The 57,671-nt window shown below is 59.3% G+C and carries 50 protein-coding genes and 1 pseudogene (2 of these 51 cut by a window edge); 19 read left to right on the forward strand and 32 right to left on the reverse strand.

Going from position 1 to position 57,671, the window contains the following annotated elements:
- The 3 genes from PSH65_RS11080 to PSH65_RS11090 all read left to right on the forward strand — a co-directional run.
- On the forward strand, positions 1 to 181 hold the 3' end of the coding sequence (locus tag PSH65_RS11080) for an efflux transporter outer membrane subunit (RefSeq protein WP_305426234.1). 1,289 nt of this gene lie to the left of the window's left edge; only the last 181 of its 1,470 coding nucleotides appear in the window; its start codon lies beyond the left edge, outside the window; the stop codon is at positions 179 to 181.
- Between the two features lie 15 nt (positions 182 to 196).
- A complete protein-coding gene (locus tag PSH65_RS11085; protein ID WP_305426235.1) occupies positions 197 to 1,399 on the forward strand; it encodes an HlyD family efflux transporter periplasmic adaptor subunit in 1,203 nt (400 codons plus the stop codon).
- A gap of 69 nt (positions 1,400 to 1,468) precedes the next feature.
- Complete coding sequence (locus PSH65_RS11090) at positions 1,469 to 2,998, forward strand: DHA2 family efflux MFS transporter permease subunit (RefSeq protein ID WP_305426236.1); 1,530 nt, start codon at positions 1,469 to 1,471, stop codon at positions 2,996 to 2,998.
- A gap of 124 nt (positions 2,999 to 3,122) precedes the next feature.
- Here PSH65_RS11090 and lpxH read toward each other — a convergent pair whose 3' ends face one another.
- Together lpxH and PSH65_RS11100 are read right to left on the reverse strand one after the other, a co-directional pair.
- On the reverse strand, positions 3,123 to 3,875 hold the full coding sequence (gene lpxH, locus PSH65_RS11095; RefSeq protein WP_305426237.1) for a UDP-2,3-diacylglucosamine diphosphatase: 753 nt from the start codon (positions 3,873 to 3,875) through the stop codon (positions 3,123 to 3,125).
- Positions 3,872 to 4,375 (reverse strand): peptidylprolyl isomerase, encoded by a 504-nt coding sequence (locus PSH65_RS11100; RefSeq protein ID WP_305426238.1) that lies wholly within the window; start codon positions 4,373 to 4,375, stop codon positions 3,872 to 3,874. Before PSH65_RS11100 ends, lpxH begins: the two co-directional genes overlap by 4 nt.
- Positions 4,376 to 4,640: 265 nt before the next feature.
- Here PSH65_RS11100 and PSH65_RS11105 point away from each other — a divergent pair, with 265 nt between their 5' ends.
- Both PSH65_RS11105 and cysS read left to right on the forward strand, forming a co-directional pair.
- A complete protein-coding gene (locus tag PSH65_RS11105; protein ID WP_305426239.1) occupies positions 4,641 to 6,338 on the forward strand; it encodes a glutamine--tRNA ligase/YqeY domain fusion protein in 1,698 nt (565 codons plus the stop codon).
- Positions 6,339 to 6,362: 24 nt separating this feature from the next.
- Positions 6,363 to 7,745 carry a cysteine--tRNA ligase gene (gene cysS, locus PSH65_RS11110; protein ID WP_305426240.1) on the forward strand — a complete coding sequence of 461 codons (1,383 nt, stop codon included), beginning with the start codon at positions 6,363 to 6,365 and terminating at the stop codon, positions 7,743 to 7,745.
- Positions 7,746 to 7,851: 106 nt separating this feature from the next.
- Here cysS and PSH65_RS11115 read toward each other — a convergent pair whose 3' ends face one another.
- A complete protein-coding gene (locus PSH65_RS11115; RefSeq protein WP_305426241.1) occupies positions 7,852 to 9,702 on the reverse strand; it encodes a sigma-54-dependent Fis family transcriptional regulator in 1,851 nt (616 codons plus the stop codon).
- Positions 9,703 to 10,009: 307 nt separating this feature from the next.
- Here PSH65_RS11115 and PSH65_RS11120 point away from each other — a divergent pair, with 307 nt between their 5' ends.
- Genes PSH65_RS11120 through PSH65_RS11145 form a run of 6 tightly spaced genes read left to right on the forward strand, consistent with a single transcriptional unit; the run spans position 10,010 to position 15,947 of the window.
- Positions 10,010 to 11,104: an ABC transporter ATP-binding protein gene (locus PSH65_RS11120; protein WP_305426242.1), complete on the forward strand. Its 1,095-nt coding sequence runs from the start codon at positions 10,010 to 10,012 to the stop codon at positions 11,102 to 11,104.
- Positions 11,104 to 12,201: an ABC transporter ATP-binding protein gene (locus PSH65_RS11125; protein WP_305426243.1), complete on the forward strand. Its 1,098-nt coding sequence runs from the start codon at positions 11,104 to 11,106 to the stop codon at positions 12,199 to 12,201. Before PSH65_RS11120 ends, PSH65_RS11125 begins: the two co-directional genes overlap by 1 nt.
- The gene (locus PSH65_RS11130) at positions 12,198 to 13,064 is read left to right on the forward strand and encodes a carbohydrate ABC transporter permease (protein WP_305426244.1); all 867 of its coding nucleotides are present in this window, start codon (positions 12,198 to 12,200) and stop codon (positions 13,062 to 13,064) included. Before PSH65_RS11125 ends, PSH65_RS11130 begins: the two co-directional genes overlap by 4 nt.
- Before the next feature lie 8 nt (positions 13,065 to 13,072).
- On the forward strand, positions 13,073 to 13,873 hold the full coding sequence (locus PSH65_RS11135) for a carbohydrate ABC transporter permease (RefSeq protein WP_305426245.1): 801 nt from the start codon (positions 13,073 to 13,075) through the stop codon (positions 13,871 to 13,873).
- 10 nt (positions 13,874 to 13,883) lie between these two features.
- A complete protein-coding gene (locus tag PSH65_RS11140; RefSeq protein ID WP_305426971.1) occupies positions 13,884 to 14,156 on the forward strand; it encodes a DUF2160 domain-containing protein in 273 nt (90 codons plus the stop codon).
- Between the two features lie 48 nt (positions 14,157 to 14,204).
- On the forward strand, positions 14,205 to 15,947 hold the full coding sequence (locus tag PSH65_RS11145) for an ABC transporter substrate-binding protein (RefSeq protein ID WP_305426246.1): 1,743 nt from the start codon (positions 14,205 to 14,207) through the stop codon (positions 15,945 to 15,947).
- A 183-nt stretch (positions 15,948 to 16,130) separates the two neighbouring features.
- Here PSH65_RS11145 and PSH65_RS11150 read toward each other — a convergent pair whose 3' ends face one another.
- The 4 genes from PSH65_RS11150 to PSH65_RS11165 all read right to left on the reverse strand — a co-directional run bounded on the left by PSH65_RS11150 (position 16,131) and on the right by PSH65_RS11165 (position 19,094).
- Positions 16,131 to 16,445 carry a DNA-binding transcriptional regulator gene (locus PSH65_RS11150; protein ID WP_305426247.1) on the reverse strand — a complete coding sequence of 105 codons (315 nt, stop codon included), beginning with the start codon at positions 16,443 to 16,445 and terminating at the stop codon, positions 16,131 to 16,133.
- Positions 16,435 to 16,785, reverse strand: coding sequence for a type II toxin-antitoxin system RelE/ParE family toxin (locus tag PSH65_RS11155; RefSeq protein WP_253545608.1), 351 nt, complete (start codon positions 16,783 to 16,785; stop codon positions 16,435 to 16,437). Before PSH65_RS11155 ends, PSH65_RS11150 begins: the two co-directional genes overlap by 11 nt.
- A gap of 231 nt (positions 16,786 to 17,016) precedes the next feature.
- A complete protein-coding gene (locus PSH65_RS11160) occupies positions 17,017 to 18,423 on the reverse strand; it encodes a heavy metal sensor histidine kinase (RefSeq protein ID WP_305426248.1) in 1,407 nt (468 codons plus the stop codon).
- On the reverse strand, positions 18,420 to 19,094 hold the full coding sequence (locus PSH65_RS11165; protein ID WP_007940896.1) for a heavy metal response regulator transcription factor: 675 nt from the start codon (positions 19,092 to 19,094) through the stop codon (positions 18,420 to 18,422). The genes PSH65_RS11160 and PSH65_RS11165 overlap by 4 nt, the downstream gene beginning before the upstream one ends.
- A 467-nt stretch (positions 19,095 to 19,561) precedes the next feature.
- Here PSH65_RS11165 and PSH65_RS11170 point away from each other — a divergent pair, with 467 nt between their 5' ends.
- The 6 genes from PSH65_RS11170 to PSH65_RS11195 all read left to right on the forward strand — a co-directional run bounded on the left by PSH65_RS11170 (position 19,562) and on the right by PSH65_RS11195 (position 26,794).
- Positions 19,562 to 20,821 (forward strand): TolC family protein, encoded by a 1,260-nt coding sequence (locus tag PSH65_RS11170; RefSeq protein ID WP_305426249.1) that lies wholly within the window; start codon positions 19,562 to 19,564, stop codon positions 20,819 to 20,821.
- A gap of 49 nt (positions 20,822 to 20,870) precedes the next feature.
- A complete protein-coding gene (locus tag PSH65_RS11175) occupies positions 20,871 to 22,064 on the forward strand; it encodes an efflux RND transporter periplasmic adaptor subunit (protein ID WP_305426250.1) in 1,194 nt (397 codons plus the stop codon).
- Positions 22,065 to 22,104: 40 nt separating this feature from the next.
- Entirely contained in the window at positions 22,105 to 25,257 is a 3,153-nt protein-coding gene (locus PSH65_RS11180) for a CusA/CzcA family heavy metal efflux RND transporter (protein ID WP_305426251.1), read from the forward strand.
- Positions 25,258 to 25,433: 176 nt separating this feature from the next.
- Positions 25,434 to 25,634, forward strand: a complete 201-nt coding sequence (locus PSH65_RS11185; RefSeq protein WP_305426252.1) for a co-regulatory protein PtrA N-terminal domain-containing protein — start codon at positions 25,434 to 25,436, stop codon at positions 25,632 to 25,634.
- Between the two features lie 79 nt (positions 25,635 to 25,713).
- On the forward strand, positions 25,714 to 26,046 hold the full coding sequence (locus tag PSH65_RS11190; protein WP_305426253.1) for a DUF2790 domain-containing protein: 333 nt from the start codon (positions 25,714 to 25,716) through the stop codon (positions 26,044 to 26,046).
- Between the two features lie 367 nt (positions 26,047 to 26,413).
- A complete protein-coding gene (locus PSH65_RS11195; protein WP_305426254.1) occupies positions 26,414 to 26,794 on the forward strand; it encodes a DUF6124 family protein in 381 nt (126 codons plus the stop codon).
- Between the two features lie 213 nt (positions 26,795 to 27,007).
- On the opposite strand, the gene PSH65_RS11200 is transcribed toward PSH65_RS11195, so the two are convergent.
- Positions 27,008 to 28,333 (reverse strand): OprD family porin, encoded by a 1,326-nt coding sequence (locus tag PSH65_RS11200; protein ID WP_305426255.1) that lies wholly within the window; start codon positions 28,331 to 28,333, stop codon positions 27,008 to 27,010.
- Between the two features lie 646 nt (positions 28,334 to 28,979).
- On the opposite strand from PSH65_RS11200, the pseudogene PSH65_RS11205 reads away from it, so the two are divergent.
- Both PSH65_RS11205 and PSH65_RS11210 read left to right on the forward strand, forming a co-directional pair.
- Positions 28,980 to 30,238, forward strand: a pseudogene (locus PSH65_RS11205) (IS256 family transposase).
- Positions 30,239 to 30,399: 161 nt separating this feature from the next.
- Positions 30,400 to 30,780: a DUF6124 family protein gene (locus PSH65_RS11210; protein ID WP_305426256.1), complete on the forward strand. Its 381-nt coding sequence runs from the start codon at positions 30,400 to 30,402 to the stop codon at positions 30,778 to 30,780.
- A gap of 91 nt (positions 30,781 to 30,871) precedes the next feature.
- Here PSH65_RS11210 and PSH65_RS11215 read toward each other — a convergent pair whose 3' ends face one another.
- The 24 genes from PSH65_RS11215 to PSH65_RS11330 all read right to left on the reverse strand — a co-directional run.
- Positions 30,872 to 31,666, reverse strand: coding sequence for a hypothetical protein (locus PSH65_RS11215; RefSeq protein ID WP_305426257.1), 795 nt, complete (start codon positions 31,664 to 31,666; stop codon positions 30,872 to 30,874).
- Positions 31,667 to 31,757: 91 nt separating this feature from the next.
- Positions 31,758 to 33,095, reverse strand: a complete 1,338-nt coding sequence (locus PSH65_RS11220) for a hypothetical protein (protein ID WP_305426258.1) — start codon at positions 33,093 to 33,095, stop codon at positions 31,758 to 31,760.
- A gap of 264 nt (positions 33,096 to 33,359) precedes the next feature.
- On the reverse strand, positions 33,360 to 34,823 hold the full coding sequence (gene nuoN / locus PSH65_RS11225; RefSeq protein ID WP_030130912.1) for an NADH-quinone oxidoreductase subunit NuoN: 1,464 nt from the start codon (positions 34,821 to 34,823) through the stop codon (positions 33,360 to 33,362).
- A gap of 7 nt (positions 34,824 to 34,830) precedes the next feature.
- Positions 34,831 to 36,363: an NADH-quinone oxidoreductase subunit M gene (gene nuoM / locus PSH65_RS11230; RefSeq protein ID WP_030130913.1), complete on the reverse strand. Its 1,533-nt coding sequence runs from the start codon at positions 36,361 to 36,363 to the stop codon at positions 34,831 to 34,833.
- Between the two features lie 40 nt (positions 36,364 to 36,403).
- Positions 36,404 to 38,257 (reverse strand): NADH-quinone oxidoreductase subunit L, encoded by a 1,854-nt coding sequence (gene nuoL, locus PSH65_RS11235; protein ID WP_305426259.1) that lies wholly within the window; start codon positions 38,255 to 38,257, stop codon positions 36,404 to 36,406.
- Positions 38,254 to 38,562 carry an NADH-quinone oxidoreductase subunit NuoK gene (nuoK, locus tag PSH65_RS11240; RefSeq protein WP_007940879.1) on the reverse strand — a complete coding sequence of 103 codons (309 nt, stop codon included), beginning with the start codon at positions 38,560 to 38,562 and terminating at the stop codon, positions 38,254 to 38,256. The genes nuoL and nuoK overlap by 4 nt, the downstream gene beginning before the upstream one ends.
- 2 nt (positions 38,563 to 38,564) lie before the next feature.
- Positions 38,565 to 39,068 (reverse strand): NADH-quinone oxidoreductase subunit J, encoded by a 504-nt coding sequence (gene nuoJ, locus PSH65_RS11245; protein ID WP_007905076.1) that lies wholly within the window; start codon positions 39,066 to 39,068, stop codon positions 38,565 to 38,567.
- 9 nt (positions 39,069 to 39,077) lie between these two features.
- Positions 39,078 to 39,623 carry an NADH-quinone oxidoreductase subunit NuoI gene (nuoI, locus tag PSH65_RS11250; RefSeq protein ID WP_198044941.1) on the reverse strand — a complete coding sequence of 182 codons (546 nt, stop codon included), beginning with the start codon at positions 39,621 to 39,623 and terminating at the stop codon, positions 39,078 to 39,080.
- 12 nt (positions 39,624 to 39,635) lie between these two features.
- Entirely contained in the window at positions 39,636 to 40,643 is a 1,008-nt protein-coding gene (gene nuoH / locus PSH65_RS11255; RefSeq protein WP_008014900.1) for an NADH-quinone oxidoreductase subunit NuoH, read from the reverse strand.
- The gene (gene nuoG, locus PSH65_RS11260; protein WP_305426260.1) at positions 40,640 to 43,354 is read right to left on the reverse strand and encodes an NADH-quinone oxidoreductase subunit NuoG; all 2,715 of its coding nucleotides are present in this window, start codon (positions 43,352 to 43,354) and stop codon (positions 40,640 to 40,642) included. The genes nuoH and nuoG overlap by 4 nt, the downstream gene beginning before the upstream one ends.
- Before the next feature lie 137 nt (positions 43,355 to 43,491).
- Complete coding sequence (gene nuoF / locus PSH65_RS11265; RefSeq protein ID WP_305426261.1) at positions 43,492 to 44,847, reverse strand: NADH-quinone oxidoreductase subunit NuoF; 1,356 nt, start codon at positions 44,845 to 44,847, stop codon at positions 43,492 to 43,494.
- Entirely contained in the window at positions 44,844 to 45,341 is a 498-nt protein-coding gene (gene nuoE / locus PSH65_RS11270; RefSeq protein WP_007905058.1) for an NADH-quinone oxidoreductase subunit NuoE, read from the reverse strand. The genes nuoF and nuoE overlap by 4 nt, the downstream gene beginning before the upstream one ends.
- Positions 45,342 to 45,343: 2 nt before the next feature.
- Positions 45,344 to 47,128 (reverse strand): NADH-quinone oxidoreductase subunit C/D, encoded by a 1,785-nt coding sequence (gene nuoC, locus PSH65_RS11275; RefSeq protein WP_305426262.1) that lies wholly within the window; start codon positions 47,126 to 47,128, stop codon positions 45,344 to 45,346.
- A 72-nt stretch (positions 47,129 to 47,200) separates the two neighbouring features.
- Positions 47,201 to 47,875, reverse strand: a complete 675-nt coding sequence (locus tag PSH65_RS11280; protein WP_008014893.1) for an NADH-quinone oxidoreductase subunit B family protein — start codon at positions 47,873 to 47,875, stop codon at positions 47,201 to 47,203.
- Positions 47,876 to 47,885: 10 nt separating this feature from the next.
- Positions 47,886 to 48,299 (reverse strand): NADH-quinone oxidoreductase subunit A, encoded by a 414-nt coding sequence (locus PSH65_RS11285; RefSeq protein ID WP_007905050.1) that lies wholly within the window; start codon positions 48,297 to 48,299, stop codon positions 47,886 to 47,888.
- Positions 48,300 to 48,948: 649 nt separating this feature from the next.
- Positions 48,949 to 50,274: an isocitrate lyase gene (gene aceA / locus PSH65_RS11290; RefSeq protein WP_007905048.1), complete on the reverse strand. Its 1,326-nt coding sequence runs from the start codon at positions 50,272 to 50,274 to the stop codon at positions 48,949 to 48,951.
- A gap of 510 nt (positions 50,275 to 50,784) precedes the next feature.
- The gene (locus PSH65_RS11295) at positions 50,785 to 51,546 is read right to left on the reverse strand and encodes a secretin N-terminal domain-containing protein (RefSeq protein WP_305426263.1); all 762 of its coding nucleotides are present in this window, start codon (positions 51,544 to 51,546) and stop codon (positions 50,785 to 50,787) included.
- A gap of 149 nt (positions 51,547 to 51,695) precedes the next feature.
- On the reverse strand, positions 51,696 to 52,121 hold the full coding sequence (locus tag PSH65_RS11300; RefSeq protein WP_305426264.1) for a GNAT family N-acetyltransferase: 426 nt from the start codon (positions 52,119 to 52,121) through the stop codon (positions 51,696 to 51,698).
- Entirely contained in the window at positions 52,114 to 53,283 is a 1,170-nt protein-coding gene (locus PSH65_RS11305) for a cupin domain-containing protein (protein ID WP_305426265.1), read from the reverse strand. The genes PSH65_RS11300 and PSH65_RS11305 overlap by 8 nt, the downstream gene beginning before the upstream one ends.
- 86 nt (positions 53,284 to 53,369) lie before the next feature.
- Positions 53,370 to 54,740, reverse strand: a complete 1,371-nt coding sequence (purB, locus tag PSH65_RS11310) for an adenylosuccinate lyase (protein WP_095631547.1) — start codon at positions 54,738 to 54,740, stop codon at positions 53,370 to 53,372.
- A 127-nt stretch (positions 54,741 to 54,867) separates the two neighbouring features.
- Positions 54,868 to 55,491, reverse strand: coding sequence for a high frequency lysogenization protein HflD (gene hflD, locus PSH65_RS11315; protein WP_305426266.1), 624 nt, complete (start codon positions 55,489 to 55,491; stop codon positions 54,868 to 54,870).
- Entirely contained in the window at positions 55,488 to 56,621 is a 1,134-nt protein-coding gene (mnmA, locus tag PSH65_RS11320; protein ID WP_305426267.1) for a tRNA 2-thiouridine(34) synthase MnmA, read from the reverse strand. The genes hflD and mnmA overlap by 4 nt, the downstream gene beginning before the upstream one ends.
- 59 nt (positions 56,622 to 56,680) lie before the next feature.
- A complete protein-coding gene (locus tag PSH65_RS11325; RefSeq protein ID WP_305426268.1) occupies positions 56,681 to 57,127 on the reverse strand; it encodes an NUDIX hydrolase in 447 nt (148 codons plus the stop codon).
- 214 nt (positions 57,128 to 57,341) lie between these two features.
- Positions 57,342 to 57,671, reverse strand: the final stretch of a protein-coding gene (locus PSH65_RS11330; RefSeq protein ID WP_305426269.1) for an NADP-dependent isocitrate dehydrogenase. The gene runs 1,896 nt beyond the window's last position; the window shows 330 of its 2,226 coding nt (coding positions 1,897-2,226); its start codon lies off the right edge, out of view; the stop codon is at positions 57,342 to 57,344.

The raw sequence follows: 57,671 nt of genomic DNA on the forward strand, positions 1-57,671 counted from the left end.
CGGTAATTACCTGGACGTGCTCAGTATCGAGCAGCAATTGCTCCAGGCCCAGCGTCAGCTGGCCAACCTGAATGCCGAGCAGATCGACCTGTCGATTCAACTGATGCAAGCGCTGGGTGGCGGTTTTCAGGGCGAAACCCTGGCCGCGGCCAACGCAACCCCAGCCACGCAGCACAACTAATTCAAGGTACTCGTCATGGCCACTGTCGATACATCTCAAGCTCCTGACAACGCTCAAGACACGAGCAATCCACGCAAACGCAAAGTGATGCTGTTTGCACTGACCATCGTGGTGATCCTCGCCGGGCTCGGCGTCTGGGGTTATCACGAATTCTTCGGTCGCTGGAATGAAAGCACCGACGACGCCTATGTGAACGGCAACGTGGTGGAAATCACGCCGTTGGTCACCGGTACCGTGGTCAGCATCGGCGCCGACGATGGCGATCTGGTCCACGAAGGCCAGGTGCTGATCAACTTCGACCCGAACGACGCCGAAGTCGGTCTGCAAAGTGCCCAGGCCAATCTGGCCCGTACCGTGCGCCAGGTTCGTGGCTTGTACAGCAACGTCGATGGCATGAAAGCCCAGGTCAATGCGCAGCAGGCCGAGGTGCAAAAGGCTCAGGACAACTTCAATCGCCGGAAAAACCTCGCCGCCGGCGGGGCGATTTCCCAGGAAGAACTGTCTCACGCTCGCGACGACCTGACCTCGGCGCAAAACGCCTTGGCCAACGCCAAGCAACAGCTTATGACCACCAGCGCGCTGGTCGATGACACGGTGGTGTCGTCGCACCCGGACGTGATGTCCGCCGCCGCGCAATTGCGTCAGGCGTACCTGACCCATGCCCGCAGCACCTTGATCGCACCGGTCACCGGTTACGTTGCCAAACGCAGCGTGCAATTGGGGCAGCGGGTCCAGCCGGGCACCGCGCTGATGGCGGTGATCCCGCTGGATCAGCTGTGGATCGACGCCAACTTCAAGGAAACCCAACTGCGTGACATGCGCATCGGTCAGCCGGTGGACATCGAAGCCGACCTCTATGGCAGCGACGTCAAATACAGCGGCACCATCGACAGCCTCGGCGCCGGGACCGGCAGCGCGTTTGCCTTGCTACCGGCGCAGAACGCCACCGGTAACTGGATCAAGATCGTCCAGCGGGTGCCGGTGCGGATTCACATCAACGCCGAAGAGCTGGCCAAGCACCCGTTGCGGGTCGGCCTGTCGACTCAGGTCGATGTGAGCCTGCGTGACCAGAGTGGTCCGGTGCTGGCGCAACAGCCGCCGCAAAAGCCGTCGTTCAGCACCGGCATCTACGACCGTCAATTGGCCGAGGCCGACGCGATGATCACCCAGTTGATCCACGACAACAGCGCCGCGGTCAGTAAAACCGCGCACCGCTGATTCGCCATCCCACAGGGTCAGCTGCGTCAGTAACAGGCGCTGTGCCAATCAGGTTTCAAAGGATTCGCGATGAGCAATAACGCCTCTTTCACGCCGCCCAGCCTGCTGCTCAGCACCATCGGCCTGTCGCTGGCGACCTTCATGCAGGTGCTCGACACCACCATCGCCAACGTAGCCTTGCCGACGATTTCCGGCAACCTGGGGGGGAGTTCGGAGCAGGGCACCTGGGTGATCACTTCGTTTGCCGTGAGCAACGCCATCGCGCTGCCGCTGACCGGTTGGCTCAGCCGGCGTTTCGGTGAGGTGAAGCTGTTTCTCTGGGCGACGATGCTGTTCGTGCTGGCTTCGTTTCTGTGCGGTATCTCGACCTCGATGCCAGAGCTGATCGGCTTTAGGGTGCTTCAAGGCCTGGTGGCCGGGCCGTTGTACCCGATGACCCAGACGCTGCTGATCGCGGTCTATCCGCCCGCCAGGCGCGGCATGGCCCTGGCGTTGCTGGCGATGGTCACGGTGGTGGCGCCGATTGCAGGGCCGATCCTCGGCGGATGGATCACCGACAGCTACAGCTGGCCGTGGATTTTTTTTATCAACGTACCGATCGGGGTTTTCGCGGTGATGGTTGTGCGCCAGCAACTCAAGGCGCGTCCGGTGGTGACCAGTTACCAGCCGATGGATTACGTCGGTTTGATTACCTTGATCATCGGTGTCGGCGCGTTGCAGGTGATCCTCGACAAGGGCAATGATCTGGACTGGTTCGAGTCGAATTTCATCATCATCGGCGCGGCTATTTCAGTGATTGCGCTGGCGGTGTTCGTGATCTGGGAAATGACCGACAAACACCCGGTGGTTAACCTGCGGCTGTTCGCTTACCGCAACTTCCGCATCGGCACCATCGTGCTGGTGGGCGGTTACGCCGGGTTCTTCGGCATCAACCTGATCCTGCCGCAATGGCTGCAAACCCAGATGGGCTACACCGCCACCTGGGCCGGATTGGCGGTGGCGCCGATCGGCATTCTGCCAGTGCTGCTGTCGCCGTTTGTCGGCAAGTACGCGCACAGGTTCGACCTGCGACTGTTGGCCGGTGGCGCGTTCCTTTGCATCGGTTTGAGTTGCTTCATGCGCGCAGGCTTTACCAACGAAGTGGACTTCCAGCACATCGCTTTGGTGCAGCTGTTCATGGGCATTGGCGTGGCGTTGTTCTTCATGCCGACCCTGAGCATTTTGATGTCGGATTTGCCGCCGAGCCAGATTGCCGACGGCGCGGGTCTTGCGACGTTCCTGCGGACCCTGGGCGGCAGTTTTGCGGCATCGTTGACCACCTGGATCTGGATTCGCCGCGCCGATCAGCACCATGCGTATTTGATTGAAAGCATCACCACATATGAGCCGGCGACCCGGGAGGCGCTGAACACGCTGGGCGGGGCGGGCAATCCGGCCTACGCGCAACTGGATCATGTGCTGACCAGCCAGGCATACATGCTCTCCACCGTGGATTACTTCACGTTGCTGGGGTGGGCGTTCATGGGGTTGATCTTGCTGGTGTGGCTGGCGAAACCGCCGTTTGCAGCGAAGGCGGGACCGTCTGCTGCCGGCCACTAAGTCAAACACAGTCCCTGTGGGAGCGGGCTTGCCCGCGATGACGGTGGGTCAGTCAACAAAGTTGTTGAATGTGATTCCGCTATCGCGGGCAAGCCCGCTCCCACAAGGGTTTTGTGTTTGGCCGTTAGTTTGCGGGTGCTGCCAATTGTGGCGGCGGGGTGAAATCAAACGGCGCCAACGCAAACCCTTGCTCATCCACCTGCAACGCCCATCCCTGACGGTCCCAATCCCCCAACACAATGCGTTTGGCCGCCTGCTCGCCAATCTGCAACTTATGGATGGCGGGGCGATGGGTGTGCCCATGGATCAAGGTTTTCACACCGTATTGCTGCATGACTCGCGGCACTTCTTCCGGCGTGACATCAACAATGTCATTAGCCTTCATCCGCGTTTGCGCGCGGCTTTCGCTGCGCAGTTTGCGCGCCAGTTTATGGCGAGTGCGCAAGGGCAGATTTCGCAGGATGAACCGAGTGATCGGGTTGCGCAGATAGCGACGCAGCTTCATATAAGCCTCGTCGCGGGTGCAGAGGCTGTCGCCGTGCATCAACAGCACCGGCTCGCCGTAAAACTGCACGACACTCGGGTCCTTCAGCAGCGTACAGCCGGCCTGTTTGCAGAAGGCCTGGCCAAGCATGAAGTCGCGATTGCCGTGCATCAGAAAAATGGCCGTGCCGCTGTCGCTAAGTTCGCGCAGGGCCTGGCAGATGGAGCGCTGGAACGGCGTCATGGCATCGTCGCCAATCCACGCCTCGAAGAAGTCGCCCAGAATGTACAACGCACTCGCCGAGCGGGCGCGTCCGGCGAGCAAATCCAGAAACGCCCGGGTAATGTCCGGGCGCTCCTCTTCCAGATGCAAGTCTGAAATCAGCAGTATCACTCAATGATCTCGGCTTTCTCGATGATCACGTCTTCTGCTGGTACGTCCTGGTGGCCGGCCTTGGAAGTCGTGGCCACGCCTTTGATCTTGTCGACTACGTCAGTGCCTTCGACCACTTTACCGAATACGGCGTAGCCCCAACCCTGAGCGGTTTTGCCGCTGTGGTTCAGGAAGCTGTTATCAGCCACGTTGATGAAAAACTGGGCGGAAGCCGAATGCGGCTCCATGGTGCGGGCCATGGCCACGCTGTACTTCACGTTCGACAGGCCGTTGTCGGCTTCGTTCTGGATGCTTGGGCGCTTGTCTTTCTTTTCTTTCATGCCTGGCTCGAAACCGCCGCCCTGGATCATGAAGTTACCGATGACACGGTGGAAAACAGTGTTTTCGTAGTGACCGGCTTTAACGTACTCGATGAAGTTGGCCACGGTGATCGGGGCTTTCTCAGCGTTCAGCTCCAGGACGATGTCGCCATGGTTGGTGGTCAGTTTGACTTGGGTCATGATCGGTACTCTTTTTTCTATGAATTCGTGGGCTTCGGGGCGTTCAGGCCCTCAACCAGTCCGGCCAGTGTCGGCCAAGGCAGGCAGTTTAGCGTGCCGGGCGCGAATTTCGAGGCTGTTTTTCATCGACGGCCGATTAAATGCAACCGATTGCCGGCCCGCTCTGTCAGCCACTTGACAGCATCGGCTATGATAAGCCCCTTTGATTTATAACAGCCGCTTTGATTTGGCCAACTGGCCGCGCACTTGTACGTTCAAGGATCCTATGAGCAAGCCCACTGTCGACCCTACCTCGAATTCCAAGACCGGCCCAGCCGTGCCGGTCAATTTCCTGCGCCCGATCATCCAGGCGGACCTGGACTCGGGTAAGCACACGCAGATCGTCACCCGTTTCCCGCCTGAGCCCAACGGCTACCTGCACATCGGTCACGCCAAGTCGATCTGTGTGAACTTCGGCCTGGCGCAGGAATTCGGCGGCGTCACGCACCTGCGTTTCGACGACACCAACCCGGCCAAGGAAGACCAGGAATACATCGACGCAATCGAAAGCGACGTCAAATGGCTGGGCTTCGAATGGTCCGGTGAAGTGCGCTATGCCTCGCAGTATTTCGACCAGTTGCACGACTGGGCGGTAGAGCTGATCAAGGCCGGTAAGGCCTACGTCGACGACCTGACCCCTGAGCAAGCCAAGGAATACCGTGGCAGCCTGACCGAACCGGGCAAGAACAGCCCGTTCCGCGACCGCTCGGTTGAAGAAAACCTGGACCTGTTCGCCCGCATGAAGGCCGGCGAGTTCAAGGACGGCGCACGCGTGCTGCGGGCCAAGATCGACATGGCCTCGCCGAACATGAACCTGCGCGACCCGATCATGTATCGCATCCGTCATGCGCATCACCACCAGACCGGCGACAAGTGGTGCATCTACCCCAACTACGACTTTACCCACGGTCAGTCGGACGCCATCGAAGGCATCACTCACTCGATCTGCACCCTGGAGTTCGAAAGCCATCGTCCGTTGTACGACTGGTTCCTCGACAACCTGCCGGTGCCGGCGCACCCGCGTCAGTACGAATTCAGCCGCCTGAACTTGAACTACACCATCACCAGCAAGCGCAAGCTCAAGCAGCTGGTCGATGAAAAGCACGTCAATGGCTGGGACGATCCGCGCATGTCCACGCTGTCGGGTTTCCGCCGCCGTGGCTATACGCCGAAATCGATCCGCAACTTCTGCGAAATGATCGGCACCAACCGTTCCGACGGCGTAGTGGATTTCGGCATGCTCGAATTCAGTATCCGTGACGACCTCGACCACAGCGCCCCACGCGCCATGTGCGTGTTGCGTCCGCTGAAAGTCGTGATCACCAACTACCCGGAAGGTCAGGTCGAAAACCTCGAACTGGCGTGCCACCCGAAAGAAGACATGGGCGTGCGCGTTCTGCCGTTCGCCCGTGAGCTCTACATCGACCGTGAAGACTTCATGGAAGAGCCGCCAAAAGGCTACAAGCGCCTGGAGCCGAACGGCGAAGTGCGTCTGCGCGGCAGCTACGTGATCCGTGCCGACGAAGCGATCAAGGACGCCGATGGCAACATCGTCGAACTGCGTTGCTCGTACGATCCGGACACCCTGGGCAAGAACCCTGAAGGCCGCAAGGTCAAAGGCGTGGTGCACTGGGTGCCTGCCGCGGCCAGCGTCGAATGCGAAGTGCGTCTGTACGATCGCCTGTTCCGTTCGGCCAACCCTGAAAAGGCCGAAGACAGTGCCAGTTTCCTGGACAACATCAACCCTGACTCGCTGCAAGTCCTCACCGGTTGTCGTGCCGAGCCTTCGCTGGGCAACGCACAGCCGGAAGACCGTTTCCAGTTCGAGCGCGAAGGTTACTTCGTCGCGGATATCAAGGACTCGAAACCAGGTCATCCGGTGTTCAACCGTACCGTGACCCTGCGCGATTCCTGGGGCCAGTGATTCAGCGTTAAGGAAGGAGCATTCGTGCTTACGATCTACAACACGCTCACCAAGAGCAAAGAAGTCTTCAAGCCTCTGGATGGCAACAATGTGCGCATGTACGTCTGCGGGATGACCGTGTACGACTACTGCCACATTGGCCATGGCCGCAGCATGGTCGCGTTCGACCTGGTGACCCGCTGGTTGCGGTTCAGCGGTTATAACCTGACCTATGTGCGCAACATTACCGACATTGAAGACAAGATTATCAATCGGGCGAAGGAGAACGGCGAGCCGTTCGACGCGCTGACCGAGCGCATGATCACCGCGATGCACGAGGACGAGGCGCGCCTCAACATCCTCAAGCCGGACATGGAGCCGCGGGCCACTGATCATATCGCTGGCATGCAGAGCATGATCCAGACCCTGATCGACAAGGGTTATGCCTACGCACCGGGCAATGGCGACGTGTACTACCGCGTCGCCAAGTTCATGGGCTACGGCAAGCTGTCGCGCAAGAAGATCGAAGACCTGCGCATCGGCGCACGGATCGAAGTCGACGAGTCCAAGCAGGACCCGCTGGACTTCGTGCTGTGGAAAGGCGCCAAGCCGGGCGAGCCGAGTTGGCCATCGCCTTGGGGCGACGGTCGTCCGGGCTGGCATATCGAGTGCTCGGTGATGTCCACCTGCTGCCTCGGCGAGACCTTCGACATTCATGGCGGCGGCAGCGACCTGGAGTTCCCGCACCATGAAAACGAAATCGCCCAGAGCGAAGCGGCCACCGGCAAGACCTACGCCAACGCGTGGATGCATTGCGGCATGATTCGCATCAATGGCGAGAAGATGTCCAAGTCCTTGAACAACTTCTTCACCATTCGCGACGTGCTGGAAAAGTACCACCCGGAAGTCGTGCGTTACCTGCTGGTGTCGAGCCACTACCGCAGCGCGATCAACTATTCGGAAGACAACCTCAAGGACGCCAAGGGCGCCCTCGAGCGTTTCTACCATGCGTTGAAAGGCCTGCCGAACGTGGCGCCGGCGGGTGGCGAAGCCTTTGTCGAGCGCTTCACCCAGGTGATGAACGACGACTTTGGCACGCCGGAAGCCTGTGCAGTGCTGTTCGAGATGGTCCGCGAGATCAACCGCCTGCGCGAGAGCGATCTCGATGCAGCGGCCGGTCTGGCGGCGCGCTTGAAGGAACTGGCCAGCGTGCTGGGCGTGTTGCAGCTTGAGGCCGATGACTTCCTGCAGGCCGGTGCCGAAGGGCGGGTTGATGCGGCGCAAGTCGATGCACTGATCCAGGCTCGTTTGACGGCTCGTGCCAATAAGGACTGGGCCGAATCCGACCGTATCCGCGACCAGCTCACTGCCATGGGCGTGGTGCTGGAAGACGGCAAGGGCGGTACGACCTGGCGTCTAGCTGACTGATGATCGTTCCCACGCTCCGCGTGGGAATGCCTCAACGGACGCTCCGCGTTCGGCTCTTGGGACGCAGAGCGTCCCGGCTGCATTCCCACGCGGAGCGTGGGAATGATCAGTCGCCTGACTGACGCAATCGCTTGTAAAGGGTATTGCGACTAACCCCCAACCGCCGCGCCAGGTGCGAAATATTCCCCCCGGCCGCCTGCAACTGCCGATTCAATGCCTCGGCATCATTCAAATCAACCGCTATCGGCTCCGGCGAATCCACCGGCTCCATCTCCAGATCGACAAAAAAATCATCCGGCAAATGCTCCGGCCGCACCGGTTGTTCCTCGGCCATGGCCAGCGCTACCTGCATCACACTGCTGACCTGGCGCAAATTCCCGGGCCACGGATGACGACTGAACAGCTCCATCACTTCGGGGCTCAACCCGGCCCACTGCGACGGTTCACGGTGTTGCTCCCACAAACGCTTGAACAGCGCCTGCTTGTCGCTGCGTTCCCTGAGCGGGGGCAGTTCCAGGGTCAAACCACCGATGCGGTAATACAAATCCTCACGAAACCGCCCCAGTTGAACCTGTTCCCGCAACGAGCGGTTAGTCGCCGAAATGATCCGTATGTCCACCGGGAACAACTCGCCGCTGCCCACCGGTTGCACGCAACGTTCCTGCAACACCCGCAGCAGTCGGGCCTGGGTCGGCAGCGGCATGTCGCCGATTTCATCGAGAAACAGCGTACCTTTGTCGGCCTTGCGGATCAGCCCGATACTGCCTTTCTGATTGGCGCCAGTGAATGCGCCTTTCTCATAGCCAAACAATTCGGACTCCACCAGTTCGGCGGGGATCGCTGCACAGTTGACGGCAATGAATGGCTGTTTGCTGCGTGAACTGGCCTGGTGCAGGGCTTTGACGAAGACTTCCTTGCCGACCCCGGTTTCCCCGTGGATTAACAGCGGAATGTCCTTTTCCAGCAAGCGCTCGGCCTGGCGCACGGCTTTTTCCACACGGCTGTCGCCAAAATGCAGGGTGTTGAGGCTGATCGCGGCGGGCGTCGCAACGGTGGGTTCGGCGCTCTTGGGTTCAGAAAACAGTCGAGCATGAATCGGCGCTTGTTTTGGCCGTTTCAGCAGGCATTGAAAGCGGTTGCGCCCCGAGGCTTGCAGGGCAAACGGCAGGCCGTCCGGCTGGTTCAGCAGTTCCAGCAACGAGACTTTGAACAGGCTCTCGACGCTGACCCGCGACAGGCTGATGCCCAGCAAATTGTCGGCCCGGCGATTGGCCGACAGCACCTGACCGGTTTCATCGAAGATCAGCAACCCGGCCCATTGGCTGTCGAGGTTGTTCAGCCCGGTGTTGAAAGTCAGTTGGAAATGCTGGCCATGGAACAGGTTGAGGATCAGCCGGTTCTCCACGGTCTGGCTCATCATCTTGACCATGCCCAGGGTGTGGGAGGGCGGCAGGTAGCTGTCGCTGGACACATCCAGCACCGCGATCACCTTGCGCTCGGCATCGAAAATCGGTGCGGCGGAGCCGGTCATGAAGCGGTTGGCCTTGAGAAAATGTTCATCGTGCTCGATATGCACCGCCTGCTCGCAGGCCAACGCGGTGCCAATCGCATTGGTCCCGCTGCAACGCTCCATCCAGCTGGCGCCGGCGCTGAAACCGCGGGTCAGGCTCGGCTCGATGAAACGCTGGGTGCCCCAGGACGTCAGCACCTGGCCCTGATTGTTGGCGAGCATGATCAGGCAATTGGAGTTGCTGAGGATGTTCTCGTAATACGGCAGGACTTCCTGATGGGTGGTCTGCACCAGTGAATGCTGGCTCTCCAGCAACTGGGCGATGCCATCGGCCGGCAGCTGATCGAACGCCGGCGCGCTCTGATGATCAAGCCCGAACGCGCGGCAGCGGGACCAGGAGTCCTGAATGATGGCGTCGTGGGAGAGCGGCGGGGCAGGTGCGGCCATGGCAGTCGGTCTCTGAGCGAGCTTTTATTGTTTTTATGGTTTTTACATCACGTTCAAACGCCACGTGCCCCCGTAGGAGCCAATGTGTGGCTGAAAACGTCCGTAGAGTGTTGTTCACATTTGTTCATTGTCAATCGTTGAACTGTTCAATTGTTCATTGGTGGTTGTTCATTTCTGTTCAGCAACGAATGCGATTCTTGTCTTGTTTGAGGGAATTTCAAGCCAAATCAAGCGCTTGGAATTTCTGGCACGAATGTCGCTGTAGTGCTCCGGTCGCTTGACTCAAAAAATAAAAAAAGGCCGAGCCATGTCACTCATCCTGGAGCACGTCAGCCGCACCGTCGAGGGTCAGACCTGGATCGACGATGCGTGCCTCAACTTCGAACCCGGATCGTTCAACGTTTTGCTCGGTCGCACGCTGTCCGGCAAAACCAGCCTCATGCGCCTGATGGCCGGTCTGGACAAACCCGACAGCGGTCGCATCCTGATGAACGGCGTCGACGTCACCCAGCGCCCGGTGCGGTTGCGCAACGTGTCGATGGTGTATCAGCAGTTCATCAATTACCCGACCATGACGGTGTTCGAGAACATCGCCTCGCCACTGCGCCAGGGCGGCGTTTCCAACGAGCTGATTCAGAGCAAAGTGCTGGAAACCGCGAAGATGCTGCGCATCGAGAAATTCCTCCAGCGCTATCCCCTGGAACTTTCCGGCGGCCAGCAACAGCGCACGGCCATGGCCCGGGCGCTGGTCAAGGACGCCGAGCTGATTCTGTTCGACGAGCCGCTGGTCAACCTCGACTACAAGCTGCGCGAGGAGCTGCGTCAGGAAATGCGCGAGCTGTTCAAGGCGCGCAATACCATCGCGATTTACGCCACCACCGAACCCAACGAAGCCCTCGCCCTGGGTGGCACCACCACGATTCTTCACGAAGGTCGGGTGATCCAGAGCGGCAAGTCCTCCGAGGTGTATCACCAGCCGCAAACCGTGCTGGCGGCGGAGCTGTTCTCCGAGCCGCCGATCAACCTGATGCCGGGGCGCATTGCCGGCAATGAAGTCAGTTTCGCCAATTTCGTGCACTTCCCGTTGAACGTTGATCTGCGGCCGGTGGGCGAGGGCGAGTTCCGTTTCGGTGTGCGCCCCAGCCATATCTCGCTGGTGCCGAGCAATGACGATGACCTGGAACTGGCGGTGACCGTCGAGGTGGCCGAGATCAGCGGTTCGGAGACGTTCCTGCATGTACGCAACGAATATTTCCTGCTGGTGCTGCACTTGCCGGGTGTTCACGAATACGACGTCGATGCGCCGATTCGCATCTATATCCCGACCCATAAACTGTTTGTGTTCGATACGCAGGGGCGGCTGGTCCAGGCGCCCGGTCGCCGCATTGCGAGGGTTGCCTGATGGCCGAGATCCGTTTGCAGAGCCTTGCCCACAGCTACACCCACACGCCGACCGGCCCCGAGGATTACGCGATCCGCGAGATGGACCACGTCTGGGAGCAGGGCGGTGCCTACGCGCTGCTCGGGCCTTCGGGGTGCGGCAAGTCGACCTTGCTCAACATCATTTCCGGGTTGCTCAGCCCGTCTCAAGGCCAGGTGCTGTTCGACAGCAAAGTGGTCAACGAGCTGACCCCGGAAAAGCGCAACATCGCCCAGGTTTTCCAGTTTCCAGTGGTCTACGACACCATGACGGTGTTCGATAACCTGGCCTTTCCATTGCGCAATCAGGGCATGGCGGAAGCGAAAATTCACACCAAGGTGCAGGAAATCGCTGAAGTCCTCGACCTCCAGGCACTGCTGTACAAGAAGGCGCGCAACCTCACCGCCGATGAAAAACAGAAAGTCTCCATGGGCCGTGGGCTGGTGCGCGATGACGTGTCGGCGATCCTCTTCGATGAACCGCTGACGGTGATCGACCCGCACCTGAAATGGAAGCTGCGACGCAAGCTCAAGCAGATCCACGAGCAGTTCAACATCACCATGGTCTATGTCACCCACGATCAGCTCGAGGCTTCGACCTTCGCTGACAAGATCGCGGTGATGTATGGCGGGCAAATCGTGCAGTTCGGTACGCCACGGGAATTGTTCGAGCGGCCGAGCCACACCTTTGTCGGCTATTTCATCGGCAGCCCGGGAATGAACCTGATCGAGGTCCAGCCACAAGCCGGCGGTGTCGTTTTTGCCGGGACTCACTTGCCGTTGTCCGACGCAATGCAGAAACGCATCGCCGAGTCCGAATGGAAAACCCTGAAAGTCGGCATTCGTCCGGAGTTCGTTCATGTGTGGGACGAGCCCTTTGATGACGCGATGCAGGCACAGGTCGTACACGTCGAAGACCTGGGCACCTACAAGATCATGACCCTGAACCTCGACGGCGCTCCGCTCAAAGTACGCCTGGCCGAAGACAAACCGGTGCCCGAAGGCAAGGCGTACATCAGTTTTCCGGCGCAATGGCTGATGGTCTATGCCGATGATTACCTGCTGGAGGTACTGCCATGAACAAGGTGCAGAACAACAAGGCCTGGTGGCTGGTGTTGCCGGTGTTCCTGCTGGTGGCATTCAGTGCGGTGATCCCGATGATGACCGTGGTCAACTACTCGGTGCAGGACATCTTCGACCAGTCCAGCCGCTACTTCGTCGGTGCCGATTGGTACAGGCAGGTGTTGCTCGACCCTCGGTTGCATGACTCGCTGCTGCGCCAGTTCATCTATTCCGGTTGTGTGCTGTTGATCGAAATCCCCTTGGGCATCGCCATCGCCCTGACCATGCCGACCAAGGGCCGCTGGTCGTCGCTGGTGCTGATTGTCCTGGCGATTCCGCTGCTGATCCCGTGGAACGTGGTCGGCACCATCTGGCAGATTTTCGGTCGGGCCGACATTGGTTTGCTCGGTTCGAGCCTCAATGCCATGGGCATCAGCTACAACTATGCATCCAACACCATGGACGCCTGGGTCACGGTGTTGGTGATGGACGTGTGGCACTGGACGTCGCTGGTGGCGCTGCTGTGTTTCTCCGGTCTGCGGGCGATTCCCGACGTGTATTACCAGGCGGCGCGGATTGATCGGGCGTCGGCCTGGGCGGTGTTCCGACACATCCAGTTGCCCAAGCTCAAGAGTGTGCTGCTGATCGCGGTGATGCTGCGGTTCATGGACAGCTTCATGATCTACACCGAGCCGTTCGTACTGACGGGTGGCGGTCCGGGCAATGCCACGACCTTCTTGAGTCAGACCTTGACCCAAATGGCCGTAGGGCAATTCGACCTCGGCCCGGCGGCGGCATTCTCGCTGGTGTACTTCCTGATCATCCTGTTGGTGTCGTGGCTGTTCTATACCGCCATGACTCACTCTGACGCCAATCGGTGAGGCCCGCCATGAGCATGAGAAAGCTTATCCCGTTGCTGATCTACATCCTGTTCCTGCTGGTGCCGATCTACTGGCTGCTGAACATGTCCTTCAAGAGCAACACCGAAATCCTCGGTGGTTTGACGCTGTTTCCCCAGGATTTCACCTTCGCCAACTACAAGGTGATCTTCACGGATCCGAGCTGGTACACCGGTTACCTCAACTCGCTGTACTACGTGAGCCTGAACACGGTGATTTCCCTGAGCGTGGCGCTGCCGGCGGCGTATGCGTTTTCACGCTATCGTTTCCTCGGCGATAAACACCTGTTCTTCTGGCTGCTGACCAACCGCATGGCGCCACCGGCGGTGTTCCTGTTGCCGTTTTTCCAGTTGTACTCGTCGATCGGGCTGTTCGACACACACATTGCGGTGGCATTGGCCCATTGCCTGTTCAACGTGCCGTTGGCGGTATGGATTCTTGAAGGCTTCATGTCTGGCGTCCCCAAGGAAATCGACGAAACCGCCTACATCGACGGCTACAGTTTCCCCAAGTTCTTCGTGAAGATCTTCGTCCCGCTGATCGGCTCCGGGATCGGTGTCACGGCGTTTTTCTGCTTCATGTTTTCCTGGGTCGAGCTGTTGCTGGCACGAACCCTGACCTCGGTGAATGCCAAGCCCATCGCGGCGGTCATGACCCGAACGGTGTCAGCGTCCGGCATTGACTGGGGCGTGCTGGCGGCGGCGGGGGTGTTGACTATCCTGCCAGGCATGCTGGTGATCTGGTTTGTTCGCAACCATGTGGCCAAGGGCTTTGCCCTGGGCCGGGTATGAGGAACTGATGATGGAATGGATGAGTTGGACCGTCCCCACGGCGGCGTTCTTCAGCGTCATTGCCTTGATCCTGGTGGGCATGACGACCTGGGAATTACGTTCGCCGAGTGTCCCTCGGCGTGGCTTTTTGCCGATTGCCACCACCCGTGGCGATCGGCTGTTTATCGGTCTTCTCGGCAGCGCCTACCTGCATTTGCTGGTAATCGGCGCCACCGACTGGAGCATCTGGGTGGCGTTCGCGTTAGCCCTGGTGTGGCTGTTGGCTGTGATGCGCTGGGGCTAGTCGACATCGATCGGCAATGTTGCTCCCAAACTCAAACAGGAGGTCTCTATGTTCGACAAAAACAATAAGCTGCGACATAGCGTTTCATTGGCAGCCATGCTGGCACTCAACGGGTTGAGCGCTGCGGCCTGGGCCGACGCCTATGAAGACGCCGCCAAGAAATGGATTGGCAGCGAGTTCAAACCGTCCACCCTGACTGCTGAACAGCAGCTGGAAGAGTTGAAGTGGTTCATCAAGGCGTCCGAGCCGTTTCGCGGGATGAACATCAAGGTGGTCTCGGAAACCATCGCGACCCACGAATATGAATCCAAAGTGTTGGCCAAGGCGTTTACCGAAATCACCGGGATCAAGCTGACCCACGACCTGCTGCAGGAAGGCGACGTGGTGGAAAAGCTGCAGACCCAGATGCAATCGGACAAGAACATCTATGACGGCTGGGTCAACGACTCGGACCTGATCGGTACGCACTTTCGCTATGGCAAGACCGAGTCGATCACCGACCTGATGGCCAACGAAGGCAAGGCCTATACCTCGCCGACACTGGATATCAAAGACTTCATCGGCATCTCGTTCACCACCGCGCCGGACGGCAAGGTCTATCAACTGCCTGACCAGCAGTTCGCCAACCTCTATTGGTTCCGTGCCGACTGGTTCGAGCGGGCGGACTTGAAAGCGAAATTCAAAGAAAAGTACGGCTACGAATTGGGCGTGCCGGTGAACTGGTCGGCCTATGAAGACATCGCCAAGTTCTTCAGCGAAGACGTCAAGGAAATCGACGGCAAGCGCGTCTACGGTCACATGGACTACGGCAAGAAAGACCCGTCCCTGGGCTGGCGCTTCACTGATGCCTGGTTCTCCATGGCCGGTGCCGGCGACAAGGGCATACCCAATGGCTTGCCGGTGGACGAGTGGGGCATCCGCGTCGAGGATTGCCATCCGGTCGGTTCCAGCGTGACCCGCGGCGGCGACACCAACGGCCCGGCGGCAGTGTATGCGACCACCAAGTACGTGGACTGGATGAAAAAATACGCGCCACCGGAAGCGGCGGGCATGACCTTCTCCGAATCCGGCCCGGTGCCATCCCAGGGCAACATCGCCCAGCAAATCTTCTGGTACACCGCGTTTACCGCCGACATGACCAAACCAGGCCTGCCGGTGATGAACGCCGACGGCACGCCGAAATGGCGCATGGCGCCGTCGCCGAAAGGTCCGTACTGGGAAGAGGGCATGAAGCTCGGTTATCAGGACGCCGGTTCCTGGACCTTCCTCAAGTCCACGCCTGAAAAGCAAAAACTCGCGGCGTGGCTGTACGCGCAGTTCGTGACCTCGAAAACTGTATCGCTGAAGAAAACCATCGTCGGCCTGACGCCGATCCGCGAATCGGACATCAACTCGCAAGCGATGACCGACCTGGCGCCGAAACTCGGTGGTCTGGTGGAGTTCTATCGCAGCCCGGCCCGGGTGCAATGGACCCCGACCGGGACCAACGTGCCGGACTATCCTCGCTTGGCGCAACTGTGGTGGAGCCACATCGCCGAAGCGGCCAGTGGCGAGAAAACGCCACAACAGGCACTGGACGGTCTGGCCAAGGATCAGGATGCGATCATGACCCGTCTGGAACGCTCCAAGGTACAACCGACCTGCGGGCCGAAAATGAATCCGGAGCGGGATGCGCAGTATTGGTTCGATCAGCCGGGTGCGCCGAAACCGAAACTGGAAAACGAGAAACCTAAAGGCGAAACCGTGAGCTATGCCGAACTGCTGAAATCGTGGGAGGCGGCGCGTAAGTAATCGTCTGTAATGCGAAACGCGAACGGCACCGTAAGGTGCCGTTTTTGTTTGTGCCTGTTCCTCCGCTATCGCGGGCAAGCCCGCTCCCACAGTGGATAGGGAATGGTCATAAAATCTGCTACTAGCGCGAAACCTGTGGGAGCGGGCTTGCCCGCGATGGCGTCATCGGACACAACAGTGGATTCAGGTCAGCGCCGCCAGCTGTTGAACGGTCTCCGGAAAGCGCTCGACCAGCCGGATCAGCGTTGTCGCCTGAGCATTAGGTTTCGCTCGTCCTTGCTCCCAGTTCTCCAGCGTCCGGGTGTTGGTGCGCAAGTACATCGCAAACACCGGCCGGGAGAGATTCAGTTGCTGGCGGATGCCAACCACTTCCTCTGCCGTAATCGGAGCCAGCTTGGCCAGTTTTACTTTGTGCGTGCGTAGAGTGACTTTACCTTGGCGCTCATCGACCAAGGCTTCAAACCCCTCCACCAGCTCGGAAAAAATGTCACGTTTCATCGCTCGTTCTCGCTTTGATTTCTTGATAAAGCATTTCTTTAAGCAGTTTTTTCTGTTGTGGCGTGAGATCGTCCTGCTCGTTCTTGCCATACAAGGTAAAGAGCCAGAATTGGTCGAAGCCGGACCACCAGTAATAAATCACCCTCAGCCCACCGCGCTTGCCCTTGTTTCGCCGCTCATCCACCACTCGAATTTTGCGCAGACCTCCGGTGCCTTCGACGACATCTCCCGCTTCCGGGTTTTGCAGCAGCTCCTGCTGGAACCGATGAAACAGATCGTCATCCAGGTAGTCACTTCGATGCTTTTGAAATACGGGTAATTCGATAAAAAGAGCGTCCATGTTCTGTACGTTACCTGCGTATATTTCTATCACAAGAATCGAATAGGTCAAGGCTTCTGTTCCTGCCCAATTCGGTCAAGTCATTACGATAAAGTCGAAGGCAGGATCGGGATGTAGGACGCGGATGATTCACCCGCGAGGCGATTCTGGATATTGGGGAGGAGAGGGGAAGAAGCGGGCCAGCCTTATGACCCGAAACGTACGCTTGCTCGGTGAGGTTCAAGACGGTAGCTACATTGCATTTTCGTTTTTGGGGAAAGCGAGTCTGAACACGGTCATCGCACCGGGGAGGCTTTCAACTTCGGCCACTCCCTGATGCAAGCTCATGATCGACCGCACGATGGCCAGGCCCAGCCCGGTGCTGCCTTGCGAGCGGGAGCGGCTGCTGTCGACCCGGTAAAAGCGGTCGAATAGATGCGGCAGATGCTGTGCTTCGATGCCCGCGCCGGGGTTGCTGACTTGCAGCGAAACCTGAGTTGCCTCTTGTTCAATATGTAGCGAAACCGTTTGCCCAGCCGGGCAGTGGCGCAGGGCGTTGGACAGCAGGTTCGAGATCGCGCGTTGAATCATCAACCGGTCGCCCAGCACGCGTGCGCTGCCGGTCACGCTCAGGCTGATGCGCTTGTCTTGCGCCGACAGGGAAAACAGGTCGGCCACTTTCTCGGCTTCTGCTTCCAGGGCGACCGATTCGAAGGACGTGAGCGCTGCCGGGTTGCTGGCCTGCGCCAGAAACAGCATGTCCGAGACAATCCGCGCGACACGCTCCAGTTCTTCGGTGCAAGACACCAAGACGTTTTTGTACGCCTCGGCCGTGCGTTCCCGGGACAGCGTCACCTGTGCCTTGCCCATCAAATTGTTGATCGGCGTGCGCAGTTCATGGGCCAGGTCATCGGAGAACTGCGACAACTGCTGCACACCGTTGTCGAGGCGATCCAGCATGACGTTGATTCCCTGGGCCAATTCACTGAGTTCCTGGGGCATGTCGAGCACTGACAGCCGATGGCCGAGGTCTTGCGTCGAGACCATCGCGGCCACTTTGCGAAACTCGCGCAACGGCATCAGCCCCCGCTGTACGGCGGCCCAGGCACTGAGGCCGATAAAGATCAGCAGCAACGGCAAAGCAATCAGCGTCGAGCGCAGATAGGCGCTGAGCAACGCCTGATTGTGGGCATCGTCCATCGACAGCAGCACCGGGACGCGGGCACTGTCCTTGATGCGGACCAACCGAGAGGCGGTCAGGTAGCGCTTGCCTTGATCGTCGGTGCCGGTGGAGAACGCCAGTTGTTCGTCGGTGGCCAGCGCTGCCTTGCGCTCAAGACGCGGGTCGACCATGCCTGAGCCGGATTTCAACAGTGGCGTGCGCAAGTTGGTGCGGTCATAAATCGTCAGGGTGAGGTTGTCATGGCCCATGACCTGATCGAGCAGAATGTGCGGCGCCGAACGAATTTCTGCGGGATCGGCGTACAGCGACAGGCTGTGTTCCACCTGTTCCATCTTCTGGGCCAGGCTGTTTCTGGATAGCGCGTTCAACTCATGTGTCAGGGCGAAATAAGCCAGGATCGCCAGAAACACTACCAGCAGCGCCCCGAGAGTAGTCACCGTCAGGCCGAGGCGCATCGACAGGCTGGCCGGCTTCATTCCCGTGCCTCCAGCACATAGCCGACACCGCGCAGGGTGTGGATCAGTTTGCTGTCGAACGGGTCGTCGATCTTGGCGCGCAAACGGCGGATCGAGACTTCGACCACATTGGTGTCGCAGTCGAAATTCATGTCCCACACCAGCGAAATGATCTGGGTGCGGGTGAGCACCTCGCCAGACTGGCGCATCAGCAGATGCAGCAGGGCGAACTCCTTGGTGGTCAGGTCAATGCGCTGCTCGCCGCGAAAGGCGCGGTGGCGTCCCGGATCGAGTTCCAGGTCGGCGACTTTGAGCACCTGCGGCACCGGGATGTTTTCGCTGCGGCGCATCAGTGTGCGCACCCGCGCCAGCAATTCGGGGAACTCGAACGGTTTGACCAGATAATCGTCGGCGCCCAGATCCAGGCCGCGAATCTTGTCGGCCAGACGCCCGCGTGCGGTGAGCATCATCACCCGGGTGGAATGGGTGCGACGCAATTGTTCCAGCACGCCCCAGCCATCGAGTTCCGGCAGGTTCACATCCAGAATCACCAGGTCATACGCCTGCTGTTGCGCCAGATGCAGTCCATCGGCGCCAGTGGCCGCATGGTCAACGATATAGCCACTTTCCGTCAGTCCCTGGTGCAAGTATTCGGCAGCTTTAAGCTCGTCCTCGACGACAAGGATTCGCATGATCTATCACCACTTTTATTTAATGGATATTTAATTAAGGTGGCCGGGAAAGTTGTTGTTTTTGTAGTGGCTTCCGGACGGGATTTAATAACGACTAGAGGTTGTGAATTCCTGGTTTCCTACAGGGATTTCCCTGTGCGATGGCGTGCAAGGTAAAGGCTGTAGTGGCTACAGGGTCAACTGAAATGCCGGGTCTTGAGCCCTGAAAATGGCGATCTGCGACAGCCTGTCGCAGCAGGCAAGCCCGAGTGCCTATGCGCCACATTCAGGCAAGGGCTGTTTGGCAGATAACTACCGTGTATTTGTTTCCATGTATTGCTATGTCGCCTTTCGCACTTCGTATCCTAGATCAAAACAACTTCCACAAACCGTGGATGACGGATTTGTAATGTTCCAGTCACCTTGCCGATAAGTTCAAAACCCTACCGTGGCGGCATCAAAAATTCTTGAATAAAGGAAGTCTTCCATTGCCCGGTTTAAAAGAACTGACGGCGCGATCACGCCTGAAAAAAACAGCGAGGACAGTGACGGCCAGCGTTGTGTTGCTGGCCGGCACGGGGCTTGTGCATGCATCGACCCTGACCCTCGATCAAGCCCTGCAAACGGCATTCGCCGGTAATCCGGATCTGGCGGCTGCGCAGTGGGAGATCGGTATCGCCGAGGGTGATCGCAAACAGGCCGGTCTGATCCCCAACCCCGAAGTGTCGTGGGAGGCCGAAGACACTCGTCGCGATTCGCGAACCACCACGGTGATGCTCAGCCAACCGATCGAGCTGGGCGGCAAACGTGGCGCACGGATTGACGTCGCCAGCCGCGCGCAGGACGCCGCCGGGATCGAGTGGGAGCGTAAGCGCAATGCCTTGCGCGCCGACGTGATTCAGGCGTTCAACGGCGCCCGGACCGCGCAACAGCGCTTGCAGTTGTCCCGTCAGTCGCTGCAACTCGCCGAACACGGTTTGCGCGTCGCCCAAGGACGCATCGAGGCTGGTAAATCATCGCCAGTCGAAGGCACCCGGGCGCAAGTGCAATTGTCCGAAGTGCGTCTGGAGTTGAGCCGCGCCGAGCGCGATCAGGCCAACGCCTATCAGCAATTGGCGCAGGTCATGGGCGCACCGTTGCCAGCCTCGACCACCGTGCAAGCGGCCACGCAAAGCATGCCCACCGTGCCACCGGCGAGCCGATTGCTGGAGCGCCTGAACGAGACCGCTGAGCTGCGTCTGGCCAAATTGCAGATCGATCAGCGCGAAGCCTCATTGGGTCTGGAAAAGTCGCAACGCATTCCCGACCTGACCGTGAGCATTGGCAGTCAATACAGCGAAACCGAGCGCGAGCGGGTCAACGTGGTCGGGCTGTCGATGCCGATTCCGCTGTTCAACCGCAATCAGGGCAACGTGCTGGCGGCCGCCCGGCGCAGCGATCAGGCGCGGGATCTGCGCAATGCCACCGAGCTGCGTTTGCGCACGGAAATCCAGACCAGCCTTGAGCAATGGCAGACCGCCAACGGCGAAGTCGAGGCGTTCAACCAGACCATCCTGCCCGCTGCGCAAAGTGCGGTCGACAGCGCCACGCGCGGCTTCGAAATGGGCAAGTTCGGCTTCCTCGACGTGCTTGACGCCCAACGCACCCTGATTAGCGCTCGCACCCAATACATCCAGGCTGTTGCGGAGGCGACGGATGCGCGAGTACGCATCGAACGCATCTTCGGCGACCTCACCGTCAGCCCTTGAATTTCATCTTTCAAATCACTGCGCGATGGCATGGCGCAGAGGAGTTTCCATGGAAAAAAAACTGATCGTGGTGGCTGCGGCGACGTTGGCGCTGGGCATTGGTATTGGCTCGCTGTGGCCGGGCAATGCGTCCATCGACGCGCACGCCGATGAAGCGGCGCAACACGCCGGTCACGCTGAAGAAGGCGCAGCAGCCGACGGCGAACATGCAGAAGAAGGGCACCTGGAGCTGAGCGCTGAACAGATCACCGCGGCGGGCATTCAACTGGCCGAAGCGGGGGCGCAGAACATCAGCCTCGGCTTGCCGTTCCCCGGCGAAGTGCGCTTTGACGAAGACCGCACCGCGCACGTGGTGCCTCGGGTGCCCGGCGTGGTCGAGTCGGTGTCGGTCAATCTTGGGCAGCCGGTGAAGAAGGGCCAGTTGCTGGCGGTGATCGCCAGTCAGCAGATCTCCGATCAGCGCAGCGAACAGGCTGCCGCACAGCGTCGCCTGACCTTGGCGCGCACCACCTACGAACGCGAGAAAAAACTGTGGCAGGACAAGATCTCCGCCGAGCAGGATTTCCTTCAGGCACGCCAGGCATTGGAAGAAGCCGAAATTGCCCTGACCAATGCCCGGCAAAAAATCAGCGTGCTCAGCGGCAGCGTGGTCGCCACCGGCGGCAATCGCTATGAACTGCGCGCGCCGTTCGACGGTGTGGTGGTGGAAAAACACCTGACGCCGGGGGAGGTGGTCGATGAAACCACGGCGGCGTTTACGCTCTCCGACCTGTCGCGGGTGTGGGTGACGTTCGGCGTTTCGCCCAAGGATCTGACCAAGGTGCAAGTGGGCAAACCGGTCACCGTCAGCGCCCCGGAACTCGATGCCGAAGTCGCCGGCACCGTGGCCTACGTCGGCAGTTTGCTCGGTGAACAGACCCGCACTGCAACGGTCCGCGTGACCTTGGAAAATCCGCAAGGCTCGTGGCGCCCCGGCCTGTTCGTCACCGCGCTGGTGGCGACTGACAGTCGCCAAGCCAGGGTCGCCGTACCTGAAACCGCAATCCAGACCGTCGAGGACAAACCCACGGTGTTCGTGCGCACCGATGACGGCTTCAAGGCGCAAGCGGTGGAGCTGGGCAGTCGCGCGGCCGGTCTGGTGGAAGTCACCCAAGGGCTGGAGCCGGGCGTGCAAGTCGCCAGTGCCGGCAGCTTCGTCCTCAAATCGGAATTGGGCAAAGCCTCGGCCGAGCACTCTCATTGAAGGCTCCCACTGATCCGTCAACCTCGACCGGAAGGTTCTCATGTTCGAACGCCTGATCCAGTTTGCTATCGAGCAGCGCATCATCGTGCTGCTCGCCGTTCTCCTCATGGCCGGCCTCGGCATCGCCAGTTACCAAAAGCTGCCGATCGACGCCGTGCCGGACATCACCAATGTCCAGGTGCAAATCAACACCGGCGCGGCCGGGTTCTCGCCGCTGGAAACCGAGCAGCGCATCACCTTCCCGATTGAAACCGCCATGGCCGGTTTGCCGGCGCTGGAGCAGACCCGTTCGCTGTCGCGTTCGGGGCTCTCGCAGGTCACGGTGATCTTCAAGGACGGCACCGATCTGTTCTTTGCCCGCCAATTGGTCAACGAGCGTTTGCAGATCGCCAAGGAGCAATTGCCCGAGGGTGCGGAAGCGGTGATGGGGCCGATTTCCACCGGGCTCGGGGAGATTTTCTTGTGGACGGTGGAGGCGCAGGAAGGCGCGCTCAAGGACGACGGCACGGCCTACACGCCGACCGATTTGCGGGTGATTCAGGACTGGATCATCAAGCCGCAATTGCGCAACGTGCCCGGTGTGGCCGAGATCAACACCATCGGCGGGTTTGCCAAGGAGTACCAGATCGCCCCCGACCCGAAACGGCTGGCGGCCTACAAACTGACCCTCACCGATCTGGTCACGGCGCTGGAGCGCAACAACGCCAACGTTGGCGCCGGTTACATCGAGCGCAGCGGCGAGCAGTTGCTGATTCGCGCGCCCGGGCAAGTAGCGAGCACCGACGACATCGCCAATATCGTGATGGCCAATGTCGACGGGACGCCGATCCGGATCAAGAATGTCGCGACCGTGGACATCGGCCGCGAACTGCGCACCGGTGCCGCCACCGAAAACGGTCGCGAAGTGGTGCTGGGCACGGTGTTCATGCTGATCGGCGAAAACAGCCGAACGGTCTCCCAGGCAGTGGCGACCAGGCTTGAACAGATCAACCGCTCCCTGCCCAAAGGCGTGATCGCGGTGCCGGTGTATGACCGCACGCACCTGGTGGACAAGGCCATCGCCACGGTGAAGAAGAACCTGGTGGAAGGGGCGATTCTGGTCATCGCGATTCTGTTCCTGTTTCTGGGCAACATCCGCGCGGCGTTGATCACCGCGATGGTGATTCCGCTGTCGATGCTCTTCACCTTCACCGGCATGTTCAGCAACAAGGTCAGTGCCAACCTGATGAGCCTCGGCGCCCTCGACTTCGGCATCATCGTCGACGGCGCGGTGGTGATCGTCGAAAACACCCTGCGACGGCTGGCCCATGCGCAGCAGCATCACGGGCGTTTGCTGAGCCGTTCCGAGCGTTTCCACGAAGTATTCGCGGCGGCCAAAGAAGCGCGGCGGCCGCTGATTTTTGGCCAGTTGATCATCATGGTCGTGTACCTGCCGATCTTCGCCCTGAGCGGTGTCGAAGGGAAAATGTTCCACCCGATGGCCTTTACGGTGGTCATCGCGCTGTTGGGCGCCATGCTGTTGTCGGTGACCTTTGTGCCGGCGGCCATCGCGTTGTTTGTCACCGGCAAGGTCAAGGAAGAAGAGGGCGTGGTCATGCGCGGCGCGCGTCGCGTTTATGCGCCGGCGCTGGCGTGGGTGATGTCCCATCGCGCCATGGCGGTGGGGGCGGCGCTGGCTGTGATTGTGCTCAGCGGCGTGCTCACCAGCCGCATGGGCAGCGAGTTTGTGCCGAGCCTCAGTGAGGGCGATTTTGCCCTGCAAGCCTTGCGCGTGCCGGGCACGAGCCTCACGCAATCGGTGGACATGCAGCAGCGTCTGGAGACCTTGATCCTCAACAAGGTGCCGGAAGTCGAGCGCGTGTTCGCCCGTACCGGCACCGCCGAAATCGCCTCCGACCCGATGCCGCCGAACATCTCCGACAGCTATGTGATGCTCAAGCCGAAAGAGCAGTGGCCGGATCCGGGCAAGTCCCGCGAGACCCTGATGGCGGAACTGCAACAAGCCGCCGCGACGCTGCCGGGCAGCAACTATGAACTGTCGCAGCCGATCCAGTTGCGCTTCAACGAACTGATCTCCGGCGTGCGCAGCGATGTGGCGGTCAAGGTGTTCGGGGATGACATGGACGTGCTCAACGCCACGGCGGCGAAGATCGCCACCGCCATGCAGAAGGTCAACGGCGCGTCCGAGGTCAAGGTCGAGCAAACCACCGGCCTGCCGGTGCTGACCATCAACATCGACCGCGACAAGGCGGCGCGTTACGGGCTCAACGTCGGCGACGTGCAAGACACCATTGCGGTGGCGGTCGGCGGGCGTCAGGCGGGCACGTTGTATGAAGGCGACCGGCGTTTCGACATGGTGGTGCGTCTGTCCGATGCCATGCGCAAGGACATCGACGGCTTGTCGGCACTGCTGATTCCGGTGCCGGCGCCCCTGAATGGCGCTGCCGATCAGATTGGCTTCATCGCCCTCAAGGACGTCGCCAGCCTGGATCTGGTGCTCGGGCCGAATCAGGTCAGCCGCGAAAACGGCAAGCGGCTGGTGATCGTCAGCGCCAACGTGCGTGGGCGCGATATTGGCTCCTTCGTTAAAGAGGCCGGTGAGGTGATCGAGCGCGATGTGCAGGTGCCGGCGGGTTACTGGACCGGCTGGGGCGGGCAGTTCGAGCAGTTGCAGTCGGCGGCCAAACGCTTGCAGATCGTGGTGCCGGTGGCCTTGCTGTTAGTGTTCGGGCTGCTGTTCATGATGTTCAACAACCTCAAGGACGGCTTGCTGGTGTTCACCGGGATTCCGTTTGCGTTGACGGGTGGTGTCATGGCGTTGTGGCTGCGGGGCATTCCGCTGTCGATCTCGGCGGGCGTGGGTTTCATTGCGCTGTCGGGGGTGGCGGTGCTCAACGGTCTGGTGATGATCGCGTTTATCCGCAACCTGCGCGAGGAGGGGCGCTCTCTCAGTGATGCGATCAACGAAGGTGCGCTCACACGTCTGCGGCCGGTGCTGATGACGGCGCTGGTGGCTTCCCTGGGCTTCATTCCGATGGCCCTGGCAACCGGCACCGGTGCGGAGGTGCAGCGGCCGCTGGCGACGGTGGTGATTGGCGGGATTCTGTCTTCGACCATTCTTACGCTGCTGATACTGCCTGTGCTGTATCAACTGGCCCATCGACGGGATGAGGAAGTAACTCCCACCCTCTAAACCAACCCTGTGAATACAACCCCTGTGGTATTTCTCAGTCTGCAGATTTTCTGAGTGATCAATACGCTGCAATGACTGCCCCTCCCACATAACGGATATGTAATCTCCACGCCACCGTCACGAAAGGTTCGGATTGTTACCTTGATCCCGTCAGTTAATTAAACGAGGAATCAAACATGAAATTTGCACAACTGAGTGCCTTTGCGGCGGCGCTGGTGATGTCTTCCGTTGTTTTGGCTGAAGGTGGCGGCGATCGAACTTTCGAAAAGATGATGACCGCCAATGACCGCTCCGTAGAGCTGTTCGTAGCCAAGGAACAGGCCCGCGACCCAGTCGTCGTCAATGAAAAGAAAGACGACAACACCAAAGACTTGTAAGCGTGTCGCACTTGAACAAGCCCGTCATCGAGTTCCGATGCCGGGCTTTTTTATGAGCCGGGTTTTGAAGGTACGGAATATGAAGTTGATCAAGTTGATTGCGTTCGCCGGGGTGATGGCGATATCCCTGAATGTGCTCGCTGAAGGTGGCGGTGACAGGACATTCGAAAAGATGCTGAGCGCCAACACCCAAGCCATGGAGCAATACGCTGCCAGCCAGGGCAAACCTGCGCCGGTGGTGAAAGACTACGAATACGGGATGAAACTGGATGTGGTGAAAGTGGTGAGCGTTGTGCGGCCGCAAGTTGCTTGTGCCGTGGTGCCTACTGCCATGACCTATGAGGATTCAAAGGGCCAACTCAACACCATCAAATACACGGTGGCAGGCGATTGCCGCCGACAGGGCGGGTGAGGGCGCAGAGAGTCTCCAACCTACGTTGAGTATTTCAATTCGGGATGTTTAACGGGTGTGGCGCAAGTACAGACGCTTCCCACAATGTTTTCAGGTTGTCCGTCGGACGTCCGGTCTCTAGCCTGTGTTCGTCGCTGCCAATTCAGCGACCGGGATTGGAAACCCCGAGTAGAACTGAGCGCACAAGCGCCTTTCATAACGTATCCTTGCGCACTTCCAATGTGTGCACTCCGTTATGGCGGCTGTGCGCGGGAGACCTTCGGGTCAACCGGGTTCTCCGTTCCCCGGGTTTCCAACCTGCGTACAGCTGCCCCCCCTTCGTTCGGAAACCGAATGGGTCAGCTCCACCGTTAGACGGAGATACAGCATGAAAAAACCAACACCAAATCCTCCCGAAACAGAAGCCGTTGCGGACGCCAACTCAACGTCCCCCTACACCACCATCAACTCCAAAAAACTCGACGAAGCCGCCGAACGTGCGCTCGATTACTACCTGAACCCTACCGCCCACATCATGGCCACGCCCTACACCCCCAACCAGATGTATTTCGCCAATCCCAAAGCCGACACCGAATCTCTGCTGGCCAATGCCAGCGAGTCATTGTCCTCGGCCACGGTCATGCTCGGTGACTTCGCCGCACTGCTGGAAGGCCCACATCGCAAGACTCTGTTGGGTATTGCGCAAGTGGTCATGTTGGGAGAGTTGGCGGTGAATCAGGCGTTGGATAACGTCGAGGTGACTACATAGCCCTGTGGGAGCGAGCCTGCTCGCGATGGCGGTGGGGCAGTCGACGAAGATGTTGGATTGTGCCGACGCCATCGCGGGCAAGCCCGCTCCCACAGTTTTTCGCCGTGTGTTAAAGACCGGGCATAAAAAAGGCGCCCCGAAGGGCGCCAAAAGATTCACCTCTTACCAAAGGAGCAAGGAGCTTCTAAAGGTGAATTTGCATAAACCCTGAAGTCAGAGAATCGCCAGCGGGTACTCGACAATCACCCGCACCTCATCCAGATCTGACTCAAACGCCGTGGCGCGGGTGGTGGCCTGGCGCAGACGCAACGACATGTCTTTCAGCGAGCCGCTCTGCACCACGTATTTGACTTCGATGTCACGCTCCCAGCGCTTCTGGTCAGTCAGTGGGTTGCCGTCGGCATCGCGACGCATGTACACGGCGTTGGCGTTGGAGTAGTCGGCGTCGGTGCCACGGCCGTAACGGGTCATGAACGACAAACCCGGCACGCCATAGCGGCTCATGTCGAGGTCGTAACGCACCATCCACGAACGTTCCTTGGGCGAGTTGAAGTCGCTGTACTGGATGGAGTTGTCGAGGAAGATCGAGTCGGACTGGCGCAGGTAATCGAAGTCGTCGTTGCCGTTGTTGCGCTGGTGCGATAACGCAACGGAGTGGGCGCCGAGCTTCACACCGACGCGGCCGCTCCAGATGTTGTTGTCGAATTCACCGAGCAGTTGTTTGCCTTCGTCGACCGCCTTGTAATAGTTCAGGCCACCGAACAACGACAGGTCATCCGACAGCGGATAAGTCCATGCGGTGCCGGCGTAGTACTGATTCCAGGCGTCCTTGAGGCGACTTGAATACAGGCTGAAACTGAGGTTTTTGTTCAGCGCGTAGTCGCCACCGAGATAGCCGACCCACGGCGAATTGACCGGGCCTGCGTAGAAAGTCGCGAAGTTTTCGCGCATGTCGCTGGACACCGGTTGGCTCATCGCATGCAGGCGACCGCCCTGTACCGACAGACCTTCGATACTCGTGTTGGTGGCCGTGACACCCCGGAAGCTTTCCGGCAACAGTCGGGAGTCACCCGCCGCAACCACCGGGTTGGCCGGAAACACATCGCCGACCTTCACCACCGTATCGAAGGCGCGCACTTTGGCGGCGCCACCGACCTTGGTGTATTCGTCCCGCGCCTGACCGTCGCTATCGACCGGCAGCACATCAAACGAACTGCGGCCACCGTTTCGGCCGTCGCCGGTATCGAGTTTCAGGCCGATCATCGCAAATGCATCGACACCGATCCCGACGGTGCCCTGGGTAAACCCTGATTCGAACTTGCTGATAACGGCGTGGGCCCAGGCCTCGGAATAACCATTGCCGGTGGGACTCGACTGGCCGTTGCGGTGATCACGATTGAAGTAGAAGTTGCGGTTGAGCACCGTCAGGCTGCTGCCCTCGATAAAGCCCTCAGGTTTTTCTTCCGCCAACACCATGGACGGCCCGGAGCCGACAACCACAGCTAAAGCGGCCATCGACATTTTTGTATTGTTAACCATCAATCACTCCTTGGGTTCGGCAGAACGGGAACGTGCTTCGGCGTGGGTTTTATTGTTCGGCGGGCAAGGGCCCGCCGGCATGGTCGCCGGGTGACATCGTTGCAAGCTGCGGATAACGCCAAGGTGATGGGGGAATTACAATTTCGTCATGTGCGGGTGGTGTTGCCCGATCAGACCAGAACAGCCAGATCAGTCATTCAAGATAGAGCCCAAGGCGCAATGCTGGATGTAGGACGAGGCGGATAGTCTGGCGAGAGCTTTCGGGTATTGCAGGAGGAGGGGAGTGCGGCGGTAAAAAATCGTACAAACGCAAACCGGCACCCGAAGCTTCGGCAGCTACACATGCGTATTTCAATTCGAAATGTTTAAAGGTTGTGTCTGGAATACAGAACCTTCCCACAATGTTTTCAGGTTGTCCGTCGGACGCCCGGTCTCTAGCCTGTGTTCGTCGCTGCCAATTCAGCGACCGGGCTTGGAAACCCCGAGGGTAAGAGAGCGCAAAAGCGCCTTTCATGACGTATGCTTGCGCACCTTCATGGTGTGCACTCTGTTATGGCGGCTGTACGCGGGAGACCTTCGTGTCTGCCGGGTTGCGGGACTGTCAGAAATTTTGTGTTCGGGCATAACATGTTGAAAAGGAGCATGTATGCCGACCAAAAAGAAACCGGCCTCGGAGGCCAAAACCCAGCTTCCTTCGATTCCGAAGGAGCTGATCGATCAGTTCGTTAAAGGCCCAATGAGCGCCGAGGCGATTCAGGACGCATCCATGGCGTTCAAAAAGGCGCTTATCGAGCGAGCCCTTGGCGCGGAGCTGGGTCACCACCTTGGCTACCCTCAGGGCGCGGAGCGCCCTGAGGAGTCGAGTAACCAGCGCAACGGCAAAAGCAGCAAGACCGTGCTGACCGATGATGGCCCGCTGCGTCTGGACATTCCTCGGGATCGCGATGGCAGCTTCGCGCCAATGCTGATCCCCAAGCATGAGCGTCGGTTCACGGGCTTCGACGACAAAATCATTGCCATGTACGCCCGTGGCATGACCGTCCGAGAGATCCGGGCATTCCTTTCGGAGCAGTACGGGACCGATGTTTCCCATGATTTCATCAGCTCGGTCACTGACGCAGTGTTGGAGGAAGTGACTGCCTGGCAACAACGCCCGCTTGAGCCGATGTATCCGGTGATTTTCTTCGATGCGCTGCGGGTCAAAATCCGTGAGGAAGGACTGGTTCGCAACAAGGCCATCTACCTGGCTCTGGGCGTGCTGCCGGACGGCACCCGAGACATTTTGGGCATCTGGATTGAGACCACTGAGGGGGCCAAGTTCTGGATGAAGGTCTTCAACGACCTCAAGACCCGTGGCGTTGAGGATGTATTGATCGCGGTAACTGACGGCCTTAAAGGCATGCCAGAAGCCTTGAGTGCGGTGTTTCCGACGACGACCTTGCAGACCTGCATCGTGCACCTGATCCGTAACAGTCTTGATTACGCCTCCTGGGACAAGCGCCGCGAGTTGGCCAAAGCCCTCAAGCCGGTTTATCAGGCGCTTAACGTTGAAGCTGCCGAGCAAGCTCTGGACGCATTTGAAACGGGGCCTTGGGGCAAACAATACCCACAGTCGTAGCCGCTTGGAGACGTGCCTGGGATCGAGTCATCCCGTTTTTTGTCTTCCCGCCTGCCATCCGAAAAGTGATCTACACCACTAACGCCATCGAGAGCATCAATGCTCAGTTGCGCAAGATCATCAAGACAAGAGGCCACTTCCCGACTGATGATGCAGCGACGAAGCTGATCTGGCTGGCACTGCAAAACATCACGGCCAATTGGGGCAGCGCAGCGCACGACTGGAAGAGCGCAATGAATCAGTTTGCGATTCTTTATGGCGATCGATTTACCAGGTCAAACTGGTGAAATGAGGGCTTGCCTTATGGCAGGCCGTTACCGGCCCGCACACAAAAAATCTGACACTCCCCGGGTTGCTCTCTCCCGGGTTTCCAACCTGCGTACAGCTGTCACCCATTCGCTTGGAAACCGAATGGGCCAGCTGCAACTATCATAGAGAGAGAAACATCATGAAAAAACCAACACCCAATCCTCCCGAAGCAAACACAGCTACGGACACCGACCCAACATCCCCCTACGCCTCCATCGACGCCAAAAAACTCCACGAAGCCGCCGAACGTGCGCTCGATTACTACCTGAATCCTACCGCCCACGTCATGGCCACGCCCTACACCCCCAATCAGATGTTTTTCGCCAATCCCAAAGCCGACACTGAATCCCTGCTGGCCAGTGCCAGCGAGTCATTGTCCTCGGCTACGGTCATGCTCGGTGACTTCGCCGCTCTGCTGGAAGGCACACATCGCAAGACTCTGTTGGGTATTGCGCAAGTGGTCATGTTGGGAGAGTTGGCGGTGAATCAGGCGTTGGATAACGTTGAGCCGGGTGAGTAGTCGCGACGACGGTTCTTAAAGAAGCAAAAAAACGCGGCGCTAGAAGGGCCGCGTTTTTTATTGAAAGGACTGGCAAAACTATTCGCTGGTTTTAGGCAAGTACCCCGAAGAATTTTCCGCTGAGATGGAACACGCAATAACCTAGAAAAGAATAGGCCAGCATCCGGGTGGGAATAATGACCAAACGTCGCAGGGGTAAGGGAAAACGAGCGATCTCATCCATTGCATGGGGATCACTGTCCGACAAAAAGTCATCGTCCAGCAAAAGCATGGTGGAAATGTGGGACAAGCGACAGTAGCGGCCATACGCGCCGTTTCCCATCACTCGACGATTGCGAGCGACGAAGTACGATTCTTTCAGGAAAGACTCAATCTCAGCCAGTTTGAAAAAGCTGACGTATATCTTTGCGATCACAGCCAACAAGGCCAGGACAACACAAGCGATCAATGTGGCGATACAGAGCAATTTCAGGTCGCTCGTCGGTTTGGAAACTGTCATGCGTAACCAGTCGAAACCGAGCCAAATCAAGAGTAACCCAGCACCGGTCAGAGCGGCTCGCATCAGGTGTCCTGGAATCTTTCCCCATTTTTTCAGGTGCTCAGGAAAAATCTCGGCCTCCATGACAGCATACGGATCTAGCATTTGGAAATGTGTAAAACGGCCTGTTAATGCTCCTATCTGCCTAACCCTTTTCATTCTTCCCCATAGCCCATTTCCCAACGTTTTTCGATTAATGCTCACAAGATGAGATGCAATGAAGTGCCGCTCCATTTGATCAAGCCGAAAATAGGCGGCAAACAACACGATTGCCTCGCTGAGGAAAATAAGTAGAAGTACAACTCCCCATGATGAGAGGTAAATAAAATCAAGATGAGGGCCAATCACAGGTAATCCTTCGCATCTATCCAAACCAGAGTGCCAAGTCCCCACAAGATGCAAAACGCATTAACGTGGCCAATTATCCGGTCGAGGTGCATTACTCATTCACCTCGTACAGTTTCTCACCGAAAAATTCTCCAGCATGGCTACCGCTGTCTCCCATTTGCGCAGCCAGCATGCCACTCACAACCAACATGCAAACTACTCCTCCCGTTCCGGCTGTCCCCACTCCAATTGCGGCACATGTCATTGGCGCAAGAGTTGGGGCTAGTCGGCCCGCTATCATTCCGCCTACAACGTTTCCAGATAGTTTCGAACCCTCCACAAATTTCGCCTGACGACATTCCTCCTCGCGCCCAGTGCGACACGTTTCGTAAATCTTCGTCGCCGCAGAACCAGCCCCCAGCCCAATTGCTACATAGCCGCCTGCCTTCAAGTATTTAGAAGCTTGCGCCACGCCTTCGATATGTGTTGCGTAGCCTGGTAACTGAGCCGGTGCACCAGCCTTGTTCCAGTTGTGCACGATCCTTCGCGTGGACAAGCCTAGTACCCGTTTAAGTTTTGGATGATCCGCTAGGCCCGTAGTCTTACGAACCAAAGGCTCTAAACCGGCATCCAGTTTCGTCATCAACCTTTTGCGTTTCGCAAAAAAATCCGGCGACTTCAGGTGTCCATGCTGGCGGTACTGCTCTATGTGTAACCGCTCAAGTTCTTTAAGCGTGTTCTTAAGCGTTTCCATATGCTGACCCACCATAAACGATGCAACACCCAACGCTCCGGAAGAAACTCCCAAAAACGGCTCAATCACCTCATGGTACTCAACCATGAATGAAGCCTCTTCATCCGTCAGATCCTTCAGCGCTTCATTCACTTTCTCCGCTGCTGCCATCATCTGCGCCTCTTCGCGCCGGCACATGTAGTTGCGCGAGTCGCTGAAGATAACCATTTGCCCTGGCTTTACCCGTTCACCGAGATGTCGATTGAGCGAGCGGAACTCGCGGCGCAGCACATCGCTGGGTGTGATTTCGTACAGCGAGCGTTCCAGCGCTTCGAGGGTCATGGGTGTCTGGACGATGTGGAAGCCGGACTCTGCCGGTTTGGGCAGGGTGAAGGCGTGTTCTTCCACCAGATGCTCTGCCGGTGCTGGCTCGGGTTTGGGTTTGAAGGCGTTCCAGGAGGCTCCGCCGTTATCCGCAGCGACGCGCGGCTTCACCATTGCCCAGTCACCGTTACTGACGGCATCGATGAGTTTTCGCTGGTTGGCCCCTTGCATGTAGTTGGAGCGATTGAGGCCCACTGCGTTTAGCAGTTCGTCGAAGCCAGGCAGATCGTCCGGGCGGTTCAGTGCCTGTCGGAAGTCGTCCATGGCTTGGTAGGTGTCGAGTACTTGGTCGCGTTGGCCATGGAGTTCACTTTTGGGGATGAGTCTGGTCACGTTCGTGTCCCGATCCGTAAAACGGGGGACTTTGGCGAGCAGCCTCAAGTTTGAATGCCGGGTGATTCTGTTTTAGGCGTAGGGGAAATCCGATTTATCCGCGCGCCACAGGTTAGGCAATAAAACTGTAGGACGAAGCGGACAATTCGGCGAGAGCTTCGGAGATTGCAGAAGAAGGGAAGGGCAGCAGAAACAAATCCCACAAACGCAAAAACGGCACCCGAAGGTGCCGTTTTTGTTTGTTACCGAGAATCGCTTAAGCGATCAACCCGCCAACCCCGATTGCTGAACCAGGTTCAGCAGCGGCTGTGGATACAGCCCAAGGAAGAACGCCAGTACGGCGATCGCCAGCAGCATCACGCCGCCTGCACGTTGTTCCCAGTGCAGTTGCGCATCGTGGCGACGCAGGTTTGGTTCCATCAGGTACAGGGTGACCATCACACGCAGGTAGTAGAAGACGCCGATGGCGCTGCCCAGTACCAGGGAGCCAACCAGCCACCATTGCTGCGATTCGACACCGGTAGCGATGATGTAGAACTTGCCGATGAAGCCCGCGGTCAGCGGGATACCGGCCAGGGACAGCATCATCACGGTCAGGACGGCGGTCAGGTACGGACGGCGCCAGAACAGGCCGCGGTATTCGTACAGGGCATCCGCGTCACGGCCGTTGTACGGCGAGGACATCAGGGTAATTACACCGAACGCGCCGAGGCTGGTGATCACGTAGGTGACCAGGTACACGCCGATGGCTTCAACGGCCAGGCCTTTGCTCGCCACCAGGGCGATCAGCAGGTAACCGAAGTGAGCGATGGACGAGTAACCCAGCAGACGCTTGAGGTTGCTCTGGGTCAGTGCCAGCAGGTTACCGAACAGGATCGACGCGATGGCGATGATGGTCAGCACATCGCTCAGCACGCCACTGCTCGCCGCTGGCGAGATCTGGAACAGACGCACCATCACCGCGAACACGGCGACTTTCGACGCGGTGGCCAGGAACGCTGCCACCGGTGCCGGAGCACCTTCGTAAACGTCCGGGGTCCAGAGGTGGAACGGTACCAGCGACAACTTGAACGCCAGACCGATCAGCATCATGCCCAGGCCCAGTTGAGCCAGCGAGCTTGGCAGACCGGTGGCCGCGAGGGCCTGACCGATGCCGTTGAAGCTCAGGCTGCCAGCGTCGGCGTAGAGCAGGGCCATGCCGAACAACAGGAACGCGGAACCGGCGGCCGACAGCACCATGTACTTGATACCGGCTTCCAGCGAGCGCTTGTTGAAGAAGGCATACGCCACCAGACCGTAAACCGGTACCGAGAGCAGTTCCAGACCGATGAACAACCCTGCCAAGTGCTGCGCGCTGACCAGTACCAGGCCACCGGCGGCGGCCATCAGGATCAGCAGGTAAAGTTCTTCACGGTTGCCCGGGTAACCCGAACCGCCATCGCCCAGGTAGGCGTGGGCGAGGGTCACACAGGCGAGGGTGGCGACCAGGATCAGCGCCATGTACAGGCAGGCGAAGGTGTCGATCTGCAGCAATGGCGTCACGGCCAGCGGCGCGACTTTCAGGGCTGGCAGGATCGACAGCAAAGCCAGGTTCAGACCTGCCACCGACAGCAGGAAGGTCTGTGAGTGGTTGCGGCGCCATGCGATAGCCAGCATCACCACGATGATCGTGGCGCTGGTGATCAACAACGGCGCAAGCGCGATAAAGTGTTGAGTCGTGAATTCCATAGCGCTCTTACCGGGCCGAAGCGAGTTGAGTGAAGGCGGTGCCGAGCCACTGCTGCACGCCATGCATCGTCGCGGCAGAGGTATCGAGGAACGGTTGCGGGTACACGCCGATGTAGATCAGCAGCGCCGCAAGTCCAACCACCATGATCAGTTCGCGACCGTCCATGCCATGCAGCACCGCGTCCGATTTCGACGGGCCGAAGAAGGCACGGTGGACCATGATCAGCGAGTAGACCGAACCGAACACCAGGCCGGACGTCGCAATCACGGTGATCCATGGGGCGCTGGCGAAGGTGCCGATCAGGATCAGGAACTCACCGACAAAGTTACCGGTCGCCGGCAAGCCCAGCGACGCGGCGGCGAAGAACAGGCTGAGGGCGGGCAGGTAAGCGATCTTCGACCACAGGCCACCCATCTCACGCATATCGCGGGTGTGGGTACGCTCGTACAGCTGACCGGAGAGGATAAAGAGTGCCGCCGCCGACAGACCGTGTGCCAGCATCTGCATTACCGCGCCCTGCAGCGCCAGTTGGCTGCCGGAGTAGATGCCGATCAGCACGAAACCCATGTGGGAAACGGACGAGAAGGCAATCAGACGCTTGATGTCGGTTTGCGCGAAGGCCAGGAACGCACCGTAGAAGATCCCGATCAGACCCAGGGCCATGGCGAACGGCGCGAACTCGGCCGAGGCATTCGGGAACAACGGCAGGGCGAAACGCAGCAGGCCATACGCCGCAGTCTTCAACAAGATACCAGCCAGGTCCACGGAACCCGCGGTCGGTGCCTGGGCGTGAGCGTCAGGCAACCAGGAGTGGAACGGTACGACGGGCAACTTGACCGCGAAGGCGATGAAGAAGCCGAGCATCAGGATGTACTCGGTGGTCATCGACATCTTGGTCTTCAACAGATCGGCGTAGTTGAAGGTAATCACGCCGGTGTCGTTGAAGTTGACCAGTACCAGACCCAGGATCGCCACCAACATGATCAGGCCGGAAGCCTGAGTGAAGATGAAGAACTTGGTCGCCGCGTAGATCCGGGTTTTCTTGCCATCCGAAGAACTGTGACCCCAGAGCGCGATGAGGAAGTACATCGGCACCAGCATCATTTCCCAGAAGAAGAAGAACATGAACAGGTCGAGGGCGAGGAACACGCCGACGACACCGCCCAGGATCCACATCAGGTTCAGGTGGAAGAAGCCCACGTGACGCTGGATCTCTTTCCACGAGCAGAGTACCGAGAGGACACCCAGCAAGCCGGTCAGCAGGATCATCAATAGCGACAGGCCGTCGAGGGCCAGGTGCACGTTGATGCCGAAGCGCTGGATCCAGACGTGCTTGAACTCAAGCGCCCAGGTCGGGTCGGCGCCAGGCGCCGGGGCAAATGAATAATCACCGTTGGCCCACAGCCAGAGGCCGAGGGAGAGCAACAGGGACATGGTGATCAGCGCAATCCAGCGGGGGAGGGTGGCGCCGAAGCGCTCACCCATCCAGCACAGCAGGCCGCCGATGAAGGGGATCAGGATTAGCCAGGGCAGAATCATGACGGGCTCGTTTCCTTTCGCAAGTTCGCAAGGTTCATAGTCAGACCGCTACCAGCACGACGGCGCCGATTACCAGCACGGCACCAGCAGCCATCGAGGCGGCATACCAACGCAATTGACCGGTCTCGGTGCGGCTCAGGGCGGTGTGACCGCCTTTGGCCATACGCGGGATCAGACCGATAGTCTGGTCGAGCGGGTCTTTGCGCAGAATGTGGCTGATCGCAAGGTAAGGCTTGACGAACAGTTTGTCGTAGATCCAGTCGAAGCCCCAGGCAGCGAACCACCAGGCCGAAAGGAAGCGGCCGACGCCGCTGTTGGCGATGGCGGTGACGAAGCGACGCTTGCCGAGGAACAGCAGCGCGGCCAGCAGGATACCGGCCAGGGCGATGGCGCCCGAGGCGATTTCCAGACTGTGCTTGGCTTCGCCGCCGGCATGGCCGACGCTTTCTGGCAGTACACCGTGCAGCGGCGGAACGATCATCGCGCCGACGAACGTCGACAGTACGATCAGCACCGACAGTGGCAGCCAGTGAGCAATGCCGTGACCGGCATGGGCTTCGGTCTTCGCTTCACCGTGGAACGCGATGAAGATCAGGCGGAAGGTGTACAGCGAGGTCATGAAGGCACCGACCAGACCTGCATAAAGCAGACCCTGGTTACCGCTGGCGAATGCTTCCCAGAGGATTTCATCCTTGGAGTAGAAGCCCGCGGTCACCAGAGGCAAGGCCGCCAGGGCCGCGCCGCCGACGATGAAGCTGGCGTAGGCCAGTGGCAGTTTCTTCCACAGGCCGCCCATCTTGAAGATGTTCTGCTCGTGGTGGCAGGCAACGATCACCGCACCGGATGCAAGGAACAGCAGCGCCTTGAAGAAGGCGTGGGTCATCAGGTGGAAAATCGCGCCATCCCATGCACCCACGCCCAAGGCCAGGAACATGTAGCCGATCTGGCTCATGGTCGAGTAGGCGAGAATACGTTTGATGTCGGTCTGAACCAGTGCGGCAAAACCTGCCAGCACCAGCGTCACGCCACCCACCACACCCACCAGGTGCAGGATATCCGGCGCCAGCGCGAACAGGCCGTGGGTACGGGCGATCAGGTAGACACCGGCGGTCACCATGGTCGCGGCGTGGATCAGTGCCGAAACCGGAGTAGGGCCGGCCATCGCATCCGCCAGCCAGGTTTGCAGCGGCAGTTGCGCGGATTTACCGACAGCGCCGCCCAGCAGCATCAGGGTCGCCAGAACGATCCAGAAGTCACCGGCCTTGAAGTGCTCAGGTGCCTTGACCAGCAGTTCCTGGATGTTCAGCGTGCCCAACTGTTGGAACAGGATGAACAGGCCGATGGCCATGAACACGTCGCCGACCCGGGTCACGATGAAGGCTTTGAGTGCTGCGTTACCGTTGTTGCGATTGCTGTAGTAGAAACCGATCAACAGGTACGAGCACAGGCCCACGCCTTCCCAGCCGAAGTACACAAACAGCAGGTTATCGGCCAGGACCAGGAACAGCATGCTGGCGATAAACAGGTTGGTGTAGGCGAAGAAGCGCGAGTAACCGGCTTCACCGCGCATGTACCAAGACGCGAACAAGTGGATCAGGAAGCCGACGCCAACCACCACACCGAGCATGGTCAGGGACAGACCATCCAGGTACAGCGCGAAGTTAGGCGTGAAGCCTTCTACCGCCATCCACTGCCACAACACTTGGGTGTAGTGACCGCCTTCAGGTGGCGCAACGTTGAACTGCCAGATTATGTAAGCAGTGACGATTGCCGACAGGCCAATGGAGCCGACGCCGATCAGCGCCGAAAGGTTTTCCGACCAGCGACCGCGTGAGAACGCCAGCAGCAGGAAACCTATGAGAGGGAATACGAAAGTCAGATAGAGAAGGTTCATCCGCGCATCTCGCTGGCAGCGTCGATATCGAGAGTGTGGAAGCGGCGATACAGCTGCAACAGAATCGCCAGGCCAATACTGGCCTCGGCGGCTGCCAGGCTGATCACCAGGATGAACATGATCTGTCCATCTGGCTGCGCCCAGCGGCTACCGGCAACGATGAACGCCAACGCGGAAGCATTCATCATGACCTCCAGGCTCATCAGCACGAAGAGAATGTTGCGCCGGACCATCAGGCCGACCAGACCGAGGCAGAACAGGATGCCGGCGACCGCCAGACCATGCTCCAAAGGGATAGCAGGCATCGTCATTGCTCCTTGGCTTCGTTGCGGCCCAAGTGGAACGCCGTGACGGCTGCAGCGAGCAGCAGCATCGAGGCGAGTTCGACCACCAGCAGATACGGACCGAACAGGCTGATGCCCACGGCCTTCGCGTCTACGGTGGTGTGGCCGATGGCCTGACCGCTGGCGTCGCTGAACAGCACGTACAGCAGTTCAACCAGCAGCAGGGTGCCGAGTGCGACCGGGCCCAGCCAGATACCGGGCTTGAGCCAGACGCGCTCTTGCTGAACCGAGGCGGGGCCCAGGTTCAGCATCATCACCACGAACACGAACAGCACCATGATGGCGCCGGCGTAGGCGATCACTTCCAGTACACCGGCAAATGGTGCGCCGAGGGCGAAGAACGTCATGGCCACGGCGATCAACGAAATGATCAGGTAGAGCAGGGCGTGCACGGGGTTGGTGTTGGTGATCACGCGAAGCGTGGACACAACAGCGATACCCGATGCGAAATAGAAAGCGAATTCCATCTTTCTTCCTTAAGGCAGCAAGCTCTTCACGTTGATCGGCTGGGCTTCATTCTGCGCGGAGCCTTTTGGCTTACCGGCAATCGCCATACCTGCAACACGATAGAAGTTGTAATCAGGGTTTTTGCCGGGGCCGGAGATCAGCAGATCTTCTTTCTCGTACACCAGGTCCTGACGTTTGAACTCGGCCATCTCGAAATCCGGTGTCAGCTGGATCGCGGTGGTCGGGCAGGCTTCCTCGCAGAGGCCGCAGAAAATGCAGCGCGAGAAGTTGATACGGAAAAACTCCGGGTACCAGCGACCGTCATCGGTTTCAGCTTTCTGCAGCGAGATGCAACCCACCGGGCACGCCACGGCGCACAGGTTGCAGGCTACACAACGCTCTTCGCCATCGGGGTCGCGGGTCAGCACGATACGCCCACGGAAGCGCGGCGGCAGGTACACGGCTTCTTCCGGGTACTGCAGCGTGTCGCGCTTGCGGAAGGCGTGGCCGAAAATCATCACCAGGCTGCGAAGCTGGGTGAAGAAGCCATGCACGATGTCAAAAATGTACTTCATGATTCTCTATCCTCACTGAGCCGCGACGGCGGGCGTGTTGAGCAACACGACCGCAGCGGTCACCAGCATGTTGACGAGGGTCAGCGGCAGGCAGAACTTCCAGCTGAAATCCATCACTTGGTCATACCGTGGGCGCGGAATCGAGGCGCGCAGCAGGATGAAGAACATGATGAAGAACGCGGTTTTCAGTGCGAACCAGATGAACGGGATCTGCGGCAGAATGCCGAACGGACCGTGCCAGCCACCGAAGAACAAGGTCACCAGCAGCGCCGAAATCAGCACGATGCCGATGTATTCACCGACGAAGAACATGCCCCATTTCATGCCGGCGTATTCAATGTGGTAACCGTCGGCCAGTTCCTGTTCCGCTTCCGGCTGGTCGAACGGGTGACGGTGAGTCACGGCGACGCCAGCGATGAAGAAGGTCAGGAAACCGAATATCTGCGGAATGACGAACCACAGGTTCTGCGCCTGGTATTCAACGATGTCGCGCATGTTGAATGAGCCGACCTGGATCACGATGCCCATCAACGACAGACCCATGAACACTTCGTACGACACGGTTTGTGCCGAGGCCCGCAAGCTGCCCAGCAGGGCGAACTTGTTGTTGCTCGACCAGCCGGCGAACAGCACCGCGTAGACCGACAGACCGGCCATGGCGAAGAAGAACAGGATGCCGATGTTGATATCCGCCACGCCCCAGGTCGGGGTGATCGGGATGATCGCGAAGGCAATCAGCAAGGCGCTCATGGCCACGACCGGTGCCAACGTGAAGATCACTTTGTCGGCGAACGGCGGGGTCCAGTCTTCCTTGAAGAACATCTTGATCATGTCGGCCGCAATCTGGAACGCGCCGAACGGGCCGACGCGGTTCGGACCGTAACGGTCCTGCCAGAGGGCGAGCAGACGACGCTCGACCCAGCTCAGCAGCGCACCGCACACCACCACGGCGAGCAGAATCACGATGGCCTTGAGGACCGCGATGATTACGTCGATCACTTCAGGAGTGAACCAGGTCATAGCGCTGCCTCCTGCAGACCGTCAACGGATTTGCCAAAGATCGCGGGCGGAATGCCGGCGATACCGGCCGGCAATGCGACCAGGCCGGCACCCAGCTCTTCGTTGATGCGCAGCGGCAGACGCAGGGTCTGGCCGGCCACGTTCAGGCTCAGCAGGGCACCGTCATTGACACCCAGACGATCGGCTTCGGACTTGGCCAGCGACAGGTATGGGGCTGGAATGCGTTCTTGAACCGGCGCGGCTTTGGAAGAGTTCTCTTCGCTGCCGAACAGATGGAAGAACGGCACGACCTGCCAGGTGCCCGGAGCCGGGTTGAATGCGCGCGGAACACTGGCGAACCAGTTCAGCGAATCACCGGTGCTTTCGATCAGGCGAGTGCCCGGGTCGCCCGCGCGGATGTGACCACCGACTTCGTCCTGGAACTTGTTCCAGGCTTGCGGCGAGTTCCAGCCCGGAGACCAGGCGAATGGCACTTGCTGACGCGGTTCGACCGAGCCCGAGTAACCTTCCATGGAGAAGGAAAATGCGGTGTCGTTGTCCTGGGAGGTACGCGGTTCGTGCACGCTGATGTCGGCGCGCATGGCGGTCCGGCCGCTGTAACGCAGCGGTTCGCGCGCCAGTTTCAGGCCTTTGATGCGGAACGCGGCGGACGGTGCGGCATCGACGATGCGCGCCAGTTGCGGTTTGCTCGCAGCAACGGCAGCGGTGACGTGGTCCAGTTGGGTCCAGTCGATCGGCTGGTTCAACAGGGTCGAACGCAGGGCATGCAGCCAGCGCCAGCCTTCGTGGACAAGAATGCTTGCGTCGAGGTAAGTCGGGTCGAAGACCTGGAAGAAACGCTGGGCGCGGCCTTCCTGGCTGACCAGTGTACCGTCGCCTTCAGCGAAGCTGGCGGCTGGCAGAACCAGGTGCGCGCGATCGCTGGTGGCGGTTTTCTGATGGTCCGCCACGATCACCACTTTCGCGGCGTTCAGGGCAGCATCGACCTTGGCTTTGTCAGTGCGGGTGTACAGATCGTTTTCCAGCACGACGATGGCATCGGCCTTACCGTCGATCACCGCTTGCAGGGCTGCGTCGACCGAATCACCACCGAGCATGGCCAGGCCGAGGCTGTTGGCCTCTGGCACGATCAGGCTGATGGAACCGTTCTTCTCACGCAGCTTCAGGGCCTTGGCGATGTTCGCCGCGGCTTCGATCAGCGCCTTGGAACCCAGCGAGGTACCGGCAATGATCAGCGGACGCTTGGCTGCGAGCAGGGCGTCGGCAATGCGCTTGGCCAGCTCCAGAGCTTCGATATCCAGGCCTTCTACGGCTGGAGCGCTGGCGTCGAGGGCGTGAGCCACGGCGAAACCGATGCGGGCCAGGTCGTCGGGAGCGGCGTGAACGCATTCTTCAGCCACGTCGTCGAGCTTGGTTTCAGCCAGGCTGGCGATGAACAGCGGGTTCAGCGCGTGCTGGCCGATGTTCTTCACCGCGGCGTCGAGCCATGGCTGAACGCGCATGGCGTCGGCCATGTCTTCGGCCTTGCCCTTGACCGATTGACGCAGGGCCAGGGCCATGCGCGCAGCAGTTTGGGTCAGGTCTTCACCGAGGACGAAGATCGCATCGTGATCTTCGATGTCGCGCATGTTCGGGATCGGCAGCGGACTGTCTTTGAGCACCTGCATGACCAGACGAATGCGCTCCAGCTCCGAGGCTTCGATACCGGAGTAGAAGTGCTCGGCGCCGACCAGTTCCAGCAACGCGTAGTTGCTTTCGAGGCTGGCGCGCGGCGAACCGATACCAACGATATTGCGACCGCGCAGCAGGTCAGCGGCTTTATCCAGTGCTTCGTCGAGGCCCAGCTTGGCGCCGTTGGCCAGCAGTGGCTGACGCGGGCGGTCTTCGCGGTTGACATAGCCATAGCCGAAACGGCCACGGTCGCACAGGAAGTACTGGTTCACCGAACCGTTGAAGCGGTTTTCGATGCGACGCAGTTCGCCGTAACGCTCGCCCGGGGAGATGTTGCAACCGCTGGAGCAGCCATGGCAGATGCTCGGCGAGAACTGCATGTCCCACTTACGGTTGTAGCGCTCGGAGTGAGTCTTGTCGGTGAACACACCGGTCGGGCAGACCTCGGTGAGGTTGCCGGAGAACTCGCTTTCCAGGGTGCCGTCTTCAACGCGACCGAAGTACACGTTGTCGTGGGCGCCAAACACACCGAGATCGGTGCCGCCAGCGTAGTCCTTATAGAAGCGCACGCAGCGATAGCAGGCGATGCAGCGGTTCATTTCGTGGGAAATGAACGGGCCCAGTTGCTGGTTCTGGTGGGTACGCTTGGTGAAGCGGTAACGGCGCTCGTTGTGGCCGGTCATCACTGTCATGTCTTGCAGGTGGCAGTGACCGCCTTCCTCACAGACCGGGCAGTCGTGAGGGTGGTTGGTCATCAACCATTCGACGACGCTGGCGCGAAACACTTTCGCTTCTTCGTCGTCGATGGAGATCCAGCTGCCGTCGGTGGCGGGGGTCATGCAGGACATGACGATCCGACCACGCTTGTCGTTCTCGTCGGTGTACTGCTTGACCGCGCACTGGCGGCAAGCGCCAACGCTGCCAAGGGCAGGGTGCCAGCAGAAATAAGGGATATCGAGGCCTAGCGACAGACATGCCTGTAACAGGTTGTCTGCCCCATCGACTTCGAGCTCTTTGCCGTCTACGTGGATAGTGGCCATGGTTCAAAGTTCTTCGTTGGCCCGGTGTCAGCGGGCGTGGCTAATGGAATCTTGTTATTCGCGTGAATCAACACAGCCGTTTACGGCGTCATCACACGAGAAGACGAAGGGCACGGACCCTTCGCCTTTTTAAGCGTTTACGCGCCGACTACGATCGGCTTTGCCAGAGGCGGGACGACGGCGCTGCTAGGCGCGATGCCGGCTTCGAACTCTGGACGGAAGTATTTGATGGCGCTACCCAACGGCTCCACGGCACCCGGTGCGTGAGCACAGAAGGTCTTGCCTGGGCCGAGGAAACCGACCAGACCCAGCAGGGTCTCGATATCGCCGGCTTGCCCTTCACCGTTCTCGATCGCGCGCAGCAGCTTGACGCTCCACGGCAGACCGTCACGGCATGGGGTGCAGAAGCCACAGGATTCGCGGGAGAAGAACTCTTCCATGTTGCGCAGCAAGGACACCATGTTGACGCTGTCGTCCACCGCCATGGCCAGGCCGGTACCCATACGGGTGCCCACTTTGGCGATGCCGCCGGCATACATTTGTGCGTCCAGGTGTTCCGGCAACAGGAAACCGGTACCGGCGCCGCCTGGCTGCCAGCACTTGAGCTTGTAACCGTCGCGCATGCCGCCGGCGTAGTCTTCGAACAGCTCGCGACCGGTGACGCCGAACGGCAATTCCCACAGGCCCGGGTTCTTGACCTTGCCGGAGAAGCCCATGAGCTTGGTGCCCATGTCTTCGCTGCCTTCGCGGGCCAACGATTTGTACCAGTCCACGCCGTCGGCAATGATCGCCGGCACGTTGCACAGGGTTTCGACGTTGTTCACGCAAGTCGGCTTGCCCCACACGCCCACGGCGGCAGGGAAGGGCGGCTTGGAGCGCGGGTTGGCGCGGCGGCCTTCGAGGGAGTTGATCAGTGCGGTTTCTTCACCGCAGATGTAACGCCCGGCGCCGGTATGGACGAACAGCTCGAAATCGAAGCCGCTGCCCAGGATGTTTTTACCCAGCAGGCCCGCTGCCTTGGCTTCTTCCACGGCACGGTTCAGGTGCTTGGCTGCGGTGGTGTACTCGCCACGCAGGAAGATGTAGCCACGGTAGGTTTTCAGCGCGCGAGCACTGATCAGCATGCCTTCGATCAGCAGATGGGGCAGTTGCTCCATCAGCATGCGGTCTTTCCAGGTGTTCGGCTCCATTTCATCCGCGTTGCACAGCAGGTAGCGGATGTTGATGGATTCGTCCTTGGGCATCAGACCCCACTTCACGCCCGTGGGGAAGCCTGCGCCGCCGCGGCCCTTGAGGCCGGAATCTTTCACGGTCTGGACGATGTCGTCCTGGGCCATGTCGGCGAAGGCCTTGCGCGCAGCGGCGTAACCGTTCTTGGCCTGGTACTCGTCGAGCCATACGGCTTCGCCGTCGTCACGCAGGCGCCAGGTGAGCGGGTGAGTCTCGGCCGTACGCTTGATGCGGTTGGCTGGACCAAAGGAAGTCAGGGTCATACGTAGCCCTCGAGCAATTTGGCAACGCCGGCAGGCTGTACATCACCGAACGTGTCGTCGTCGATCATCAGCGCCGGCGCCTTGTCGCAGTTGCCGAGGCAGCAGACAGGTAGCAGGGTGAAACGACCGTCGGCGGTGGTTTGACCCAGGCCGATGCCCAGCTTGCTCTGGATTTCGCTGACCACTGACTCGTGGCCACCGATGTAGCAGACCATGCTGTCGCAGACGCGAATGATGTGACGGCCCACGGGCTGACGGAAGATCTGGCTGTAGAACGTCGCCACCCCTTCAACGTCGCTGGCCGGGATGCCGAGGATTTCGCCGATGGCGTAGAGCGCGCCGTCAGGCACCCAGCCACGTTCCTTCTGAACGATCTTCAGGGCTTCGATCGACGCCGCGCGCGGGTCTTCGTAGTGATGCAGCTCGTGCTCGATGGCCGAGCGCTCGGTTTCGCTCAGGGCGAAACGGTCTGTCAGGATAAGCGTGCTGTTCATGCTTAACGGTCCACGTCGGCCATAACGAAATCGATACTACCCAGGTACGCGATCAAGTCCGCGACCATGCTGCCTTTGATCACCGAAGGGATCTGCTGCAGGTGCGGGAAGCTTGGGGTACGAATCCGGGTGCGGTAGCTCATGGTGCCGCCATCGCTCGTCAGGTAATAACTGTTGATGCCCTTGGTCGCTTCGATCATCTGGAAGGATTCGTTGGCCGGCATGACCGGGCCCCACGAAACTTGCAGGAAGTGCGTGATCAGGGTCTCGATGTGCTGCAGCGTGCGCTCTTTGGGCGGCGGCGTGGTCAGCGGGTGGTCCGCCTTGTACGGGCCTTCCGGCATGTTGCGCATGCACTGCTCGATGATCTTGATGCTCTGGCGCATTTCTTCGACGCGAACGATGCAACGGTCGTAGGCATCACCATTAGCCGCCAACGGGATTTCGAATTCGAAGTTCTCGTAGCCGGAGTAGGGGCGGGCTTTACGCAGGTCGAAATCGCAACCGGTCGAACGCAGGCCGGCACCGGTGACACCCCATTCCAGGGCTTCTTTGGTGTTGTAGGCGGCGACGCCGATGGTCCGGCCACGCAGGATGCTGTTGTCCAGTGCGGCTTTCTGGTATTCGTCCAGACGCTTTGGCATCCACTCGACGAAATCCTTGACCAGTTTTTCCCAGCCGCGCGGCAGGTCGTGGGCTACGCCACCGATGCGGTACCAGGCCGGGTGCAGACGGAAACCGGTGATGGCTTCGATCACCGTGTACGCCTTCTGGCGGTCGGTGAAGGTGAAGAACACCGGGGTCATGGCGCCGACGTCCTGGATGTAAGTGCCCAGGAACAGCAGGTGGCTGGTGATCCGGAAGAACTCGGCCATCATGATGCGGATGACGTCGACCTTCTCGGGCACCTTGATGCCGGCCAGCTTCTCGACCGAGAGCACGTACGGCAGGTTGTTCATCACGCCGCCGAGGTAGTCGATACGGTCGGTGTACGGAATGAAACTGTGCCAGGACTGACGCTCGGCCATCTTCTCGGCACCACGGTGGTGGTAACCGACGTCCGGCACGCAGTCGACGATCTCTTCACCGTCCAGCTGCAGAATGATGCGGAACGCACCGTGGGCCGAAGGGTGGTTCGGCCCCAGGTTGAGGAACATGTAGTCCTCGTTCGGGCCGGAACGCTTCATGCCCCAGTCTTCAGGCTTGAAGCGCGCGGCTTCTTCCTCAAGCTGTTGCTTGGCCAGGGTCAGGCTGAACGGATCGAACTCGGTGGCACGGGCCGGGAAGTCCTTGCGCAGCGGGTGTCCTTCCCAGGTCGGCGGCATCATGATGCGGGTCAGGTGAGGGTGACCGGCAAAGTGGATGCCGTACATGTCCCACACTTCACGCTCGTACCAGTTGGCGTTCGGCCAGATGCTGGTGACGCTCGGCAGGTTGAGGTCGCTCTCGGACAAGGCGACCTTGATCATTACGTCACTATTACGTTCGATCGACATCAAGTGATAGAACACAGTGAAGTCGGCGCCGCTTGGCAGCCCTTGACGCTTGGTGCGCAGACGCTCGTCCACGCCGTGCAGGTCATAGAGCATGACGTACGGCTTGGGCAGGTTGCGCAGGAAAGTCAGGACTTCGACGAGTTTGGCGCGGGCAACCCAAAGCACCGGCATGCCGGTGCGGGTCGGCTGGGCGCTGAACGCCTCCGGGCCAAAACGATTGTTCAGTTCGACGACCACATCCTGGTCGTCTGCCTTATAAGGCGGGATGTACAGAGCACTGCCTGTAGTCATGGTTATTTATCGCTTTCGGTCAACGTAAAGAATGAAACCAGTTTCTCGTTTCTTTGTAAGAACAGATCTGGATCAGACTTCGTCGGGGCTGCGCAGGTTGGTTACCTGAATACGCTGTTCGCGGCGCTGTTCCTTTTGCGAAGGCATCTCGGCGCGGTAAACGCCTTGATCGCCAACGACCCAGGAAAGTGGGCGACGCTCCTGGCCAATCGACTCCTGCAACAGCATCAAGCCTTGCAGAAAAGCTTCAGGGCGGGGCGGGCAGCCAGGCACGTAGACGTCCACGGGCAGGAACTTGTCCACCCCTTGAACGACGGAGTAGATGTCGTACATGCCACCGGAGTTGGCGCACGAACCCATGGAGATGACCCATTTAGGCTCGAGCATTTGCTCGTAGAGACGCTGAATGATCGGCGCCATCTTGATGAAGCAGGTACCGGCGATAACCATGAAATCCGCCTGACGCGGCGATGCCCGGATCACCTCGGCGCCAAAGCGCGCGATGTCGTGGGGCGCCGTGAAGGCGGTGGTCATTTCCACGTAGCAGCACGAAAGACCGAAGTTGTACGGCCACAGGGAGTTCTTGCGCCCCCAGTTGATCGTGCCGTTGAGCACGTCTTCGAGCTTGCCCATGAAAATGTTTTTGTGGACTTGATCTTCTAACGGATCGGAAACGGTTTCCCGTTTGCCAATCGGATACTGCTCGTTAGGAGCATCGGGGTCGATCCTGGTGAGATTGTATTGCATTGCCAAAGCCTCATTGTTTCAGCTTCGCTTGCCGCTTACGACGAGCTTCCGGAGCCCAGTCAAGGGCGCCCACTCGGAATAGGTAGACAAGACCTGCCAACAGAATTGCTATGAAAACGAGAGCTTCGACGAATCCGGTCCAGCCGCTTTCGCGGACGGACACAGACCAGGCAAAGAGAAATAGGGCTTCGATATCGAAGATCACGAAGAGCATCGCGACCAGATAGAATTTGGCTGAGAGCCGCAAGCGGGCGCCACCTGTAGGTAGCATGCCGGACTCGAACGGTTCGTTTTTGCTGCGGCCCCAGGCTTTTGACCCGAGGAGGCTGGAGACACCGAGCATGAAGGCGCAAAGGCCGCCGACACCCAGAAGGAAAATGGCAAAGCCCCAGTTGTGGGCCATGAGTCCGGTCGCTTCGGGCATGCTGGTAATCCTTAACAGAGAGCAAAGGTCTCTGAGCTTGAAAAGAAACAAAGCAGTGACGATATGTCGCAGCAATCAATCGCGGTGATTTTATGGCTAAACACCGAGCAAGTAAAATTCAGATAGCGAAATTATTTACAAGAATAAGGACATAGCCTGCCTCCAAAGCCCTGTAGCCCATGCGGCTCGGGCATTAGCGGGAGTTTTGTCAAATATGGTTTGTAGGGAATGTAACGAACATAGTTGTCGCTAAATGATAATCAATATTATTTGACGTGGTTTTCAAACTGTTTAACAGGTGAGTGGCTGGGAAGTTGTCTTATATGCGCGTTACTGCAAGTAGCACGCGTGCTCGTTTTACCCGCTTTCTCTGATCGCAGTACCGCTCTGGATCAATGTTTTTCGCAAAATTTTGTGGGTCGCTGCATTCCCTGGGGGAGCCGGGCTTGCCCGCGATGGCGGTCTTCCAGTCGACATCTGTGGCGTCTGGCACGCTGCCATCGCGGGCAAGCCCGCTCCCACAGGGTTTTGCGGTGTTTGTTAAATCGCAGGCAAAAAAACGCCCCGAACCAGTCGGGGCGTCAGATGAGCGGCTTTGCGGTTAGCTTTTTATTCGGTCCGCAAGGGCCGTTTGCTTAAACGAAGCAGATCAGTGGAACTGTTCTTCTTCGGTCGAACCAGTCAGTGCGGTCACCGAGGATGTGCCACCTTGAATCACGGTGGTCATGTCGTCGAAGTAGCCGGTGCCCACTTCCTGCTGGTGAGCCACGAAGGTGTAACCCTTGGCAGCGTCAGCGAACTCTTGCTCTTGCAGCTTCACGTAGGCAGTCATGTCGTTGCGGGCGTAGTCGTGCGCCAGGTTGAACATGCTGTGCCACATGTTGTGAATGCCGGCCAGGGTGATGAACTGGTGCTTGTAACCCATGGCGGACAGTTCGCGCTGGAACTTGGCGATGGTCGCGTCGTCCAGGTTTTTCTTCCAGTTGAAGGAAGGCGAGCAGTTGTACGACAGCAGTTGGTCCGGGTATTCCTTTTTGATCGCTTCAGCGAAGCGACGAGCCTCGTCCAGATCCGGCTTGGCGGTTTCGCACCAGATCAGGTCGGCGAACGGCGCGTAAGCCAGGCCGCGAGCGATGGCCTGGTCGAGACCGGCACGCACTTTGTAGAAACCTTCCTGGGTACGTTCGCCAGTCACGAAAGGCTGGTCGTACGGGTCGCAATCGGAAGTCAGCAAGTCAGCTGCGTTGGCGTCGGTACGGGCCAGGATGATGGTCGGTGTACCGGCAACGTCAGCTGCCAGACGAGCAGCGGTCAGCTTCTGTACGGCTTCCTGGGTAGGAACCAGTACCTTGCCGCCCATGTGGCCGCATTTTTTCACGGAAGCCAGTTGGTCTTCGAAGTGAACGCCGGCGGCGCCTGCTTCGATCATGCTCTTCATCAGCTCGTAGGCGTTCAGAACGCCACCGAAACCGGCTTCAGCGTCAGCCACGATCGGAGCGAAGTAGTCGATGTAACCTTCGTCGCCCGGGTTCTTGCCGGCTTTCCACTGGATCTGGTCGGCGCGACGGAACGAGTTATTGATGCGCTTGACCACGGTCGGAACCGAATCCACCGGGTACAGCGACTGGTCCGGGTACATCGATTCGGCGGAGTTGTTGTCCGCAGCCACTTGCCAGCCCGACAGGTAGATCGCCTGGATACCGGCTTTGACTTGTTGTACAGCCTGGCCGCCGGTCAGGGCGCCCATGCAGTTGACGAAATCTTTCTCAGGACGGAAGGACGGCTTGGCACCCTGGGTTACCAGGTTCCAAAGCTTGTCGGCGCCCATTTTTGCAAAGGTGTGCTCAGGTTGAACCGAGCCACGCAGACGGACGACGTCAGCAGCGGAGTAATTGCGTGTCACGCCTTTCCAGCGCGGGTTTTCAGCCCAATCTTTTTCGAGGGCTGCAATTTGCTGTTCGCGTGTCAGTGCCATGGAGATAAACCTCGTCGCGTCTTTGATAAAAAGTCGTTCTTGGTGGAAATTCATGCTCCTGCCAGGTACGCAATTAAAAGGGGCGTAAAAGGCTGCTCGCTGACCAGAAGCTTAGGCGGTCAAGTCGGGTTGGCGGGGATGGCGACGGGATGAACGATGGGCTCGAGGGGAAGTGAGCAGGTAAGGGCGAACTGGCGAGCGCATTCGGGCGTCGTGGGCCTTGGTGCGGACTTCAGTGTGGAGCCGGGTTACCTAATTACGCTTCCGTCCCTCGGGACAACTTCGTTCCAGTCGGCAACCTCGTCAAACACACCTTGTGGGCGGTACAGACACGAATCGGCTCGCGGGGTAGGTGCGAACAGCGACTCGAAAGCCCTTGCCAGGGCCTCTGATTAGCGGGAGCGAGGCCATCATGCCTTTGCTTTTTTGGCTCGTCAAACGTTTTGTAGTGCTTTTTTTCTGGCACTACATCTTTGGTCTAATACGACTAATCAGTCAGTTTTTGGTGCTTTAGTCCAACGTATCGACTTTCACCCGCAGAGTCATGTCATCCCGGCCCTGAGTCGAGTAGCTGCGGGTCAGGCCCTGTTTATCGGCCTGAGTCTGGCGATTTACGCCGGCCAGGGTGATCCACTCGCCCAGTCGGCCGCTGACCGTTGTGTCGGTACTTTGCACGTTCACTACATCGGGACGTTCCTGGCTCATCCGGTCACGGTTAGTACTGATTGCCAGATGAACGATGTCGCCGGTGACGCTGGCGGTGACGTAGAAACCTTGGGTGACATTGCGGTATTCGGTCTGGCTGCGCAGGTCGCCATAGCTGTCGGTCTGGGTGCTGGTGAGCGGCACGCTCTGGCCGACCTGGATCAGCGCCGGTGTGCCTTCGCTGGCCTGAACCTGCTGGATGCCGCCGTCACGGCTGTCGGTGCTGCGGTTGATGATGCGCGTCTGGCTCGGCTTGGCGCCGTTCACCGAATACCCCTGATCACCCTGGAAATTGTTTTCGTTGGTGTCGACGGTGATCAGCAAGCGCTTGGCGGCCACATCGAGTTGGCCGATCACGGCCTTAAGTTCGTCGATCTTGCGCTGTTCTGCGTTGACGATTAGCTGATTGCCATAGGCGCTGACCTTGCCCTCGTTGCCGATGAAATTCTGCGCCACCGGCAGCAAGTCGGCGCTGGTGCGATAGTTCAGGGGCACGATCTCGGTGGCGGCCATTACCGAAAAACTGCAGGTCAGTAGCAGCGTGGTGAGCAGGGTGCGTAGGGACATGTCCGTTTCTCCGCAAATCAAAGGTTTGATATTGCCAGTTTGTCGGCACGTCGTGGTGCGAGTTGAATCACAGGCAGCAAAACGCCCCGGCATCGAAGGATGGCGGGGCGCTCTGTGGTGTTCCTGATGTGCCTTTGTGGTGAGGGGTCTTAAGCCAAGTGGCGCACCATGTCCACATGCGGAATTCCGGCTTCCAGGAACTCCTCACTGACCATGCTGAAACCCAAACGCTCATAGAACGCCGTGGCCTGCACTTGCGCGCTCAGCATCTGCTGCTTCAGCCCGCGCTCCTCGGCTTCACCGATCACTGCTTGCATCAGCGCATCGCCGACTTTCAAGCCGCGCCAGTCCTTGAGCACCGACACTCGGCCGATGTGACCATCTGGCAACAACCGGGCGGTGCCGATCGGGAAGTCGCCTTCAAAGGCCAGAAAGTGGACTGCCGTTGCGTCATCAGCATCCCATTCCAGCTCAGGCGGAACGGATTGCTCGGCGATGAACACCGTCTCACGAATGCGCCGGATCTCGGCGTTGTCCTTTTGCCAGTCTGCGACACGTACGTGAATTTTATTCATCGGCAAACCCCAGGCTTCCCTGCTTGATCAGTTCACACAGCAGGCCGCGGCCGTCTTCATCGCTCAGCCAGTCGCCGAGATTGTCGACGTGCAGTGCATCGGCGGCGCAGATCATCTTCAGCAGCTCGCGCAGTTTGCCCGGCAGATAACGGCTCTGACCGCTGGCAAACAGCAGCAGGTCGTCATCAACTTCCGACCAGGCCAAGCGCGCGCTCGGGTTGCGGATCAGCACCGCGCCTTGCTCGAGGCTGGCAAGCAGGTCGTCTTCTTCGATCTCTTCCGGGCCAACCACGAGTTCCGGGTAGCGCGGCTCGGTCATGAACTGGCCGAACCAGGTCAGCAGCAGGCGCTCGTCGCTCATGTGCTCGGCGAGCAGGCTTTTCAGGCGATCGAGGGCGTCGTGCTGGATCTGATGAGGATCGGCCGCTGGCAGGGCGTCAGCGTCGGTGTAACGCTCTTCGTCCGACAGGAACTGGCTGAGGAAATCGGTGAAGTGGGTCAGCACTTCAGCGGCGCTCGGCGCGCGGAAACCAACCGAATAGGTCATGCAGTCATCGACGGCCACGCCGCAGTGGGCCAGGCGTGGCGGCAGGTAGAGCATGTCGCCCGGTTCCAGTACCCATTCGTCGGTGGCGTCGAAGTCGGCGAGGATGCGCAGGTCGGCGTGTTGCAGCAACGGGCTCTCGGAATCGCACATCTGGCCGATTTTCCAGTTGCGCTTGCCGTGACCCTGCAGCAGGAACACGTCGTAGTTATCGAAGTGCGGACCAACGCTGCCACCCGGAGCGGCGAAGCTGATCATCACATCGTCGACACGCCAGCTCGGCAGAAAGCGGAAGTTTTCCAGCAGCTCAGCGACTTCCGGCACGAATTGGTCGACGGCTTGCACCAGCAGAGTCCATTCACGTTCCGGCAGTTTGCTGAATTCGTCTTCGGCGAACGGGCCGCGGCGCAATTCCCAAGGGCGCTCGCCGTGCTCGATCACCAGGCGCGATTCGACTTCTTCTTCCAGCGCCAGGCCGGCCAGTTCGTCGGCGTCGATCGGGCTTTCGAAATCAGGAATCGCCTGGCGGATCAGCAGGGGTTTTTTCTGCCAGTAGTCGCGCAGGAATTCGCGCGCCGTGATGCCGCCCAGAAGTTGAAGAGGAATGTCAGGATTCATGTGTAACCTATTGAAAAAAAGCACTTTTCAGACGGGAATAAAAACGCCCGGCGCTGCCGGGCGTCTCAAACGGGTAGAGCGGTCGATCAGATGCGTTTGGCTTGCGCTACAGCGTTGCCGATGTAGTTGGCCGGGGTGAGCAGTTTCAGCTCGGCCTTGGCTTGCGCCGGCATGTCCAGCCCGTCGATGAAGGTCTGCAGCGCTTCAGGGCTGATGCCCTTGCCGCGAGTCAGCTCTTTCAATTTCTCGTACGGGTTTTCGATGTTGTAGCGACGCATCACAGTCTGGATCGGCTCGGCCAGCACTTCCCAGCACGCGTCCAGGTCAGCAGCGATTTTCTGAGCGTTGAGCTCCAGTTTGCTGATGCCTTTGAGGCTGGCTTCGTACGCGATCACGCTGTGGGCGAAGCCGACACCGAGGTTGCGCAGTACGGTGGAGTCGGTCAGGTCACGCTGCCAGCGGGAGATCGGCAGCTTGCTCGCCAGGTGCTGGAACAGTGCGTTGGCGATGCCCAGGTTGCCTTCGGAGTTTTCGAAGTCGATCGGGTTGACCTTGTGCGGCATGGTCGACGAGCCGATTTCGCCAGCGATGGTGCGCTGTTTGAAATAACCCAGGGAGATGTAGCCCCAGATGTCGCGGTCGAAGTCGATCAGGATGGTGTTGAAGCGTGCGATCGCGTCGAACAGCTCGGCGATGTAGTCGTGCGGTTCGATCTGCGTGGTGTACGGGTTGAAGCCCAGGCCCAGTTCGTCTTCGATGAAGGCGCGGGCGTTGGCTTCCCAGTCGATCTCAGGGTAGGCCGACAGGTGAGCGTTGTAGTTGCCGACAGCGCCGTTGATTTTGCCCAGCAGCGGAACGGCGGCGACTTGAGCGATTTGACGCTCCAGACGGTAAACCACGTTCGCCAGCTCTTTGCCCAGGGTGGTCGGCGATGCCGGTTGACCGTGGGTGCGCGACAGCATCGGCACGTCAGCGAAACGGATGGCCAGCTCGCGAATGGCTTCGGCAGTCTGGCGCATCAGCGGCAGCATCACGTCATCACGGCCTTCGCGCAGCATCAGGGCGTGGGACAGGTTGTTGATGTCCTCGCTGGTGCAGGCAAAGTGGATGAATTCGCTGACGGCAGCCAGTTCCGGCAACTTGGCCGCTTGCTCTTTGAGCAGGTACTCAATGGCTTTGACGTCGTGGTTGGTGGTGCGCTCGATCTCTTTGACACGCTCGGCGTGCTCCAGAGAGAAGTTTTCCGCCAGGGTGTTCAACACCGCGTTGGCTTCGGCGGAGAACGCCGGCACTTCGCTGATGGCAGGGTGAGCGGCCAGGCGCTGGAGCCAGCGCACTTCAACCAGGACGCGAGCACGGATCAGGCCGTATTCGCTGAAAATCGGGCGCAGGGCCTGGGTTTTGCCGGCGTAGCGGCCGTCAACAGGGGAAACCGCAGTGAGCGAAGAGAGCTGCATGGGGTGTTCTCGGACAGTCGGGCAACGAAATGGGGCGCGTATCATACATGAAAAAATCCGCCGGTCCGTTGCCAACTGACCGGCGTATTACGCGTTACTGACTACAAAGCGGTATTGCGGGCGCGGTTCAGCTGCTGCGCATCAGCGGGTAAAGCTCTTTAAGCAATTTGCGCCGGCTGATCACCAACTGCCAGCGATGACCACCCAACTGCCGCCACAGGCGTGCCGAGCGGATCCCGGCCAGCAACAGCGCGCGAATCTTCGAGGCATTGCTCGGTTGCTGCAGGTTGCGCATGTCGCCATGCACCTGAATCCGTTGGCGCAGGGTGCTCAGGGTGTCCTGATACAGCGCACCGCAGGCGGCGATCACGTTTTCGTGAGCCGGCCCGAAGTGCTCGACCTGGGACTGAATCTGCGGCAGACGCTTGCCGATTTCGTCCAGCATGTCGCCACGTTTGGCCAGCTGACGCTCCAGCCCCAGCATCGCCAGGGCATAGCGCAGCGGTTCGCGCTGAAGAGTGCTGGGGTCGCGCTCCAAGGCGCCGATCAGGGCGCGGTAACCGTCACGCAGGTTGATGTCGTCACCGCCATAGACTTCCAGCGTGTCCTTGGGGTCGCGAATCAACAGGCTGCCGAGCATGCAGGTCAGGCCGGCTTCGTTGGTCTGGCCGGTCTTGGCGATCTTGTCGACCAGCACGGCGGCGAGAAATACACCGCCCAGGGCTGTCAGTTGCTCCTGAGTCGGGCTCATGAACGCTGACCCTTGCTGGTCCAGGGTTCGGCCACTTCGATCACGCCGCCGCCAAGGCAGATTTCACCGTCGTAGAACACCACGGATTGGCCTGGGGTGACCGCGCGTTGTGGGTCATCGAAGGTCGCGCGGTAGCCGGTGGCGGTCTTTTCCAGCGTACAAGGCTGGTCGCTCTGGCGATAACGCACCTTGGCGGTCAATTTGCGCGGCTCGGTCAAGTCGATCGGGTTGACCCAATAGATGTCCGAGGCGAGCAGGGCGCGGGAGAACAAATAAGGGTGATCGTTGCCCTGGCCAACGATCAGCTCGTTGTGTTCCAGGTCCTTGATCAGCACGTACCACGGCTCGTCACCGGCGTCTTTCAAGCCGCCGATGCCCAGGCCCTGACGCTGGCCGATGGTGTGATACATCAGGCCGTGGTGACGGCCGATGACTTCGCCTTCGGTGGTCTTGATCTCGCCTGGCTGTGCCGGCAGGTATTGCTTGAGGAAGTCGCTGAAGCGGCGTTCGCCGATAAAACAAATCCCGGTGGAATCCTTTTTCTTCGCGGTGGCCAGGTCGTGTTTCTCGGCAATCGCACGGACTTCGGGTTTTTCCAGCTCGCCGACCGGGAACAGCGTCTTGGCGATCTGTTCGCCGCCGACGGCGTGCAGGAAGTAGCTCTGGTCCTTGTTCGGATCCAGGCCCTTGAGCAATTCGGTACGACCATCGATGTCGCGGCGGCGCACGTAGTGGCCGGTGGCAATCAGATCGGCGCCGAGCATCATGGCGTAATCGAGGAACGCCTTGAACTTGATCTCGCGGTTGCACAGGATGTCCGGGTTCGGCGTGCGGCCGGCCTTGTATTCGGCCAGGAAGTGCTCGAACACGTTGTCCCAGTACTCGGCGGCGAAGTTGGCGGTGTGCAGCTTGATGCCAATCTTGTCGCACACGGCCTGAGCGTCCGCCAGGTCATCCATGGCGGTGCAGTATTCCGTTCCATCGTCTTCTTCCCAGTTCTTCATGAACAGGCCTTCCACCTCATAACCCTGCTCGATCAGCAGGAGGGCGGAAACGGAAGAGTCCACGCCGCCGGACATACCGACAATGACGCGCTTCTTTTGTGTGGCAGAAGGGGCTGGATCACGCATAGGGATTTAATGAGTGTCTTGAAAAAGGACGCGATTCTAGCAGGCTCAAGCCTGCAAGGCTAAAGAGAAGGGCGGATCAGCTCGAGGCTGAAGTGTTTACCGTCCAGATAATCATCGATGCAGCGGATGATCAGCTCACTGCGCCAGTTTGCGCGCTGTTGCAGCAGTTCGTCACGCGTCAGCCATTTCGCGCCGACAATACCGTCGTCCAATTGATAATCCGGGTGGTGTTTCAACGCTTTGGCGGTGAAGCAGACGCGTTGATAGGTCACGCCGTTGCTTGGGGCGGTGTAGAGATAAATGCCTACCACGCCGGTCGGCTCGACGTCCCAGCCGGTTTCTTCAAGGGTTTCGCGTATGGCGGCTTCGATCAGGGTTTCTTCCGGGTCCAGATGGCCGGCGGGCTGGTTGAGCACCGTTCGTCCGTGCTTGGACTCTTCGACCATCAGGAAGCGACCGTTGTCTTCGACAATGGTGGCGACGGTGATGTGGGGTAGCCAATCCATGAGACTTCCTCGAATTTTGAATATTGGAACCCGATCCTGTGGGAGCTGGCTTGCCTGCGATGGCGGTGGGTCAGTCGACATCAATGTTGAATGATAAATGGCTATCGCAGGCAAGCCAGCTCCCACAGGTTTTTGTTTCGGCAGATTGATATGTGTAAAAGTCAGAAGCAGAAACCCCGGCACTGGGCCGGGGCTTCTTTGCATCCTTACAACCTTAAACCAGCGCAGCGATCGCGGCGTTGAAGGTGTTGCTCGGGCGCATGGCCTTGCTGATCAGCTCGGCATTGGCGTGGTAGTAACCGCCGATGTCCACTGGCTTGCCCTGAACGGCGTTGAGCTCGGCAACGATGGTCGCTTCGTTCTCGGTCAGGGTTTTGGCCAGTTCGCCAAACTGCGCTTGCAGTGCAGCGTCTTCGGTCTGGGCGGCCAGGGCTTGAGCCCAGTACAGCGCCAGGTAGAAGTGGCTGCCGCGGTTGTCGATGTTGCCGACTTTACGCGATGGCGACTTGTTGTTATCCAGGAACTGGCCAGTGGCCTGATCCAG

Origin of the sequence: Pseudomonas sp. FP603 (genome assembly GCF_030687415.1) — a bacterium.
GTDB classification, from domain to species: domain Bacteria; phylum Pseudomonadota; class Gammaproteobacteria; order Pseudomonadales; family Pseudomonadaceae; genus Aquipseudomonas; species Aquipseudomonas wuhanensis.

Bases quoted from the DNA above. Each gene is read 5' to 3' on its own strand.
- PSH65_RS11165 (WP_007940896.1), bottom strand. From the start codon at position 19,094: ATGCGAATCCTTGTCGTCGAGGACGAGCTTAAAGCTGCCGAATACTTG.
- PSH65_RS11285 (WP_007905050.1), bottom strand. From the start codon at position 48,299: ATGCCCGAAGCGACCGGACTCATGGCCCACAACTGGGGCTTTGCCATT.
- PSH65_RS11280 (WP_008014893.1), bottom strand. From the start codon at position 47,875: ATGCAATACAATCTCACCAGGATCGACCCCGATGCTCCTAACGAGCAG.
- PSH65_RS11180 (WP_305426251.1), top strand. From the start codon at position 22,105: ATGTTCGAACGCCTGATCCAGTTTGCTATCGAGCAGCGCATCATCGTG.
- PSH65_RS11085 (WP_305426235.1), top strand. From the start codon at position 197: ATGGCCACTGTCGATACATCTCAAGCTCCTGACAACGCTCAAGACACG.
- PSH65_RS11300 (WP_305426264.1), bottom strand. From the start codon at position 52,121: ATGAATAAAATTCACGTACGTGTCGCAGACTGGCAAAAGGACAACGCC.
- PSH65_RS11125 (WP_305426243.1), top strand. From the start codon at position 11,104: ATGGCCGAGATCCGTTTGCAGAGCCTTGCCCACAGCTACACCCACACG.
- PSH65_RS11140 (WP_305426971.1), top strand. From the start codon at position 13,884: ATGGAATGGATGAGTTGGACCGTCCCCACGGCGGCGTTCTTCAGCGTC.
- PSH65_RS11305 (WP_305426265.1), bottom strand. From the start codon at position 53,283: ATGAATCCTGACATTCCTCTTCAACTTCTGGGCGGCATCACGGCGCGC.
- PSH65_RS11325 (WP_305426268.1), bottom strand. From the start codon at position 57,127: ATGGATTGGCTACCCCACATCACCGTCGCCACCATTGTCGAAGACAAC.
- nuoM (WP_030130913.1), bottom strand. From the start codon at position 36,363: ATGATTCTGCCCTGGCTAATCCTGATCCCCTTCATCGGCGGCCTGCTG.
- PSH65_RS11120 (WP_305426242.1), top strand. From the start codon at position 10,010: ATGTCACTCATCCTGGAGCACGTCAGCCGCACCGTCGAGGGTCAGACC.
- mnmA (WP_305426267.1), bottom strand. From the start codon at position 56,621: ATGCGTGATCCAGCCCCTTCTGCCACACAAAAGAAGCGCGTCATTGTC.
- hflD (WP_305426266.1), bottom strand. From the start codon at position 55,491: ATGAGCCCGACTCAGGAGCAACTGACAGCCCTGGGCGGTGTATTTCTC.
- PSH65_RS11200 (WP_305426255.1), bottom strand. From the start codon at position 28,333: ATGGTTAACAATACAAAAATGTCGATGGCCGCTTTAGCTGTGGTTGTC.
- PSH65_RS11295 (WP_305426263.1), bottom strand. From the start codon at position 51,546: ATGTCCCTACGCACCCTGCTCACCACGCTGCTACTGACCTGCAGTTTT.
- nuoJ (WP_007905076.1), bottom strand. From the start codon at position 39,068: ATGGAATTCGCTTTCTATTTCGCATCGGGTATCGCTGTTGTGTCCACG.
- nuoI (WP_198044941.1), bottom strand. From the start codon at position 39,623: ATGAAGTACATTTTTGACATCGTGCATGGCTTCTTCACCCAGCTTCGC.
- nuoG (WP_305426260.1), bottom strand. From the start codon at position 43,354: ATGGCCACTATCCACGTAGACGGCAAAGAGCTCGAAGTCGATGGGGCA.
- nuoF (WP_305426261.1), bottom strand. From the start codon at position 44,847: ATGACCCTGACTTCCTTTGGTCCAGCCAACCGCATCAAGCGTACGGCC.
- PSH65_RS11185 (WP_305426252.1), top strand. From the start codon at position 25,434: ATGAAATTTGCACAACTGAGTGCCTTTGCGGCGGCGCTGGTGATGTCT.
- PSH65_RS11190 (WP_305426253.1), top strand. From the start codon at position 25,714: ATGAAGTTGATCAAGTTGATTGCGTTCGCCGGGGTGATGGCGATATCC.
- aceA (WP_007905048.1), bottom strand. From the start codon at position 50,274: ATGGCACTGACACGCGAACAGCAAATTGCAGCCCTCGAAAAAGATTGG.
- PSH65_RS11160 (WP_305426248.1), bottom strand. From the start codon at position 18,423: ATGAAGCCGGCCAGCCTGTCGATGCGCCTCGGCCTGACGGTGACTACT.
- PSH65_RS11115 (WP_305426241.1), bottom strand. From the start codon at position 9,702: ATGGCCGCACCTGCCCCGCCGCTCTCCCACGACGCCATCATTCAGGAC.
- PSH65_RS11150 (WP_305426247.1), bottom strand. From the start codon at position 16,445: ATGAAACGTGACATTTTTTCCGAGCTGGTGGAGGGGTTTGAAGCCTTG.
- PSH65_RS11145 (WP_305426246.1), top strand. From the start codon at position 14,205: ATGTTCGACAAAAACAATAAGCTGCGACATAGCGTTTCATTGGCAGCC.
- PSH65_RS11135 (WP_305426245.1), top strand. From the start codon at position 13,073: ATGAGCATGAGAAAGCTTATCCCGTTGCTGATCTACATCCTGTTCCTG.
- PSH65_RS11105 (WP_305426239.1), top strand. From the start codon at position 4,641: ATGAGCAAGCCCACTGTCGACCCTACCTCGAATTCCAAGACCGGCCCA.
- PSH65_RS11090 (WP_305426236.1), top strand. From the start codon at position 1,469: ATGAGCAATAACGCCTCTTTCACGCCGCCCAGCCTGCTGCTCAGCACC.
- PSH65_RS11100 (WP_305426238.1), bottom strand. From the start codon at position 4,375: ATGACCCAAGTCAAACTGACCACCAACCATGGCGACATCGTCCTGGAG.
- PSH65_RS11155 (WP_253545608.1), bottom strand. From the start codon at position 16,785: ATGGACGCTCTTTTTATCGAATTACCCGTATTTCAAAAGCATCGAAGT.
- nuoC (WP_305426262.1), bottom strand. From the start codon at position 47,128: ATGACTACAGGCAGTGCTCTGTACATCCCGCCTTATAAGGCAGACGAC.
- PSH65_RS11195 (WP_305426254.1), top strand. From the start codon at position 26,414: ATGAAAAAACCAACACCAAATCCTCCCGAAACAGAAGCCGTTGCGGAC.
- nuoK (WP_007940879.1), bottom strand. From the start codon at position 38,562: ATGCCTGCTATCCCTTTGGAGCATGGTCTGGCGGTCGCCGGCATCCTG.
- PSH65_RS11130 (WP_305426244.1), top strand. From the start codon at position 12,198: ATGAACAAGGTGCAGAACAACAAGGCCTGGTGGCTGGTGTTGCCGGTG.
- nuoE (WP_007905058.1), bottom strand. From the start codon at position 45,341: ATGAACAGCACGCTTATCCTGACAGACCGTTTCGCCCTGAGCGAAACC.
- nuoN (WP_030130912.1), bottom strand. From the start codon at position 34,823: ATGGAATTCACGACTCAACACTTTATCGCGCTTGCGCCGTTGTTGATC.
- nuoL (WP_305426259.1), bottom strand. From the start codon at position 38,257: ATGAACCTTCTCTATCTGACTTTCGTATTCCCTCTCATAGGTTTCCTG.
- purB (WP_095631547.1), bottom strand. From the start codon at position 54,740: ATGCAGCTCTCTTCGCTCACTGCGGTTTCCCCTGTTGACGGCCGCTAC.
- PSH65_RS11175 (WP_305426250.1), top strand. From the start codon at position 20,871: ATGGAAAAAAAACTGATCGTGGTGGCTGCGGCGACGTTGGCGCTGGGC.
- nuoH (WP_008014900.1), bottom strand. From the start codon at position 40,643: ATGACCTGGTTCACTCCTGAAGTGATCGACGTAATCATCGCGGTCCTC.
- PSH65_RS11210 (WP_305426256.1), top strand. From the start codon at position 30,400: ATGAAAAAACCAACACCCAATCCTCCCGAAGCAAACACAGCTACGGAC.